Raw genomic sequence first — 57,671 nt, 5'->3', positions numbered from 1 at the left:
TATCTAATTTTCAGTCTGAATTAACGGAATATGTAGAGGAAGCACAATTTTGGAGAGAAAACGCTGTTAAACTGACCAAACGTTATTTACAAGAAGAGCTGCAGGACCGCGCGGTAACAAGAGACTTGTCTTGGGGTGTAGATGTCCCTGTGGCTGGATTTGAAGATAAAAAAATTTATGTTTGGATTGAGGCGGTAAGTGGTTATCTATCAGCCAGTAAGCAGTGGGCTGCGCAGTCCGGAGGAAGCTGGGAGGATTTTTGGTTAGAGAATAAAGGGAAGATTACCGCTTATTATGTCCATGGTAAAGACAATATTCCTTTTCACACCTTAATATGGCCGGCTGTGTTATTAGGAGTAGGAGGTTTGCATTTACCGGACAGGATTATATCTAGCGAATATTTAACCCTTGAAGGGCAGAAGTTCTCCACTAGCCGAAATTGGGCGGTCTGGGTACCTGATATTTTAGAGCGGTATCAGCCAGATTCTATTCGTTATTTCTTAATTGCCAATGGACCCGAGAAGCGGGACACGGATTTTTCCTGGAGAGAGTTTATTTATAGCCATAATGGAGAGCTGCTTGGAGCATTTGGTAACTTTGTGAATCGTTCATTGGCTTTTGTAGATAAGTTTTATGAAGGGAAAGTGCCGAACGGGCAATTGGATAAGGGGTGGAGGGACAACATCGACCTCTTGTATCTGGAATCAGGGCGGCTTATTGAGGCTGGGAATATAAAAGATGCGCTGGAGTATATTTTTTCTTACGTGCGCAAGGCAAACCAGTATTTCGATCTGCAAAAACCATGGATACAGATAAAAGAGGATCAGGTTTCTTGTGATTCTGCAATATACACATGTGTTCAGATTATTGCGAACCTAGCGAATTTGCTGCATCCGTTTCTCCCGTTCTCTTGTGACAAGATCAGGGGGTTCCTGTCGTTAGAACTACCGAATTGGCAGCCTTGCTCGGTGCCCCCTTACCAACAGATTACTGATTTACAATTGTTGTTTGAACGAATTGATATTAGTCGTATTAAAGAAGAAGAGGATAGACTAGTTCAACAACAAGTGAATAAATAGCGAAGATTCTTAACCATTCTTAAAGCTTTCAATAAACTTAGAAGCTAGTGATGATAAGTATTTATCCTTGATCCAGACGGCGGCGACCCGCGTGCGTAGTGATTCACTACTGATTTCTTTATAGATCAAATTCCGATTACTCGTTAATTCGAAAGCGGATTTGGGAATGATTCCGATGCCAAGACCAGCGTTTGCCCAGAGCAGTGTTGTTCGCGCATCATCATTCATACAGAAAATCAGCGGATCAAAACCATTCTCAAGACAGGTTTCCCGGATAAGCTGCTCAAAACGGCGGTAGATAATGAGCGGCTTATCTTTTAATTCACCGATCTCAACGAAGTTTTCATCTGTTTTCCAGTCATACTCTGGCGTCATTACGGCAATCATAGGCTCAGCCTGTGTGTAAAGACATTCTAAATTTGTAGCATTAAAGGGTGTCCTAACAATCCCGACTTCGACAATACCTTTACTCAAGAGGTCAATGATTCTAAAGGTATTTCCTTCATGAATCTCAAACTTCACACCTTGATACGTTTTGTGGAACTCACATAGCCGATCTTGAAGCAACGTAGCTCCAGAGGAAGAAACTGTACCAATGGCTAGGGTTCCTTTTAAACCTTTGACAAAATCAGTGAGCTCACGGGCAGTGGAATCTGCCAGCTCCAGAATTTGTTGGGCACGGTCCCGCAAAATGGCTCCAGCTTCAGTGAGCTGCACGCTGCGTGGACCTCGTTCCACTAGCTTTACACCGAGTTCTTCCTCCAGGAGTTTTAGCTGCTGGCTCAGCGGAGGCTGGGCCATTTGCAGCTTTCTGGCCGCGGATGTAATCTGTCCTTCCTCAGCTATCGCCATAAAATATTTAAGTTGTCTAATATCCATAAAAGAATCCTCCGAACTTGAGATATGTTAATCGTATGGGAGCGATACGAATCCAATATTATTAATATATGAGTAGATATGCCATAATCATAACTGTTCTTATACATATTTCAAGTGGTTAAATACTTCTTAGGTTGGGTGTGGATGAATTTGTTCAAAATTGCAGTATATTTAAAGCCGTACAAAAAAGAAGCGATCATCGGTCCAATCTTCAAACTGATGGAAGCGATTCTAGAGCTGATTTTGCCTACCATTGTCGCATTGATCATCAACAACGGGGTTGGTAATCATGACAGCGCCTATGTTTACCGCATGGGTGGCCTAATGGTTCTGATGTCACTGCTTGGTTTCGGTTGCTCTATGGTGTGCCAATACTATGCAGCACGAGCATCTCAGGGATTCGGCACGACACTTCGTAATAAACTGTTCAAACATATTACATCTTTATCGTACGCTGAGCTGGATACGTTCGGCACGCCTACGCTAATTAACCGGATTACCAATGACGTAAACCAGCTGCAGATTGCAGTCGCTATGCTGATTCGCCTGGTTATTCGTGCGCCGTTTATCTGTATCGGGGCAATCATAATGTCCATGATTTTGGATTTCAGATTATCGCTGATTTTAATAGCGGCAACGCCGATTTTTGGTATTATTTTGTATTTTATCATCACTCGAAGTGCGCCTTTGTATCGAAAATACCAGCAGAAGCTGGATGCCCTTGCGCTCGTTCTTAGTGAGAATTTGTCGGGGATTCGAGTCATTCGTGCTTTTGCAAAGAGACGTACGGAAAAAGAACGTTTTGATGCCTCATCTGAGGATTTAACCACTACAGCGATCCGGGTCTCGCGGATTTCCGCTTTACTTGGACCTATGACGACACTTGTAGTAAACGCGGCGATCATAGCTATTTTATGGGTAGGTGGAATTCACATTGATGGAGGGCGATTGTCTCAAGGTGAGATCATTGCCTTTATCAATTACGTCACTCAAATCTTACTGGCGCTTATTGTGGTCTCCAACTTGGTCATTATTTTTACAAAAGCCTCATCCTCTGCCAATCGTGTGAATGAAGTGCTGAGTGTCAAAGCATCCGTGTCCGAGGAAGGGAATGTCGTGATGACTGAACCTGAACCTGATTATACCGCTCCTGCCATATCATTCGAACATGTATCGTTTGGTTATAATACAACAGGAGAATTGGCATTAGAGGATATTTCGGTAGTCATTAACCGCGGAGAAACTGTGGGGCTGATTGGCAGTACGGGTTCTGGTAAATCTACTTTTGTGAACTTGATTCCACGTTTTTATGATGCAGTGCAAGGTGAAGTTAAAGTGGATGGAGTGAATGTCAGAGAGTATAAGCTGCATCAGCTTCGTGAGAAAATAGGGATTGTGCCGCAAAAAGCAGTGTTATTTACTGGAACAATCGCTGAGAATATTCGTTGGGGGAAGGAAAACGCAAACGAGGAAGAAATCATGCAAGCAGCCTCTGTTGCTCAGGCGGAAGAGTTTATTCGCAAATTGCCTGAAGGATTGAATACGCAGGTATCACGTGGTGGACTTAATTTATCCGGGGGGCAAAAGCAGCGCTTAACCATAGCTCGTGCAGTGGTGGGTAAGCCGTCGATTCTTATCCTGGATGACTCCTCCAGTGCGCTGGATTTCGCTACTGATGCGGCTCTACGTAAAGCGCTCAAAGAGAGCAGCCAGCAAATGACCCTACTAGTTGTCTCGCAGAGGGTGAGCACAGTAAGGCAAGCGGATAAAATCATGGTATTTGAGGAAGGGCGGATTGCCGGCGTCGGAACCCATGAGGAACTGATGCGTGGTTGCGAAGTGTACAAAGAAATCTGCCTGTCCCAGCTATCGAGTGAGGAGTCGGGCCAATGAACAAAAACAACATTTGGAAGAGACTAATTGTATATACAGGACATTATAGAAAAATAGCTATTGGGGCGGTTATATGCGCATTACTTAGTGTGATTGCTAGTCTAATCGGACCACTTCTTATCGGTAAAGCCATTGATTTTATGATCGGACCGGGAGAGGTGGATTTTGACGCCGTACTTAGACTGCTTTTGATTCTGGCAGCGGTATATATTGTCGGCAGTTTTTTTGGATGGCTCCTTACCTATCTGACAAATCGAATCGCCTACCGGACTGTATATGACTTACGTCGGGAGCTTTTTGATAAATTAAATGTGTTGCCTTTAAAATTTCACGACAACCACCCGCAAGGAGACAGTATCAGCCGTTTTGTTAATGATATGGATGCTGTCTCTGATGGACTGCTGCAAGGCTTCTCCACGCTGCTTACAGGGATCATCACCATTGTTGGGGCAATTGTGCTTATGATGTACATCAGTCCTCTGATGACCTTAGTAGTTCTTTTGTCAGCACCCGCTACCTTTTTTGTGGCCAGATTTATTACGATACGATCTCAAAAGATGTTTAAAGAGCAGGCCAAGATTCTCGGTGGTCTCAATGGCTATGTGGAGGAAATGATCGGCGGGCAAAAAGTAGTCACGGCTTATCATTATGAAGAACGTGCAATGTCTCAGTTTGAAGATCAAAACGAGACGTTATACCAGACCGGTGTGAAGTCACAATTTTATGGCTCCTTATCTAATCCGACGACGCGGCTAGTAAATAACGTTACGTTCTCAGTCATAGCTATGATCGGTAGTGTTATGGTAATTCAGGGTCATTTCACGGTAGGGGATCTATCCAGTTTCTTGATCTTCTCCAACTTGTTCGCTAAGCCTTTTAATGAAATAACTGGTGTGATTACACAGCTTCAATCGGCAACTGCCTCTGCACAGCGGATCTTCGCCATTCTCGATCTAACGCCAGAACCAGCTGATTCTAAGGACGCCAAAATCATGAGCACAAGTCAAGGAACCATTACCTTCGAAAAAGTATCCTTTTCTTATCATCCAGAACGTCCCTTGATTAACGATTTCAGTCTAGAAGTAAAGCCCGGTACCCGAGTTGCGATTGTAGGTCAGACTGGAGCGGGGAAGACAACGCTGGTAAACCTGCTCATGCGTTTCTACGATGTGGACCGTGGGTCCATCAAGATAGATGGTGTGGATATTAAGACAATTACCCGTGACAGCCTGCGAAGTAATTTTGGGATGGTGCTGCAGGATACTTGGCTCTTTGGGGGCACGATCAGAGATAATATTGCTTATGGAAAACCTGGGGCTACAGAGGAAGAAGTCATCGCTGCTGCTAAAGCGGCTAATGCGCATAGCTTTATTAAACGTCTGCCTGAAGGGTATGATACGAAGGTCAGTGGCTCAGGGGATAATCTCTCCCAAGGACAGAAGCAGCTGCTTACCATTGCACGAGTAATGCTTGTAGATCCGCCTATGCTTATTTTAGATGAGGCTACAAGCAGTATTGATACATTGACTGAGGTACGAATTCAGAAAGCTTTTCTGACTATGATCGCTGGTCGGACCAGCTTTGTGATTGCCCACCGATTGTCAACGATTCGGGAGTCGGATCTCATTCTTTTCATGAAGGATGGAGATATTGTGGAGAGTGGTACGCATGAGGGGCTCCTAGCCAGCGGCGGATATTACGCACGATTATATAATAGTCAGTTCGCGACAGCGTAGACTTTATGATTAAAAAGTAGCATTCGGGCCCCAATTTTGGGTGCGGATGCTTTTTTGTTGTTAGTAACACGGTATATACTGTTCTAAAATGAAACCGGAGATGGTTCCCTTCGTATCCTTAAATATGCAAATATTAGGGAGGGAATTTATTACAATGTCAATGTTTAAACGAATGCTCGCGAGCGCCGGAATTGGAGCGGCTAAGGTAGATCTCATACTCCATCAAGATTTTGTGAACGCAGGTGATACGATCAGTGGTACCGTCCAAATTCAAGGCGGGCGAGTGGATCAGGAGGTCGATGACGTCTACGCATTCGTTAAGACGCGTTATTTGAAAGAGCTGAATGATAAGAAGATGGAAGTGGAAGCGACGATATCCAAATTCCTGTTAGCAAGTAAATTCAAAGTAGATGCTGAGCAGGTCTATGAATTTCCCGTCTCATTCCAGCTTCCGGCGATAACGCCAGTGACATTAGGTAGATCGCCAGTTTGGATTCAAACCGGACTTGATATTAAAGAGGCAATTGATCCAAAGGATCAGGATTATCTTCAAGTAGGCCCTCATCCATATTATGCCATTATTTTGGATGCGATGAATCAGCTCGGGTTCCATATTCGTGAAGTGACTTGTGAATATGCACCACGTTACGGCAGGATCAATGGGTTAGATTTTGTTCAAGAATTTGAATTCGTTCCCCCTTCACAGTTCCGGAATCAACTAGACGAATTAGAAATCGTTTTCTTTCCAAATGAGGATGGCATTGAATTACTTCTGCAGATTGATCGCAAGGCACGTGGTTTAGCTGGGTTGTTCGCCGATGCGCTTGATACAGATGAGAGTTTTATGAAAATACGCTTCGATCACAATCAACTTGCTTACGGAGTTGACTATGTAGCTGATCAACTGCTCGCAACGATCCATAAGTACGTATAAACGAATGGAATAGGATTATATAAGAGAGGGGAGAACCCCTCTTTTTTCGTTTTTTATAAAGAAAAATATATTTATATGAAGGTATGAACTAAATGGACAAGATAAACGTACTATAGTAAAACTATCCTAACAACGTATGAAACGGTAGGCATTGATTACATGATGAAAGTTACTAATACGTACATGAACGGAAAGGGAGTGCTCAAATGCTGACAATAAAACATTTTACCAAGAGCTACAAGGGTGGTAAGAAGGCAGTAAATGACTTGAATTTAGTGGTTGAGAAAGGCGATATTTATGGCTTTATTGGTCATAACGGTGCGGGGAAAACAACGACAATTCGGGCAGTGGTAGGTGTTCTTGATTTTGAGGAGGGGGACATCGAAATTGGTGGATATTCTATCAAAAAAGATCCTTTAGCCTGCAAAGCGATTACTGCGTATATTCCAGATAATCCAGATCTATACGATCATCTGACCGGCATTCAATACTTGAATTTTATTGGTGATCTTTTTAGTGTATCGAAAGCAGATCGGGAGTTGTTGATTAAGAAATATGGTGATGAATTTGAAATTACATCTCATTTGGGGGATTTAATCTCCTCGTATTCTCATGGAATGAAACAGAAGCTCGCGATCATCTCAGCACTAATACATAAACCGAAGTTATTAGTGCTGGATGAGCCCTTTGTGGGACTTGATCCAAAAGCGGCACACACGCTAAAAAAAACCATGACGGAGATTTGCAGTCAGGGCAGTGCGATCTTTTTTTCGACGCATGTACTGGATGTGGCCGAGAAGCTTTGCAATAAGATTGCCATTATTAAAGCGGGTGAGTTGATCACCCACGGCAAGACAGAAGAGGTGAAGGGTGACAGTAGCCTTGAAGATGTATTTTTGGAGTTGATTAAGCATGATTAATATCTGGAGATTGACGAAGATTCAGCTGATTTCTTCCTTTGGGTTAAATAAGGCCTTGCATACACATGATGTGAAAAAAAGACGCAAAATGCTTTGGCTGAGCATCGGGATCCTAATTGGAGTTGTCATGATGGCTCTGGTTTCATTTGGTTATAGCTATATGATAGCAGAGACCCTTGAACAGATTGGCCGGCCAGAGCTGCTGCTTGCGATAATGATGGCAGTTACTTGCTTAATCGGATTTTTTACAACGATTTATAAGGCAAGTGGTGTATTATTTGGCTCCAAAGACTACGATCTCGTAATGTCGCTGCCAATCAAAACGAGTCATATTGTAGCAAGTCGGGTGGCTCAGCTTTATGTGTTAAACCTATTCTTCTCTTTGATGGTGATGGTACCTGCAGGCATTGTTTATGCAATAAAGCTGAATCCCGGCGTACTATATTATTTGTATTTTTTGATTACGCTGTTATTTATTCCATTAGTGCCGATCATTGCTGCAACGATTATAGGTGCTCTGATCAGCTGGGTTTCCTCAAGATTTAAAGGAAGTCGTATAATAACTCTCATCCTAACTTTTGTTGTAATTATTGCTTTAATTGTTGGTTCAGGTCAAATAAATGGTAATAATCCACAATTACTTGCGGATATGAGCGCTCAAATCGCTGATCAAATATACAATTTGTATCCTTTGACGCTTATGTATGTAAATGCGGTTTGCTCGTTTCAAATGGATTCCTTAGTACTGTTTATTGCGATTTCGCTGATTTCTTTTATGCTGTTTACCATGGTACTTGGCAGTAAATATAAAGCGATACACACAGGTCTTACGACTTCTTTTTCAAACAATAAATATCAAATGAAATCACTTACAGTATCCTCACCGCTTTACACATTGTATAAAAAAGAGCTGCGTCGCTATTTTAGTTCTTCTATATATGTACTCAACACGAGTATAGGAATGGTTATGTTACTTGTATTGGCGATCGCTTTACTGTTCGTTAGTGCAGAGCAACTAGGACAACTCGTTGAGATACCAGAGCTTTCAAATTATCTGAATCGGCTGGCTCCACTGTTTGTTTCCGTTTTTGTAACTTTAAGCTGTACGACATCCAGTTCCATATCGCTCGAAGGTAATAATATTTGGATTTTAAAAAGCGCACCTGTGCCGACATTAACGATATTGCTAAGTAAAATCGCAGTGAATCTTACGATTACCGTGCCGATTATAGTTGTCAGTAGTGTGCTCCTCATGATATCTCTAGGTACCGGATGGATGGAAAGCTTGTTATTACTGGTTATTCCCGTCTTATATGCTTGCCTTACTGCAATGATAGGTGTGCTCGTTAACTTGAAGTTACCTAAACTGGAGTGGACAAATGAAGTATCGGTAGTCAAACAAAGCGCATCCGTCTTAGTGGCGTTATTGATAGGGTTTATAAGCTTACTGATTCCTTTCGGTTTGAGTCTTCTTCTAGCCGATCTGAATAGTAATCTCGTTTTGTTAGGTCTTGGAATGTTGATATTAGTGGTGTGTGGTGCGATGTATCGATATATTAAGTCAAAAGGGGAGCTTTTATTTCGGGCTCTTTAAAGAGTAAGGGCATTCCAAAAGCCGGAATTGGCTACTGGGATGCCCTTACTGCATTTCTTGCTACGCATTGGCCAACTGTTCTATACCCCGCACTAATATTTTCAGACCTGTGTGAAACATCTTGTCAGAGCCTATTTCATTGAAGATATTGTTCTCGTACATCCGCTTTATAACATTAGGACCCTCTCCGTTTAAGCGCTCAAGGGATTGTTTAAATACCTCTCTAGCATCCCCGAGGACTCCATTTTTCATGGCTACGTCAATTCGATCCTGTTCATACTTGTCCAATTCGAAAGAGATCACATAGTTTAACACGCTTGAGATTATAGAGAACTTATCACTGTCGGTTAAAGGCAGCGGCTCCACAATCTGTAGCAACGTATTCAGCAAAGCTAGATAGTCTGGTTCCGAAGGTAATGTTCTCATCAAGAGCTGAGCGGAACAAGGATATTTATGTAAAACACCTCGAATTTGGTCCGCAAAATGAAACAATTGATCATTCCATTCCCCTTCGAGAGAGGCAGATTGTAGGGTTTCTTTTGCTACTTCATTGGCAAGTGTCTGAAAAATACTCTGCTTGCTCTTAAAATGCCAATAAAGTGATGCAGCTTGTATATTTAGTAGTTCTGCTAATTTCCTCATACTGAAAGCCTCTATACCGACATTATCTAACAGCTCCCAAGAAGCTTTGATTATATCTTGTTCGGTGATTTGTAGATTTTTGATTCTCATCGAATGACCTCCTGTTCCTATCTTCTTCCTTTATCTTAATCCATCCACGAGGGTTGGTCTACCAGCGTTAGATTAATATGCGTCACATTTGAAGAGCTGAAGCGATCAGATGATAATCTTACACCGTTAGATATTTCTGTTTACAGTCTATTATTCCGGTGCTATATTAATCTTACAGTGTTAGTTAAAAGGCGAGGCGGATTAGTGAGGAAGTTCCTGATAGAAATTTTGTTGAAAAAATCTAAGAGGATGTGTAAAGAACATGATGAATCCAGAAGTGAAAATATCCCAGCCAGTCACAAAAGAATTCTCCATAAAGGCAATATTCCCAGTAATTCTGGCACTAATAACAGGGATGTTATTAGTTATGCTCGACAGTACTATTATGAACGTAGCTATTCCACAACTTGAAAAAACCTTTGCAACCAGCTTAAAGACCATTCAGTGGCCGATTACTGGTTATACCCTAGCGTTATCTGTAGTTATCCCATTAGCCGGTTGGTTTTCGGATAAATTTACGGCTAAAAGAGTCTTTTTAGCTTCAATTGTATTGTTTACAATGGGTTCCGTATTATGCTCACTGGCAAAGTCACCGACAGAGCTGATTATTTTTCGCGTAATACAGGGGTTAGGAGGAGGGATGATTGCTCCAATCGGCATGGCAATGTCTTTCAAAATTGCACCTCCTGATAAAAGAGGGTCTATTATGGGCTTGCTCGGACTACCGATGTTGATTGCGCCTGTGCTGGGCCCTGTACTGTCAGGATGGCTGTTGGAATACGCAAGCTGGCACTGGATTTTCCTTATTAATGTTCCGATTGGTGTTATTGCGATGATCGTTGGCATTAAGTTTCTTCCGGTTACAGAGAAAGGGAAAAAGGTCAATCTGGATATTTGGGGTGTGATTTTATCTCCGCTAGCGTTCTCTAGCTTGGTGTTCGGGGTTCACAGAGGGGGAGTAGACGGATGGGGTGACAAATATACGCTTATTACTCTTATGTTCGCCATCATTACGCTTACTCTGTTTATTTTTGTGGAGCTGCGCCAAAAAGAACCGTTATTGGAGCTTCGTTCTTTCCGTTCGTTTGAATTTAGTAAAGGTATGATTCTGACCTGGATTAATCAATTCGCCTTATTTGGCTCGATTCTGTTAATCCCTCTATTTTTGCAACTGGTCAGAGGTTTTTCTTCTTTCGAATCTGGATTGATGGTCATTCCCCAAGCGATAATATCCTTTGTCGGCATGATCATCGGTGGAAAATTATTCGATAAATACGGCGCTCGCCTTCCTGTATTCTCTGGTCTTGTGCTGTTATCAACCGGACTCTTTCTTTTAACACGCTTGCAAAATGATACAAATGTATATGTTATGATCAGCTATCTCGCCATTATGGGATTAGGTCAAGGATTATCTACTATGCAGCTCGGTACACATGTACTTAAGGCAGCCCCAAAAGATTTGATTAGCCGTGTAACACCACTCACAGCATCCGCTCAACAAATTATTGGTTCCTTTGCCGTTGCAATAATGTCTGGATTATTGACATCCAATATTGCTTCTCATAAGAGTCAACCGAATATAGGTGGTGTCGCAGGATTTCATGATACGTTTCTAATTTCAATGGCTTTGGCACTTTGTGGTATGGTAATCAGTCTTTTCCTTCGTAAACAGAAAAACTGATCTTTTCACACGCTACCAATATTTTAGCAATGTTTATAGCATCTATCCTTGGTATAATTCGAAGATTGATAACCAAGGGGGAATCTCTAGCCCGTGAAAAGTATATTAGCTAGACTTGCTATAACTACACTTGCTTTTGTGCTCGTAGCTGGAGTATTTATTCAACATATATCGGCTGATGATGAGGCACCTTTTAAGGATATAGATACTAGTTATGCTAAAGATGAAATCATAGATTTGTATCACCGCAACATATTAACCGGCACAACGGCGACAAGCTTTTCACCTACTCAATCAATTACTAGAGCGGAATTCATCACGGTTCTAGACCGTCTGCTACAGCTAAGTCCCACAGTTAGTCCAGTCTCTCCATATACCGACGTAGTGAAGAGCGCTTGGTATTACGGCTGGATACAGGCAGCTGTTCAGCTTGAGCTGGCTAACGGAACTTCGGCAACTACTTTCGCGCCAGCAAAAGCAGTTACCAGGCAGGAAGCGGCTGTATGGATGGCCAAAGCTTTAAAGCAAACAAACCATACTTCTGCTCTAACTTCGTTCAATGATCGAAATGAAATTGCTAGCTGGGCAAGATCAGCTGTTGCTACTGTAAATGATCTGGGTTTAATGAAGGGGGATAATCGCAAGAATTTCCGGCCCTCTGATCCTATTACTAGACAGGAAACGGCCGTCCTCATGGACCGAGTGCTGCAAAATGAGAGTTGGGCAGCAGAACTTGAAGATGAGCCCGAGGATCGCATCGTTATAGGCTGGCAATATGGGCAGACGACGGCACAATACGAAAATACGGTTCTGAAATCCAACGTTAACACCTTATCACCACGGTGGTATTATGTAGGAAGTACAGGCGCAGTAACGGATTCAACGGATGCTTCGCTGATCACATGGGCAAAGAAGAATAATAAGAAAATATGGGCGATGGTAGGCAATCGATCGGATCAAGAAGCGACCCATCAAATGTTGTCGAGTGCAGCCACAAGGAATACGGCAGTAAATCAATTAGTAGCTTTAGTGAGCAAATATAGATTAGATGGACTAAACATTGATTTTGAAAATGTAGCCCCTGACGATCGTGAGTATTTGACCTCGTTCATTACATTATTAGCTGAGAAAATGCATGCTCTTAACGCGACGCTGTCGATAGACGTCTCTCCCGATCTTGGAACAGATTGGACAGATGCTTTTGACTACGCTGCACTAGGTAAGCAAGTGAACTATATGGTGATGATGGGTTATGACGAACATTATGACGGGAGTAAACTTCCAGGGCCCAATGCTTCTATTCCTTTTGATCAACATGCAGTGGATACTGTACTAAAGGACGTACCCAGCCATAAGGTTATATTGGCACTGCCTTTATATAATCGTGACTGGACATTGAATCCGAATGGTACGGTTTCATCTTCAAAGTATATCTCGCTTCCGGAGCAAAATCAGATTATTAGTAGCTATGGAATGAAACCCGTATGGAATGAGACTTTAGGACAATATGTGGCCAACTATTCGAAGCAGTCCATAAAGCACACGATCTGGATTGAGGATGGCCGTTCATTCATAGCAAAATACGACTTAAGCGTTAAGAACAATCTAGCCGGAATTGCTTATTGGTATATAGGAGGAGAAAGCGCAGATATATGGTCTAGCGTAAGTAATGCAGAGAAATTTTACGATTATACGTTTTAAAAAGAAAGACTGGATGCATATAGCTATCTTGCTATGGCATTCAGTCTTTGTATTTGGTTATCACAGCACCACGACCGCGTGTTAGAGTGAAAGCTCGGCACCCAACACATACACTTTAAATCTGTGTTTTAGTCATTATAAAATCTATTTGTTCTTCATTACCCATATAGAAAGAGTGAGTCCCTGTTTGAACGAAGTTCATTTTTTCATAGAATTTAATTGCATTCTTATTTTTTTCCCAAACGCCTAACCAAACCTTTTCTTTATTCTGATCTTTTGCTATGTCTAAAGCCTTATTTATCAGGTATTTACCTAGTCCACGTTTATGAAATTTCCCCCTGATATAAATCCTCTCGATTTCAAGCGAATCATTACCCATTTGTTCTGATTGGGCATCATTAAAGTTTAGCTTTAAATACCCTGCAACTTCCTTATTCAAAAAAATAAAATAGAATTCTGAACAATTATTTAATAATTCTTTTTCTAATTGTTTTAAATTAAAAGCATGATCTAAGTAAGCTTTCATAATTGCAGGTGAGTTTTGATTCTGAAATGTATCGTTAAATGTTTCAACACTAATTTCTTGGAGTAACTCTAAATCTTCAAACGTACACCTTTTTATATTTATGGTCATTTTTATTTGTCCTCCGTTTACTAAGTCAATAATCAATACTCTCTTTTGTTTCCTTTTTTGACTAACTCCCAGTCTTTTTCTACATTTTTTCTGACTCTCTGAAGCAAGATAAATATATTTTCTACTTCACTCTCAGAGAATCCAGATAATGCGACCTTATTGGAATGATCGTTTTCCCTTTTTATGTAAGGGTACAAAGTATCCCCTTTGTCTGTAGGAAATAGTTTTTTTATTTTTTTATTTTGATTGTCTTCTTTCTTTTCAATAAATCCATTCATTTCTAATTTCTTAATTGCACGTGAAGCTGTTGTTCGATCTACTTTTATCATCTCAGCTAACTTTTCTTGAATTATTCCTGGGTTTTCACATATTCGAACAAGGTACAAATATTGCCCTTTTGTAAGGTCATGTTCTGCAAATTCTATATTGCTTATTGAATCTAATGCCCTAGCTATCATTCCAATTTCACGTAGGATTTCCTTCATAAATAACTCCTTAACGCGTATTTTGTTGTAAATGCAATAAATAATATGTATTAACTTATCTCATTTTTGTTGCATTTGCAATAAAAAAATAAATAAAATCATTGTGAGTAAAGTGAAGTATGACTTCTATAGTATTAGAAATATATAAAACTAGCCCATGGTATTTCACTATTTGGTATTACCGCATAAATGGTAGTCCCCTCGTTATTGAATGGTTTTCCAGCTACATCAGCAAACAACTCGTTCTGGCCAAAGTCTGCATTTCGTATTTCATTAATTAAGGTGAGTTTTGTGAAACAATGTTCCCATAGGTTATAGCATAGGGAGGAGTGCCTCCGGTAGTACTCCAGCGCGGAGCAGGATGTCAAAGTCCAGCTGTGCCTTGATGATCCTCATTCTTAAATCTCTCCTGAAAAAGAAAATGCCCCCTCGAATAGGGGGCTTGTTGTTACGTCACGAAAATGATAAATGTCCTACATTTTGATTGACCATCTACTTATTAAATACAAGGGGATTAGAAGTGGACCGAAGGGTGATTATCGCGAATTTGATTGCGCACATTTCAGGGGCTGCACGTTATTAGTTTGATGCCGCATATTTCGCTGCTTCATTAAACGAGTATAGGAACATCGAATTCGAACGCGGTTTTCTGATGACGAAAGAACAGGCATTGGAAATTTCGAAAAAATCCTATGACAGCATCATTGAGGTTCTTGAAATGATGAAAGCAAACCCTGCACGATTACTGGAACAGCTGTATTTGGATTATCCGGCGTTCGACTTTGTCTCTTTGAACAATCGATTCACCGTCCTAGAAATGCTATATACATCGCAAAAATGAGGAAGGGATATTTGGTGTGGGATTGAACTTAATTCACCATAATAAGGCCACCCGGAAGGATGGCCTTACAACTTGCCCTTAGAGAAAGTGCGGAGAAGCGAACCATAAGTGACGGCGAAATTTGCGAGTCACGATACCGGTTCAAGAAGGCCGTCTACAGAAGACCAATTTAAGTTGCCAATGGTATGTCTTTAAGCTCTTATCCTTTTAGTGAGCCGGACGTGATGCCGTTAATGATATATTTTTGCATGAAAATATAGAACAGGATGAGTGGAGCGACCGCTAAGAGCATCATCGGGAAAAAATTCGTCCAGTCGGTCGAGAATTGCCCAATATTGCGGAATACTTCTAGGAGTAATACGCCCTTTGAACGGGATTGCAAGAACAACAACGGCGTCATGAAATCATTCCACACACCAAGCGTATTCAAAATCGCTACAGTGGCAATTACCGGCATAAGCAGCGGGAACACAATCTGCAAGAATGTTCTCCACACCCCACAGCCGTCTACCCTTGCCGCTTCTTCCAGTTCAAATGGAACGGCAGAGCCGATAAAGCTTTTAATTAATAAGATAGAGAACGGGAGGTTGTAACAAATTTCAATAAGAATAACACCCGTGTGAGAATTCATAAGCCCGAGCTGGGCTACTTGTTTATAAAGTGCCAGGATCCCCATTTGATACGGAACCATCATCCCAACCATGAATAAAAGGAACACGATCCGATTGAAATGGCTCGTGCGTCGTACCAAGCTGTATGCAGCCATCGCGGAAAACATAACAATACCCGAAACCGAGGAAATCGTAATGATAAGATTGTTTCCCAACACATGAATGTAGTTCATTGCCTTAAAAGCGCGAACGTAGTTGACGAACGTGATGTTAACTGGAAGACCCATTGGATGAGAGACCGCATCAGCCGGGGTCTTAAAAGTCGTAATGATCAAATAGTAAATAGGGATCAAAAAAATTGCACCTAAGACGAGCAAGAGAATTTCCGTGACGGCAGTTCCTTTTGTATATCGGTTCATGATTACCGCCGCTCCCACATTTTGATTAGAGTAAAGTGAATAAAGGTGATGAAGCCAACGAGGATAACGAAGACGATACCGAATGCGGCTCCGTAACTATAGAAACCTTCACTGAGCCCTTTCTTGATCATGAGTGATACGATTGTTTCCGTTGAATACCCTGGGCCACCGCCAGTCAAGGCATAAACAATATCAAATACCTTCATGCCGTTTATCATCCCCATAACCGTATTGAAAGTGATCGCTGGAAGCAGTAGAGGTAGCGTGATATAGCGGAACATTTGCAGCCCGCTCGCTCTGTCGATCTTCGCCGCTTCATAATAATCTGTGGAGATGCTCTGCAAGTTGGCCAAATAAATAACCATCGTGTAACCAACCCACTGCCATACGGAGGCGATGATGACCGAATAGAGTGCAAGATGCGGGTCTCCGAGAAAATTGATGCGTTCAAAGCCAAGAGCAACTACAAGTTGATTAATCAAGCCGAAGTCGGAGGGTGAGTACATAAAATTCCAAAGAAAACCGATAACTAATACGCTGAACACCGCAGGAAGGAAGAAAGCAGCCCGCATCAGATTTTTTGTTTTTAATCTTTTATTGAGAAAGACCGCTAATGGAATGGCTAGCAAATTCTGTCCGAGCATAGCGAGTACTGCATAGATTAAAGTATTTTTAATACCTGTCAAATAGATTGAATCTTTAAATAGAGCGATATAATTTTCTATACCAACAAATTTTACAACAACTGGATGCACATCCGACCAATTTGTAAAGCTGTATAAAGCAGTTTTTATCGTCGGAAATATGAAAAAGGTACAATAAATAAGTAAGGCAGGAAGCAGAAGCAGAACATAATTGATTTCTCGTTTGAAAAAGTTTGGTTTGTTCATGCGCAACAACCTTTAGCTTATAGGATGTACAAGGGGCAAAGCGCTTTGCCCCTTGTAATTTATACGACCTATTTAGATTTCTCCAATAGTTCAACTGCTTTCTTGTCTACCGCTTCTAACACTTGGCGGGGCGTTTTAGTACCTGCTATGATTTCTTGAATACCTTTTCCTAAATCTGAGAAAGCAGGACCAGCAACGCCCCAATTATTAACAGGGTACATGACATTACCCGCCTTGAAAGCCTCTTGAGCACCGTTGTACTCTGCCGGCATTTCAAAAGTAACCCCTTTCAAAAAAGAGGAACCTCCTTTATTATCAACCCAGTAAGCATTCTGACCCTCTGGTGTGGATAACAGGTCAAGCACCTTGTACGCTGCATCCTTGACTTTGGACTTCGCATTCAAACCAAACGATACCCCAGGACCACCGACCATCCAACCCGGGCCGCCTTTTGTACCCAGGTTCGGGAACATATCAATCTTCATGTCAGGTGCCTTTTGCTTAAAAGTTTCCATATACCAAGGTCCTGCTTGGAACATCGCTGCCTTGCCGCTTGTAAATTCGTCAATCGCTTGTTCTTCTTCAAGTCCAAGCATATCCTTGGTGAAGACACCGTGTTTCAAGTATTCGGTCCATGTCGTCAAAGCAGGCTCCAGCGCATCGACCATTTTTGAGTTTCCTTTACCAAAATCATCGTTCCATTGTTTTCCTTCTGCTGTGCCGATAAAATCATTGAGGGCCAAACCAAGGAAGGACTGGCCTGCTACGTTAGGATTCTTTAGACCAATCGCTTGGGGTTTAATTCCATTTTTCTTCAGCACGTCTGCTACTTGGAAGTACTCATCAAGTGTTGTTGGTATTTTCAGGTCATATTTGGCAAATAGATCAACATTATAGTAAACCCCGTTAAACCAACTAGCTTGCGGCAACCCGTACAGTTTATTATCAAATGTTGCGGTGGACGTACCGGTTTCATAATACTTGCTGGCATAACGTTCTGTTAAATCTTCGAAATACCCTGTCTTGACGGTATTTGCGTCGATTACTCCACCAATAATGTCAGGACCTTCGCCTGCTGCTAGCTGTGTCTTGATGACATCTACGTAAGTCTTGTTATCGATGAACTGATACTCCACATCTATATCGGGAAGTTTATCTTTGAATAATTGCAGAAGTGCCTTTACACTGTCTTCTTTGTTCCAATACGATAATCTGACCTTTACTTTCTTTACCGCTTCTGGAGCCTTTGATTCTTCCAGTGTCTTTGTATTATTTGGTGTTGCGCTTTCCTTAGCGCTACTGTTGTTCGTACTGTTCGAACTGCAGCCTGTAAATAGAATTGACAAGGTGAGTAAAGCGGTAGTGGGAACTAACCACGTTCTCTTCATCCAAAGACCTCCCAAATTTAGAAAATAAGTTTTTCGGTATAGATTTCATTGTAATGTAAATGCCATTTCCATCGAAATAACAGATTTTTTCGAAATCTAACAGAATCCATCTGACAATAGAAACCAAATCATGTGGTTAATGTAACATGGTATGAATTGGAATGCCTAGTGTGCTATGCTTTGGTTTGTAGTAAGGATCCTCTGGAAGCGAGTAAATACCGCCCGATGAACGGATAGGAGGAAAATATGTATCATATTCTAGTAGTCGATGATCAACAAGCTGAAATCGATGCGATTGAATGGCTTATTCAGAAGCATGCTCTACCTTTTTCTGTTGCTCAGGCCAACGATGGGGAAGTAGCGCTGGAATATATAAGGGGCCATCATGTAGATCTATTATTCACGGATATTCGCATGCCTTTCATGGACGGTCTAGAGTTAATCAAGCAGGCAAAGATTGTCATTCCGGACCTTAAGGTGCTTATTTACAGTGCTTACGGGGAATTTGAATATGCACAAAAAGCGATTCAACTTGGAACGGTTAGTTATATGTTGAAGCCGATCGATGTGAAGGAATTCCTCAAAGTATTCCAATCCATAATCTCTATACTAGATGACGAACGACTTCAGAGAGAGAAGGACGAGTTGCTGATCAAGGGCTTTCATAAAGGAGTGGCGTATGAGAAAGAAAAGCTCCTGTTTGATCTCATTCAAGGTCGTGAGAGTGACGTCCATTACGAGGAACGGGCAGCTTTTGCTGGCTTAAATCATCTGGAAAATAAGCGGATGTATTTAATTATGATTGGATTGCAAAGTCACTTTTTTGATCAACATCATACAGAAGCGTTTGAATTTCTTCAATCGACTAGTAAACATGAGATTCTTTTATTACATATCAATGAATACCAAAGCATCCTGCTCGTCGTTATTGATCCCGCTTCAAAGAACAGTGCTAACGGGCAAGAGCTTATAAATTATGGAGAAAAGGTTAAAGAATGGCTGGAGACTCGCTTTGATCGGCGATGTTTAATTATTGTCGGTAGTCCGGTAGATAAGCTAGAGGGGCTTCATGACGAGTTCACCCAAATGGAAGAGTTAATGAATTTTCGGTTTTTTATGGATAGAAGTGTCGTTTGTTCCAAAGATGCCGAAAGCATTCATGACCAGATAGACGACGAATCGTTAGAGCTTATGCTTAAGGAGATTTATACTTCCATTGCACGAAATGAATATCGTACACTCGAGCATCAAATAGAGTATCTCATTGCGGGTATGAGAAATAGTAAGCGCTTTAGTTCTATGTATGCCAAACTTTTATTTACAGAAATATTGAAAAAAGTAGTAGAGCTTCAAGGCAAAAAAAGCAGCAGTTTACTAAAGGAAGGTTTGGAGCGAATCGCACTTTGCAATTCAATTGCTGAGTTGAGGCAAGTCATTTTATCTGTTTTTCAGGAGCATTTGCTGCAAATTAAAACAAATACAGATGATCAAAGCCGCAAAGTAATTGAAGATGTACAGATGCTCATCCAGATGGAGTACGGAAATGATATTGGGGTTGACTATTTAGCGAATCGCGTCTTTTTATCGCCAAGTTATTTAAGTTTCCTCTTTAAAAAAAGTACAGGTCAAAGCCTAATCAAATATATTACAGCTGTACGTATGGAGCGAGCGAAGGAGCTACTGCGAGATTCAACGATTAAAGTTGTTGATATTGCCAGTACAGTTGGATTTGCGAATACTTCCTATTTTAATTTAATGTTTAAGCAGCATAACGGCCTGACTCCTATTCAATATCGGGAGGGTGGCGGAAGAAGATGAGTCTGCTCAAATTTATTCGTAATATCCGCCTGCGTCAGAAATTATTGCTTTCATATGTGATTGTTATCTTCCTGCCAACGATTGTACTGGGCTTGTATGCCTATCAAAGTTCCAAAGCTTCATTGAAAAGCCAGGTTCAGCAAAGCGCGGATAACGAGGCGAGGAAGCTGGCGTTAGAAATTAGTTACCGTCTTCAGAGACAGGATGTATCCATGAAATCGATTGTATTTCATCCTGCGCTTCTTGATTTGATGAGTAATCCAGATCAGGATTTGTACGCTCAATTTAAGACGTTGAATGATAAAATTGAACCTATTTTTTTTAATTTAATGTATATGGTTGGGGATATGACTGAGATTATGTTGTATTCTGAGAATCGGCAATCCGAATTAGGAAACTTCATTACGCCTTCTTCAGCAGTTAAGGATAAGGATTGGTATGAAGCGACAAAGAGCAGCGAGTCAACGAAGTGGTGGTTCGAGGATGGAGAATTGTTTGCCACTCGAGTGATTCGCGATATCGATCTTCAAATCGTGAGCGCTGAACTTTACGTCCGGTTTGATTACAATAAAATCTTCGGTGATTTCATTGGCAAGATGAATGAAGGTAGGGGCATCATTATTACCGATCAAAAGAATCAGTCGGTGTTAACAGAGCATGCCCCGCAGATGGATGATGTTCAGCTTCAATCCCTTTCAAGGAGTGGTACTTCAAAAGCAAGCTTAGGTGGCGAATCCTACCTTGTTATAAACAAAGATATTCCGCAAACCGATTGGGTCCTGCATTATTTGGTTTCCGATGATCAATACAATACAGGCATTCGCAATATTTTAAGCGCCACGGGTATCATTGTACTCATCTGTATGGTTTTCCTCAGTATCATAATCTTCTTGTTCTCAGAGACGCTGTTAAGAGGAATCGAGAAATTAAATACCAAAATGAAGATGGTGGAAGATGGTGATCTTACGGTTGTTGTATCCACGAATTCCAAAGATGAAATCGGGCAGCTTACTGATCGTTTCGGTTCTATGCTTAAACAAATTAATCAACTCATTTCGGAAGTATATCAAACAAAAGTCACGCAAAAGTCAGCTGAACTCAAAGCGCTGCAAGCTCAGATCAATCCCCACTTTCTATATAATTCTTTATCTTTAATTAATTCCAAAGCGCTGCGAATCGATGCTCAAGAAATTAGTGACTTGGTAAATAACCTTTCTAGTTATTACAGAACGACTTTAAATAAAGGGAAGCAGATTATTGCGATTCAAGATGAATGGACCAACGTTCAAGCATACATACATATTCAATTAGCTATGCACAATTCAAGATTTGACGTAGAATTTGATGCCGACGACAAGGTATTTCAATTTGAAATGATTCATTTGATTTTACAGCCGATTGTTGAAAATGCGATTATGCATGGCATCGATCTGAAGAGGGAGGGGCGAGGTAAACTCATCCTGCGGGCAAGTCTCGACGGTGAGGATATTGTTTTTGTCGTGGAGGATAATGGTGTCGGTATGGAGCCGTATATGATCGCGCGTATTCTTGAACATGAAAGTTCCGGCTATGGGATTAAAAATGTGCAAGAAAGATTACAGCTCTTATTTGGATCTGAGTACGGGATCAATATTCATAGTCAACCTGGAATTGGCACTTCCGTTATCGTACGCATACCGCAGTATCGTCACATAAGAGAAGAAGATTCATGATCGCATAAACGCCTTTGGCGTCCTTATTAGGACGCCAAAGGCGTTTCTTCTTATTTACAATCGAAATCTGTTAGATTTCAAAAAATACTCTTATATAGCAAGAATTCAATTGAGATTATAATGCATAATGTGAGCGCTTTAATTGTGTTCTAACATTAATTAAAGTATGAAAGGATGGTTGATCTATGTTCAAACGGGCAATGTATACAATGATCTGTTTCATGATTCTAGTAAGTACATTTTTCCAGGGCAATGCGCCTAGTGTCTATGCTGACAGCAGCAACCTGGATGTGTGGGTGGTAAATGCATTGAAGTCCTTATATAGGACCAGCACGATCCCTGCAAATCCTGACAACAGCATTGATCTTGTTTCAGCCAAAAACGAATACGAAAGTGAGCAAATTGCTGTCAGAGGTGCAAGCGATTTTAAGATTACAGGAATTGAATTTTCCGATCTTGTATCTCCTGGAAATACGATCTCAAACAGCAACTTAAGCTATCATTTTGAAGAATACGTGCTTGAGGATACCGTGCAGCCCAATCAATATCGACCGGATTTAGTAGGCACGCAAATCTACCCCTTATCGGAGATTCCCGACCCTCTTTCGAACGATACCTCTATAAATGTGGCGGCAAATTCAACTCAGCCCATCTTAATAACGAATTATGTCCCTGCCGATGCTGTTCCGGGCCTCTATTCCGGTATAGTTACGATGAAAACGACGTTGGGCGATTATCAAGTACCTATTAACGTTGAAGTTGCTAACGCTGCAATCCCTCCAACCTCTGAGGCTAATTTCGTTAATTATCAATGGTCGATGACGAATGGTTTTATGATTGGAGGTAATCCACCTGAGATTGTAGATGATCCTTTAACGCAATCTAGTTATGACGTTGGCGAGAACTATTATGGAGTAGATACGTATAGCGATGAGTGGTTTGACCTTATGGATAATTTCGCCAAAACTATGACCGACTATCGCCAGAACATGATTTGGGTTCGTACAGACTTATTATTAAACGAAAAGGGTACCAAGATGGTGTCTTTTAAAGACGGGATACCGGAGAATATCGATTGGTCATTGTTCGATAGATATGTTCAAACCTTTATGGATAGAGGAATTACTCATTTTGCGAACATTCACTTGATCCATGCGTTAGAACAAATGCCACAAAATGAGAGACCAAACAATAATAATCCCGAAGATCCGTGGAAAACGTCCATACCCGAATTCGATTCACTACCTGTTACAGATGCTTATCTTACGAACTACTTGACGGCATTGCACGATCATTTAGAGGAAAAGGGTTGGCTTAATGGTTTCACTTGGTATCAGCATACTAAGGACGAACCCAATGGTGCTAGCATTACAAACTATATGACGTATATCGCTAGAAAAATAAAAGAGATCGTTCCGGATTTCAAGACATTGGACGCTGATGCGGCCGGTACGCTAATGAACGAAACCATCAAACCTTATGTGGATGTTTGGGTCCCATTAACACCGGTTTTCGAGGACAAGAAAAGTCTCTATAAAGCGGAGCAGGCGGCAGGTAAAGACTTATGGGTGTATACTTGCGATGCGAATCCGGCTCCGTGGTTGAACAGATTCTGGACGCAGCCCATATTGACTGGCAGACTGTTATTCTGGAATCTTAGTCAAGAAGGTGTACAAGGACACTTACATTGGGGATGGAACGTATGGTATGTCCCTCATTATGGAGATTCTACGATCGTATATCCAGACAAGGAACATATGACGGTTAAGAGCTCACTGCGTTACGAGGCCCAAAGAGACGGACTTGAGGAATACGAACTGATGCACCAACTCAAGCAAACCAATCCTGGGCTTGCAAAACGTATAGTAGATAGCGCTGTTAACCCATCTGATCCGAGAAAATATACCCTGGATAATGAATATATCAGCAAGCTTCATGATTATCTGGTTAAAGCGGCGGCCGGAGAAACATTGGGTGAAATTCCTGTGCCAACTAGTCCCTACGATGGGCAGGATGTACCTATGACTTACATGACCGATAACGCGACCGGTGAGATCACTTTTGATGGTGAATGGTTTGCAAAAAGCCGGAAATACGCTTATATGGGCGGCGTTCAAGGCACGTTAAAAGCGGATGATGAATTGACCTATACTTTTACAGGGGCTGGTATCGATCTTATCGCGGAGAAAAATGAAGGCTCTGGTAAAATTTCCGTATCCATCGACGATTCCGCGCCAGTGATTATAGACCTATATGAAAAAGTTCAACTCGATTCGATATCGGTATACAGCAATCATAACTTGTCAGCAGGCAAGCATACGATCAAGGTAGTGAATCTGGAGAACAAAAACCTATTCGTTGACGGCTTCAGAGTAAGCATGTATGAAGGACAGGAGCTCTATGACGGAACGCTGCAAAGTTTGGACCTGACTAACGCGCCTTCGGTTCTTTTTAATAAAAACAATATTAATTACCAGGCCATTATTCCGAACGATGTAGACGTGATCACGATTACGCCAACGCTTGCGGATGCAAATGGCACCCTAGATATCAACGGGAAACGTTACGGCAGCGGTGAGAGGCTTACATTCAACATCCCTACAGGCAAAAGTAAGATCCTTATTCGCTCTACCGCAAGTGATGGGGAAACCACGAGACTTTATACGTTGAACTTTCTCAAAGGCAATGTAAATCAACCGACCACCAATATTGCGAGAAGTTATTCAGCTATTACAGCAACAGCTGCCAGGGAAGACAGTACCGGCTATGGTGTTTCAAATATGGTTGACGGCAGTTACGGTTCCATGTTTGCGAGTATTAGCGGGTATACGAGCATCGTACCGTTCCCGCATGAGATCAATCTTACTTGGAATCAACAGAAGACCTTTAATACGATTGTCATGGCTACGCCATCAGGGTTATTACAGGGGATAACGGATATTGATGTTGAGGCTACTTCAGATGGAACGAATTGGACCACCATTGCAAAGAGGGTACCGATTCAATGGTTTAGCAGCACAGACGACAACAAGATGGAATACACGTATGCTAATATCCCTACAGTTAATGACGCGCTGAAGCTGAGGATACGGGTCAATGACGCCAACAATACGTATTGGGGAATATATGCTTTATATGAACTTGAGCTTTATAATCTTCCAGATAACGGAGAGATTAACCCTATAGCAGACGGAACGCTGAGTAATTTAATAATCCCTAATGTTCCTTCTTTTAAGTTTGACAATAGCACGACGACCTACCCTGTAATGATTCCTAATGATGTAAGCACCATCACGATTACGCCAACGCTTTCGGACGGAGCGGGTACCTTGCAGGTCAACGGAAAGACTGTCGCCAATAACACAGCGCAGACTTTTGACATTCCATTCGGAAAAAGTGTGATTCATATCAGGTCTACCGCAAGCGACGGGACGACTACAAAGCTCTACACGTTGAATTTTCTCAAAGGAAATGAGGATGGGCTAGGTACCAATATTGCCAGAAGTTATTCTGAGATTACAGCAACGGCAGAACGTGAAGGCGAGGACTATAGTGCCAAGAAAATGGTTGACGGTATTATTTATACCATGTTCGCAAGTTCGCAAGGCTATAATAACGAACATCCGTTTCCGCATGAAATTAATCTTACTTGGGATCAAAAGCAAACCTTTAACACCATCGTCATGGCTACGACATCTGGATTAATCCAGGGTATTTCCAATATCGATGTTCAGGCTTCTACAGACGGAATAAACTTTGAAACCATAGCGCAGGGGGTACCGATCCAATGGAAAAGCAGCAAAGATGACGGCGTTATGGAGCACACCTTTGCTAGTATTCCTGAAGTACGAGATGCTCTAAAACTGAGAATACAGATAAATGATGCGAACTATATGACATGGGGCATGTACGCTATGTATGAGCTTGAGCTCTATAATCTCGCGGAGAACGGAGAAATTGGCGAGAACAGTAACACGATCACAGCGAGCGCGGGGGAAAACGGAACAATCAGTCCGAACGGCGCCGTTGTAGTCAATGAAGGCGATGATCAAACCTTTACCTTCAATCCGAACAATGGATATGAAGTCGATAAGGTGTTGTTAGACGGTACCGCCGTGTCGGTGACCGGAAACGTGTATATGGTTGCTAACATAATCGCCGACCATACGATCAATGTTACGTTTAAGCAAAAGGTGACAGATGGCGAGAACAGTAACACGATCACAGCGAGCGCGGGGGAAAACGGAACAATCAGTCCGAACGGCGCCGTTGTAGTCAATGAAGGCGATGATCAAACCTTTACCTTCAATCCGAACAATGGATATGAAGTCGATAAGGTGTTGTTAGACGGTACCGCTGTGTCGGTGACCGGAAACGTGTATACGGTTGCTAACATAATCGCCGACCATACGATCAATGTTACGTTTAAGCGAAAAGACACGGGTGGCGGGAACATTAACCCTCCGACGAGTGGTGGGAACAGTAGTATCCCATCTACCGGTGGTACAGTCAATGGAAATACCGATGCTCATATCCTTGTAGTAAAAACGGAAGATCTTACTTCTACAGCCTCCAACGGAGTCGTGACGATAGCAGCCAAGGATAAAGAGAAAATTGTACTTCCTGCCAATGCAGCCGAACTGCTCGGACATCATCAATTGGTCATTCAAACGGGTCTATTTACGTTGGAAGTACCCGCTGAATTACTTAAACAGTTGACGGATGAATTGTCCGCAGAAGATAAACGAAACAGTACGATAGAGTTAATCATGACTCTCTTATCCGAATCCGATGCTAACAACCTTCTAGCGATAAGGCAGTCTTCCATGCATGCAAAAATTGAAATTTCCGGCAATGTGATCAATTTTAGCTTATCGATTGTCGGAAAAGATGGTAAAGTGACAAGCTTGAACAGCTTCGATAAACCGATGACGATACGATTCAAAGCGGATCCTTCCTTAAATCCGAAACTGACTGGCATTTACTATTTGGCAGACAACGATACGCTGGAATATGTGCGAGGCACGTTTATTAACGGAGAATGGGTGGCTAATATTCACCATTTCAGTAAATATGCGATGCTCGAATTAAAAAAAATATTTACCGATGTTAAATCCACTCACTGGGCGGCCGATGCGATCGAACAGCTAGCGGCGAAGCAATTTATTGAAGGCACTAGTGCGGCAATGTTCGAGCCAGAGCGTTCTATCACACGGGCCGAATTTACGGCGATGCTTGTCAAAGCGTTGAGCCTGACATCAGTTGGTGAATCGAAATTTACGGATGTATCGAAGGGTGCTTGGTACGAGGGAGCTGTTTCCATGGCGGTCAAAGCAGGCATTGTTAAAGGAATTAGCACAACTTCTTTCAATCCCGATGCTAGAATCAAACGCGAAGAAATGGTCACTATGATGATGCGGGCGTACGTTATCTTGAAAGACGTCAAGTTGAACGGAACAACGGTTTCTTCCTTTACTGACGAATCCGCTGTGGCAGCCTGGGCGCTTGAGTCAGTAAGAGCGGCGGCGGCACTTCAATTAATTAACGGTCGAGAAGAAAATAAATTCGTTCCGAGCGGGATCACTTCCCGTGCAGAAGCAGCAGCTTTGCTCAATAGAGTTATACAGTAGCCGTGTAAACCCCCAATTTCTATATTGGGGGTTTACAAGTAATAATTTTACTTTGATGTGATGCGGAGAACTGAAGGAGGCAACCCGATGAACGATATGGAAATCAAGGAACTTCAGCAAGCAGACGCGCCGGAATTGAAAGAAGGCGTCCACGGTTACAGCAGCGAGACGAATTGGGTGAAGCCGGAAAATCCAATTACGCTGGAAAGATTGGAATGGTTCAAGGATCAGAAATTGGCTTTAATGATGCATTGGGGACCTTATTCGCAGATCGAGGCCGAGTCCTGGATTCTCAGCGATGAAGACGGTGATTGGGCGCGTAAAGATGTCGACTGGACGAGCGACTACGAAGCGATGAAGCGCGAATATTTCGGACTCAACCGCACGTTCAATCCGTTCCGCTTCCAGCCGGAGCTATGGGCGGAAATCGCCGCCGAAGGCGGGTTCAAATATTTGATTTTTACGACAAAGCATCACGACGGATATTGCATGTGGGACACACATACGACGAATTACCGAATTACTGGCTCCGAAACGCCGTTTCATGCACATCACTATGCCGACGTTTGCAAGCATGTATTTGACGCTTTCCGCAGCAAGGGGCTTGCGATCGCCGCATATTTCTCGAAGGCGGATTGGCAGTCGCCATATTACTGGGCGCCAGGAATGGAGCGGGGCAGCCATACGTGGAGAGGGCCTTCGTACTCCCCCGAGGAATATCCGTGGCTATGGGAGCAATTCGTCGATTTCACCCATGAGCAAATCATGGAGCTGATGAGACGTTACGGCCGGATCGATATTTTGTGGCTGGATGCGGGCTGGGTAAAAGATAGTGACCAGGTAAAGCAGGACATTCGGTTGGGCGAGGTCGTCGATCGCGCCCGTCAAACGCAGCCGTGGCTGCTATCCGCTGATCGTACAGTAGGAGGGCCTTACGAAAATTACGTGACGCCGGAGCAAACGATTCCGGAGCGTCCGCTGAACGTGCCGTGGGAAAGCTGCATTACGATCGGCACACAGTGGGCTTACAAATACGATGACCAGTATAAATCGGGAAGAGAGATCGTTCGCATTCTGATGGAAGTCGTATCCAAAGGCGGCAATTTGGCGCTTAACGTAGGTCCTCAGCCCGACGGACGATTGCCGCCTGGGGCGGTTAAGAGTATCAAGGAGTTGGGCGCATGGATGAAGGTTTACGGTGAAGCGGTATACGGCACACGTGTGTGCGGGCCGTATTTTGCCGGTTCCTGCGCGTTCACCTCGAAAGGAACTTCCGTATACTGTACGTACTTGTATGAAAGCGCAGATGAAGCCGTAGCCAAGATCGTTCATATTCCTTATCAGGAGCCCGTTTCATGCATCGAGCTTGTTGGAAGCGATGCTTTGCTGCAGGTTGAGCGTACACCGGAAGGAATCTCGATCACGCTCCCGGATTGCGAATTAAACAGGCAGACTCCAATCGCCCATGTTTTCCGCATGCAGAAGGGTGAGGAGACAAAGTGAACGATAAGATTCTTAGCTATAAGCTATTTTACGATGGGGTCTGTGGGCAATAATGCGAGCGAAGAGGTGAGAAGAAGAAATAGCCGGATGACAAATATATGTTTGAACACCAACCCACGTAAATCGCGGGTTTTTTCCTTTGTCAGCGTATATTCTTGCCAGAAATCATTGTCAAGAATAAGTACCGTTAGCTGATTCTCGAATTAGGCTTACGCTAAGGAAGGGGATTCAGACCATAGGCTGGGGCCAGACTTAATTGGGAAATTATTCTCAAATTTTTATTGCATCTCCTTCTCCTTTTTGCTATATTTGATATTAACAACGTGTTAATATCAAAATGTTACTAACAACTAACTGAATGGTGAAGGTTAGAGTATTTAATGAAAGCGAGGGGATGAAAGTGGATAAAACATGGGGTGGCTGGAATCTGTTTGAAATCGTCTGGCTAGTTTTGTTTACCTCTATTGCTATTGCGTTTACGGTTATATCTAAAGATTCCTTATTCGGTTTTACAGTCTTTATCACCGGGGTGCTATGTGTGGTGCTCGCGGCGAAAGGAAACCTGATGAGTTATGTTTTCGGAATGTACAATACCGTCGGTTACGCATACTTGGCTTATATAAACGGTTTGTTTGGAGAGGTCATGCTGAATTTGTTATTCTTTGTTCCTATGAATGTCGTTGGCTTCTATATGTGGAAAAACAACCGCCAAGACGGCAAACTATCCATGCGACAGATGGATCTTAAGGGGCTCTTCCTTGTTGGAGCGGTCTGCGTAATAGGCTGCCTGTTACTGGGAATCGGGCTATCGTTCATCCCAGGGCAGAACTCGCCTTATATAGATGCTATTACAACGGTATTATCCATTGTGGCTACTTTTTTAATGGTCAGAAGATTTAAGGAACAATGGCTGGTCTATATTGTTTTGAATATGTTTACGGTGCTGTTGTGGGTAATTCGGATGCTGGAAGGCAGTGGCGAGGGGTTGCTGATGATCGTCATGTGGAGTGCGTATCTGGTTAACGCTGCATACGGCTATTACAATTGGAATAAAGGGGCTAAGGAGGTGTCGGCATGAAGAGGCTTGGATTAACGCTGGGGAAGTTTGCCCCGTTGCATAAAGGACATCAATTCATGATCGAGACGGCGTTGCAAGAGGTAGAAGAATTGATTGTGGTAATCTACGAAACGACGGTGACTCCGATTCCGCTTCATATCCGGGCGAACTGGATCCGCAAGCTCTATCCAATGGTCCGGGTAATCGAAGCTTGGGACGGTCCAGACGGATATTCGAACGATCGGAAGCATGAGATTCGAGAGGAGAAGTATATTCTGGGGCTGCTGAAGGGCGAGCAAGTGACGCATTTTTATTCTAGTGAGTTTTACGGTGAGCATATGAGTGTCGCATTAGGCGCGGTGGATCGGCGGGTGGATGAAGCCCGTGAGCAGGTGCCGATTTCGGCCACGATGGTACGTGCCGACCCTTATAAATACCGCAGATTTATAAGTGATGTAGTGTATAGGGGGTTAATCACGAAAGTGGTTTTTGTGGGAGCGATGTCCACTGGCAAATCTACAATCACTGAAGCGCTGGCGCGGCGGTATCGCACAACCTTTGCGAGTGAATATGGGCGTGATTACTGGACCGAGCATCAAGAAGATCGTAGAATCAGCCTAGAAGCGTTCGATGAGATCGCTTTAGGCCATATCGAACGTGAGGAGCAGGCGCTGCTGGAAGCTAACCGATATCTCTTTGTCGATACCAATGCAATTACCACATATATGTTTGCCTTGGATTACCACGGCCGGGCTCCTGAGTGCTTATCCCGGATCGCATTAGAAAACGCGCAGCGCTACGATCTATTTTTCTTGTGTGACGATGATATTCCTTATGAGGATACATGGGACCGTAGCGGGGACCAGAAGCGGCATATTTTTCATAAGCAAATCATTGCGGATTTGAAAGAGCGGCGGATTCCCTATATCGTGTTGCGAGGAAACCTAGAGGAACGAATGCACAAAGTAAGTGAGGTCTTGACAAAGTTTGAGCCCTACCAGAACTATTTCGGAGAGTTACACGGCTAGGATAAAGAACAAAGGAGGCAAGGACACATGAATTTGTTGGATCGCGATGGACTTACGGAACAGCAATTTCTCGAGCAGTACCGTGCCGGGGATTTCGAGCGGCCTTCGGTGGCAGCGGACATGGTCATTTTCACCGTTACGAACACGGAGGCTGACAGCTACCGTAAGCTTCCGGAAAAAGAGCTGCGAATTCTGCTCATTCGTCGGGGAGGTCACCCGTTCTTGGGCAATTGGGCACTTCCAGGCGGCTTCGTCCGGCCGGACGAGACCACGGAGCAAGCGGCGGTGAGGGAGCTGCATGAAGAAACCGGCGTGGATGACGTATATTTAGAGCAGTTATACACCTTCAGCGATGTTGGAAGGGACCCTCGTACCTGGGTAATGAGCTGCAGCTACATGGCCTTAATCAACAGTGATCAGGTACAGCTGAAAGCAGGAGATGACGCTGACCTAGCTGCCTGGTTCAAGGTAACCTATCGGCTTCTGCGCGAGCGCAAAGAGATTATTGAGGATGGGTATGTGAAAACGAAGGAATACGAGCTCAAGCTAAGCAGCGATGAAGAAGAGTTTACGGCAGTTGTGGGTCGGACGATGACATCAAAGTCGGCCTCTACGTCAACCGCATACTCCATTGTATCAAATGACGGATTGGCTTTTGATCATGCAAAGATTATAGCTTGCGCTATTGAGAGACTGCGGGGAAAAGTGAATTATACCGATCTTGCGCTAAACTTGATGCCGGATCTCTTCACTTTGACGGATCTGCAGCAGGTTTATGAGGTGATCTTAGACAAAGAGCTGCTGAAAGCCGCATTCCGGCGTAAAGTAGCGGATCTCGTAGCGGAGACCGATCATTATACTGAAAATGCGGGACACCGTCCTTCCCGCTTGTATCGAAGAAATATGGAGGAATATCAATGATTTATAATATCGAGCAGTTAAGAAAAGCTTATATCGCGGGCAAAACGTTCAAGTTTGTGTTCTTCTGGGGCCATACACCGCCAAAGCACGACGGTGTCGACAAAAGCTGCTTCAGCCAATGGTGGATGAGTCCTTTCTTGGTAGAGGGGATGGAGTATTCCTGTGTCGAGCAGTTTATGATGGCCGAGAAAGCAAGACTGTTTGGAGATGACGAAATGTTGGACGCGATCCTTAAAGCAAAGCATCCCAAGGAGATGAAAGCTTACGGACGTGCAGTAAGAAACTTCGAAAATGACACTTGGGATAAAGAATGCTATAACATTGTCAAAAGAGGAAATATAGCCAAATTTTCGCAGAATCCGAAGCTTGGGGAATATCTCAAGTCAACGAAAAACCGTATTCTCGTCGAAGCTAGCCCACAGGATCGCATCTGGGGAATAGGTATGAGCCAGTCCAATCCGGATGCGGAGAATCCCGTGAAATGGAGGGGGAGGAACTTACTTGGATTCGTGCTGACCGAAGTGAGGGACGAATTGCTGCGAGATTAACTTCTACCGGAATTATTTTTGATAAAAGAATGAAAAGATAACGAGATCCCTTTGGATTTCGTTATCTTTTTTGTTCACTCTCTAAAAGTCTCTCCTTCATCACCCCAGGCGTACAGCCATAAGTATTTCGGAAGATTCGGATAAAATAATTCGTCTCCATTCCCAGTTGAACCGCAATATCCTGAACGAGAATATCAGCATTCTCTGTCATTAACTGTATCGCACGTTCTAGTCGCAGATTCTGTAGATATTTATGTGGAGTTACGGCATATTCCTGTACGAATAGACGCTGGAAATGCTGGACGGAATACCCTACAGCAGCAGCTAGATTGGAGATAAGGAGTGGCTCAGTATAATGTTCGTTAATAAGCTCAACCGCCTTAGCCAACGCACCATTACGCACAGACTCAAGTTCAAAACGACCGCCTGAGGTGTGTTTGGATTCAGAACGTCGTAACATCAGAAGTAATCGATATAGGGTTATAGATAGATCCTCCATCCCATGCTCGTCTTGGCGACTAGCCGTCTGAGTGTTCGCCGTATGCCAGATCTTTCCGATCTCCTCCCAACATTGTTCAAAACGAGCAGGGTGATAGGGGGAAAAAGGGAGAAGGCCAATCCCCTCCAGCAAGCCTTGTGATTGAATGCCTTCGATCCCGATGAAGCCGACATGCCACGGTTCATGTGAGGTTGGATAATATTCATGTCCTCGATCTGGAGGGAAGGCGAAGACCATTCCAGGTTCTAGTGTGATCTCAGTGCCGCTCTCCAGATCTCGAAAGAGTCCAGTTCCGGTACGAATCAGAAAGATTTGGTGCACAGGAAATCCAGCAGGACGTACATGATGAAATTGGATATGACGACCTACAGAATAGGGATATAAAGGAAGTGTCTCCGCGTCGCGCGGTAATTCTATCAGAGAAAAAGGAAGCAGGATGGTTCACCTCATATTCATTTTGTGCTATCACTTCGAGAGTATATTCCTACTGCTGAAGACGACTTTTCTTTTATTATAAATAGTATAAATGATGATTCGTGATTTAGATAGCTAAGGCGTCTAACCAATCATCAGAGAATAGTCCCATTCATAACATGGGCAGAATTGAGAGGATGATCTTACACAATGAGTAAAAAACATTCCCCGATTAGCAGCAAAGCTCCAGTGATGCTGCACGGTGCTGATTATAATCCTGAGCAATGGCTGAAGTACCCGGAAATTTTGCGTGAGGATATTCGTTTGATGAAGCTTGCGAACTGTAATGTGATGTCTGTTGGGATTTTCTCTTGGGTATCCCTAGAGCCTGAAGAAGGTGTATTCACTTTCGATTGGCTGGATAGTGTATTGGATTCTTTTGCAGAGAATGGGATTTACGCATTTCTCGCAACACCTAGTGGAGCGCGGCCCGCTTGGATGTCTGAGAAGTACCCTGAAGTTCTAAGAGTGGAACGTAATCGTGTTCACAATTTACATGGCTTCCGTCATAATCACTGCTTCACCTCCCCTGTGTACCGGGAAAAGACTGCAATTTTAAATGCGAAGCTAGCAGAACGTTATAGCCAGCATCCTGCGGTTATCGGTTGGCATATTTCGAATGAGTTTGGTGGCGAATGCCACTGTGATCTTTGTCAAAATGCTTTTAGAGATTGGTTGAAGGACAAATACAATAACAGTCTGGATGAGGTGAATCATGCTTGGTGGGCTACGTTTTGGAGTCATACCTATACTTCATGGACACAAATTGAATCCCCGGCTCCACACGGAGAGACGCAAGTGCACGGCTTGAATCTCGACTGGCGTCGGTTTGTCAGCGAACGGACGATTGATTTCTGTCAGCATGAGATCAATACTGTTCGCCCGTACAATCCAGCGTTGCCAATTACAACGAATATGCATATGATCGATGGCATTGATTACCGCGAACTGGCTAAAATTCTGGATGTTGTCTCATGGGATGCTTATCCAGAATGGCATTATACTGAAGACGGTGACGATGCTAGACTGGCCGCATGGACGGCGATGCACTACGATTTAATGCGTTCTTTTAAAAAGAAACCGTTCCTCCTCATGGAAAGCACGCCATCACTTACGAACTGGCAATCGGTCAGTAAGCTGAAGCGTCCTGCCATGCACAAGCTGTCTTCGCTTCAAGCGGTAGCGCATGGTTCGGATTCTGTACAATATTTTCAATGGCGTAAAAGCCGGGGCTCTAGTGAGAAGTTTCACGGTGCAGTGGTTGACCATAGCGGCCACTCCGAGACTCGTGTGTTTAAAGACGTTACAGAGGTAGGAAAGATGCTGGCTGGAATGACAGAAGTAGTAGGTACATCAACTCCAGTAAAAACAGCAATTATTTTCGATTGGGACAACCGCTGGGCGATCAAGGATGCGCAAGGCATTCGTAATTCTGGATTGCGTTATGAGGAGACTGTACTACAGCATTATCGTGCACTTTGGGAGTTAGGCATTCCGGTTGATATGATCGGATCAGGGGATGATCTGTCCGATTATAAGCTGGTAATTGCACCTATGTTATATCTGATCAGTGAAGAGAATGGAAAGCGTATCGAGAAGTTTGTTGAACAGGGCGGAACATTCCTGGCAACCTATTGGTCTGGTGTCGTTAATGAAACGGATTTATGTCATTTGGGTGGATTCCCAGGACCGCTACGTAGAACGCTCGGCATTTGGGCGGAAGAGACCGAAGGGCTGCATAGCCGTGATTTGAATGGTGTTGTAATGCAGGCGAGCAATGCACTTAATCTAAGTGGAGATTATGATGCGCATGAAATTGCTGAGCTGATCCACTTGGAAGGTGCAGAAGCATTAGGCACTTATCGCAGCGATTTCTATGCTGGCCGTCCTGCGCTTACGGTAAACCGTTTCGGTGAAGGAAATGCCTATCATCTCGCTACTCGTGTGAAAGACGCCTCTTTCTACGTTGAATTGTATGCTGCAATCACTTCTAAAGCAGGAATTACTCGTGCGCTTGATAGTGAGCTACCAACTGGTGTGACAGCGCAGCTTCGGACGGATGGAGAGAGCGATTATATCTTCGTGCAAAACTTCAGCGGAAGTCCGCAAACGGTACAATTAAATGGAGAAGAATACACAGATATAACTTCAGACACTGCTGTTCCGGCTGTGTTGAATCTAGCGGTAAATGATCTCGCAATGTTGAAGCGTAAATCGTTAGTATAAAAAGAAGGCAGGACCTGAGGAATTCAGGTTCTGCCTTTTTAAAATTAATCTATAAATCGTCCCATCATAATCGTGTTATAGAATTTTCCGTCTGCAAGAATCTTATCATTCTTTAATATTCCCTCGATCTCAAAGCCAAGCTTCTGATAAAGGGTAATAGCTTTGTCGTTTGTTTCGAGGACATTTAAAGTGATTTTTTGGATACCGTTAGCGTCGGCCCAAGCAATCGATTCTGCTAAAAGATTTTTTCCAATTCCATAACCCCAATAATCCTGCAGCACACATACTCCGAACTCGACTTTATGAGCCGATCTTGCTAATGAATGACCTTCGCATCTAGAGAACCCAACGATTTGATCATTAACTACCGCGATTAGAAATAAGTTACGTAGTTTCTCTGAATCAGATTGAATTAGCTGCTGAAACCCTATTTCGTCTATAAAAGCCTCCCCTGGTTCTCTGTCTAGATTCTCAGTCTCCCCATCGATTTGTACTCTTAATTTGGACAATGTCATTGCATCCGTAGTGTTTGCAGATCTAATGGTGTATTGGGTTCCTTTCACGGCAAATGTTCGTTGATTAATAATCATTTGTCCTCCGTTACTACTGCTGATTTTAGAAATATTGCCTCGATACCCTCGATAATACGAGTATAATAACTCACTTCATGGGGTACAAAATGGGTTTTGTCTACATCCTGCTCAATGGTAATTCTATGTCCATGCGCATCGATTTGAAAACCGTTGACTTGTAGACTATGTATTTCTCCCTGCCAAAATCTGCGGAAATCAGAGAACTTAGCTTTGACAATGCCAGCGACCTCTTCTTTTTGTAGCTGAAAATCTTTTAGACGATAGGGATTGTTATAAACAAAGACATGCGCTCGTTCATTATCGATAAGGTTTTCTTTTCTCATACTGTAAGGAATTGTCCCTAGCCGGATCAGGTCTTCAAAAGATAGCTCTAGTCCCAGCTCTTCATGAACCTCGCGTGTTCCATCTTCTACAGTTTCGTTTGCTAGCAAATGTCCTGCGGCCGTGATGTCCAGTAGTCCCGCATAATCTTGTTTCTGTTCACTGCGAAGTTGTAAGTAGATATAGGGTATTTCCTGATCTTTGCTTATAAACCAGCAGTGGAAAGTCTCATGCCAATGTCCTAACCGATGTACCTCTTCACGTGGAGCCGTACCTGTTCGGTTGCCTCCTTCATCAAAAATGGTAAGTATCTCATTATGCATAGAAAAGCTCCTTTATGATGATTTCCTCTTCCTAAAGCCTATCATAAAAACGTTCGAATTATCCTGAATGTTAGGAGGTTCTTATTGACAACAGCTAGAATGAAATGTATATTTTTGGATGTTAATCAAAGGAGGAGTTAAATGAATTTAGTAACCATGAAGCAGAAGGATTTGGACACATTAATTGATGAAAGACTAGGATGGGCCTGTATGGAGCCTACCTTTCAGCAGATTCGCGCAAAATCACCATCGATCAAATCCGAAGTGATCTCAAAGCTCACAGATGGACAGAAAGCACTTTGTATGTTCAGAGTAATGCATGATCACAGCCGTAATTCCGAAGGGGAGTATTATGCTTGGATTTCTTACATGCAAGACCAGCCGGGGTATTGGACAGGAGTGATGGGAGGTTTACTTTTTTTTGGCGATGAACCAATGCAACTTTTGCTTCAGGAAACAAAGGCATTTCTCGAAGAAAGAAACAATCGACTTGGAATACAGTGGGTTGATGCTACCCTCACGGATCTCGATCGTGACCCTGAGTTGTTGAGAGGGATGAGTGGTTTATTTGAACGGTTTAAGAACATAGCCGAAAATAGCCACCGATTGATTGGCGAGTATATTCGGGCACATCCGGGAGAATTTGTGGAGATAGAAGGCTAATAATTATGAAAAAAAGTAAATTATTTTTATTGTTTCTTATAGTAATAAATCTGCTTCTTTACGGAGTTCCCTTATATCACAGTTATAATTCATTTCAAAATCTTGTACTGGATCGAATCGATGCTACTCAAATCACCTCCATTAGAGTTCTTAAGAGTTCTAATGAACAAGATATTAAAGTGGATGACCCGAAAGAAATTGAAAAGATCATACATGAGTTTTCTGACGTGAAATTAAAAAGAAGTGATGCATCCGAACGACCTGCGGAGACCTATTGGATAAGAATATATGTAAATAAAGATCAGCGCTTTGGAATGACACTCTATGGCACAGATTACTTGTATTTCAGCGATCGATCTAGTAATAGTAAGTATCACTCTGGAAATTTTAAGATTACTAGTAAATTTGATGGGGAATCCATTATAAGCTTGTTTAAGTAAAAATAACCCGCTGTCACAGGCAGCGGGTTAAATATTTTAGGTTATTTATCTAGCCATCCATCCGCCATCTACGTTAAGAATATGACCATTCAAGTAGTCTGAAGCTGCGGAAGCCAAGAATACAGCAGGACCTCTTAGATCATCTGGTGTTCCCCAACGTGCGGCTGGAATACGATCTAAGATCGCGTCCGAACGACTTTGGTCGGCACGGATCGGAGCTGTATTTTCAGTCGCCATGTAGCCTGGGGCAATCGCATTGATGTTCAGACCGGAGCCTGCCCATTCATTGGCAAAAGCTTTAGTAAGACCTGCAACCCCATGCTTACTCGCGGTGTAGCCAGGGACATTGATTCCGCCTTGATAGGAGAGCATAGAGGCGATGTTAATGATTTTGCCGGATCCTCTTTCCAGGAAGTGGCGGCCAGCGATCTGAGACAGAAGGAACACTGTGTTCAAGTTCAGGTTAATAACATCGAACCAGTCTTTTTCACTATGGTCTTTTGCCGGAGTACGGCGGATCATTCCTGCACAGTTCACGAGAATGTCAACATGACCAGTCAGTTCAAGTGCTTGGTCAAATGTGTTTTGCAGGTTGCTATGATCACTTAAGTCAGATTCGATGCTAACCGCTTTTACGCCAAAAGCTTTTGCAGCGTTTACGGTTTCTTGACTTGTATTAAGTGATACGGCTGCTATATCCGCACCTGCTTCCGCGAAGGCAAGGGCAATGCCTTGTCCAAGACCTTGAGCTGCACCGGTTACGAGTGCTGTTTTACCTGCCAAGCTGAATAATGATGATGACATTATAAATTACGCCCCTTTGATTAAATGGATTTAATTCCGGTTATTACTCACATTCAATGGCAACGCCTGCACCGCGGAACTGTTCTGCCGTTTCGGGAGAGAGTCCTTTATCTGTTAAGATAACGTCAACTTCCTGCAGAGAAGCGAATGTACGCAGCGCAGTTTGGCCGAATTTATGATGATCCACAACCGCGAACACTTTACGGGCAGTAGACACAAGGGCTTGCTTAAACTCAATTAAATCTCCTGTATAAATAGAAAGTCCATGTTCGATATGAATAGCTGTCGAGGACAGAAATGCTTTTTGAATATTAAGTTGTTGCACATAGGAGACGGCTTCAGGGCCGGCCAACATATTGCGGACACGGTACCCCCCGGGAACGACGAGACGAATATGATCTTTGAGAACCAGTTCGCTGATGATGTATACATCATTGGTGACTACCGTTAGAGGCATATTGTCCAGGCGTCGGGCAATTTCAAGCGTTGTGCTCCCGCCGTCAAGAGCTATAATATCGTCCTTTTCAATATGGGCAAGCGCGCGCAAGGCGATCTCCGTTTTTTCGTCGGAATACTTATCCAGTGGATCCTTAGAGGGCAAAATACCAAACTGGTCGCTTTGTGCCAGCACAGCTCCGCCATGTACACGTACAATCAGTCCTTGCTCCTCCAGCTTGCTCAAATCCTCACGAATTGTTTTTCCCGTAACCTGTAGCTTATCGCTCAGTTCATTCACCGTTACATCTTTTTGGTTCAGCATAACTTCCATTATCATCTCATGTCGTCGTATCGGGTTCATCCGCTTGCCTCAGCTTTCCGTAATTGATTTAAATTATAAGAAAGTTTAAGTTTCACGCTAGACTCTTCCTTATAATTCTCGCACAAACGCTTATCGTCCTTAAAAGGACGCCGAAGGCGTTTTAGCTTGTCTCTATTGTAGTTCTTTCATGGATACGGGGTCCATATCATCATATCTTTTATTATCGCCAGCCATACTCCAGATAAAAGTATAGTTATGAGTACCAACACCACTGTGGATGGACCAGCTTGGGGAAATAACCGCTTGTTCGTTTTGCATTACGATATGGCGAGTTTCATTAGGCTCTCCCATCAAGTGGAACACAACGGAATCGTCCGGTAGATCAAAATAGAAATAAGCTTCCATCCGGCGTGGATGTGTATGTGCCGGCATCGTATTCCACATGCTACCTGGCTTCAGTTGAGTCATACCCATAACTAGCTGAGCGCTTTGTACGCCGTTTGTATGAATGAACCGGTGAATGGTACGCTCGTTGGAGTTCTCCAAACCGCCCATCGCACCGGATTCGGATTCAGCCAGAGTGGTTTTAGTAGTTGGATAGGACTGGTGAGCAGGTGCAGAATTCAAATAAAATTTAGCGGGCTTGGAAGCGTCTGCACTTTTGAAGATAACATCTTTAGAACCCTGACCAACATACAGACATTCTTTGAAATCTACTTCATATTCTGTACCATCGACAATAACCGCCCCTTTACCGCCAACATTGATGATCCCTAGCTCACGGCGCTCCAAGAAGTAAGTAACCCCAAGTTCTTTAAGGTCAGTTGTAAGTGCAACTTCTTCCTTAACAGGATTAGCACCGCCAACGATCATACGATCCTCATGGGTAAGTACTAGCTTCAGTTCATCGGGTGCAAAAATGACAGGAATATGGAATTCCTTGCGGAGGCGCTCAGTGTCAAACTGCTTAACTTCATTAGGATGGGATGCAAAACGTCTTTCCATGGATTATTCAATCTCCTTCAAAAGCATATTTTTGTTCGTATAGGTACAATTTACTCCATTTATGTTCATTTTACAAGTGTTTATTTTTATATATTGGTTCATTATAGTTTATTTATAAGTTTTAATAATTGCAAAATGAACGAAAAGTGTGCACAATAGATCTAAAATGCTTAGTTCTCATTTATAGGATTGTTATCATACTATTGAAAATTGAGATGTGGGAGGTTGAACTTGAATGCTGGAGTCGAATGGTATTCAGAGTACTTATCAGGACCGTCAACAAGAAATCATTATAAGTATAGCGCTGGAAGCGCAGAGACGGCCTCTGCTTGAGAGTGGACTCTGGTTCCACGATGATGTGCGAAATAACTTTTATTATGCCTCATATCTTTTTGCAGCTGCAGTAGATGATTCTTTGTCGTTGCCTTTTGACCGGGAAGAAGCAAAGCAGAAGGCACAGGATGTGCTGCTAGAGACATTAATGCTACAGAATCGTCAACCTGGCACGGAGCTATACGGGCACTGGCCGCTTGGATTGAATCCGGTTCCACGTGAGGCTTCACCGCATGAGTTACCTGTGGAAATTATGGGCAGCTTGCTGGTTTACTTTTGCAAAAGATATGGTGGAGCACTAAACGCTCAACTTCGCATTGTCCTGAATACAGCATTTGGACACATTTATCGGAGTGGTTTCTACCGTAAGCCGGTAATCACTTTTGGACATCATGAAGCGAAATATACAGCAGCAAAGCTGATTTTTGGCACTCTGTTTGCAGATGATGTGCTCGTTGAAGATGGTCGGCAAAGTTTGAAGGACACATTGACGTACATCCGCTCTAAGGGGATGCCAGAATACGGCAGTCTCCCGTGGTTCTGGCATTGGATACAAGCGTTTACCTGCGCTTTGGAGCTTGTCCCAACAGAGGATACGGATTTAATAACTACTCTTAAAGAGATGCTTGATCATCTTTGGATGGTAAGAGCTGAGTTTTATTTACGCGGAGCTTGGGTGGGTGCACATTCTAGAGGTTGGCCACATGATGTACCAGGAGATGCTAATGTGCTTCATGACTATATTCAATTCGGGGACTTCAAGCTTTCAGTGGCAATGCCACGTACGGAATACGCTGGACTCCTGTTCTATAAAGCACCAAATGAGGCTTTAACAGCTGCAATGAATCGCCAGACGCCTGTGGAAACCACTAAGATTACACAGAAGGTAGTCCCAGCAGATCCGAACGCTCAACCGTTGCTTCATTCTTATGCCTATATTACAGAGGATTATGCAGCAGGCGGGATGTGGGAGCGAGTAGAAGAATTCGACAATGAACAGCTCCGGTGGGCTTTTTCCTTGCCTGTAAGTGGAGAGGGTGGGGGGAACCAGCTGTATTTCTTCCACCCAGGTCAATACTACAATTCGGGAGATCCTCGCCATCAGAGTCGTTATATGGAGGTCCTTTATCACAAAAATGTAGTTATTTCTTTATTTCCCATTCCTCAGGGGGAAAAAAATACGATTATCGGTGTTCTTCCTCACGGGGAGTGGATGCAAGACCTGAACGCCTTGTTCGGTCACGTTGGCGATGTCTATTTCGCAATATATCTATCTCATCCATATCATCTGCAAAAACATAAGGGATACATTGAGGTAACAGCTACGGGGATGCCGGGTGGGGTGATCGTTGAGGCGATCGGTGTTAAGGAGTCTGCAGAGCGTGGAATCATCGGACTGGATGCATTTGTAATAGCTATGGCCCATAATGAACCCCGATTTGAGACGGAAGACGGATTGGCGGCTCATTATACGACCAGTAATGGCGATAGATTGCATTTGAGTATGAAGAGCGAGTCAGAGCCACCGCGAGCTTTGCTGAATGGTGAGAAGATCTCTTTGGAGAACTATACGGTTTAATAAGAACTCAACATATTTGTGAGTAAAGTTTGGATAGAGTCGACCTTAAGGTCGGCTTTTTTTATGTAATAATCCGATATGAACAGTTATGATTCGATTTCACTTTAGAGTCCGTGTGCAAATAGCCCGATGAACTTCTAATGCATTTACTGCAATAGAATCTAATTAGTGTGCATACTATGCTATAGCTTTATTTGGAAATTTACTCCTAATAAAAACCAGCTTTCCTTTAAGGGCAAGGCTTTCGTGATCTTATTTGAAATTAATTACATTAATCTCTAATTTTATGAGAGACATTTATCACAATAAAGGTTAATATCTAAGTGAGACATATGTATGAATGCGCTTTCTTAAATCCGATCAAACCTAACTCAAAGAATGCGAGGGATTTACTGTGACAGGAACTGAATTTCGTGTAGAAAATGATTTTCTAGGCAGCAAACAAGTAGATAAGAACGCATACTATGGGATTCAGACATTACGCGCAGTAGAGAATTTTCCAATTACGGGTTATAGAGTGCACAATGAATTAATCAAAGCGATGGGGATCGTAAAGAAAGCCGCTGCGCTTGCAAATATGGAAATTGGCAGGCTCTATCGTGGGCTTGGAGAAGTTGTTGTGAAAGCAGCAGATGAGATCATCGAAGGTCAATGGCACGAACAATTTATTGTAGACCCTATACAGGGTGGTGCAGGTACCTCGTTAAATATGAATGCCAATGAAGTCATTGCTAACCGAGCATTAGAGCTGCTTGGTCATGAAAAAGGAGACTATCGTCATTTAAGTCCCAACTCTCATGTGAATATGGCACAGTCTACAAATGATGCATTCCCTACGGCTATTCATATTGCGACGCTTTCTCTTCTGGAACAACTGCTTATTACTATGCGCAGAATGCATGAGGTATTTGCAGACAAAGCCAAGGAATTCGATCCGGTTATAAAAATGGGACGCACGCATCTACAAGATGCAGTGCCGATTCGTCTGGGCCAAGAGTTCGAGGCTTATCGCAGAGTACTTGAGAGAGATATCAAACGTATTGAACATACACGTCATCATTTGTATGAAGTGAATATGGGGGCAACGGCTGTAGGAACTGGATTAAATGCTGACCCTCGATATATCGAAGTGGTTGTAGAGCATTTGGCTGAAATAAGTGGATTGCCGCTAGTTACTGCAGATCATCTTGTGGATGCTACGCAAAATACAGATGCATACACAGAAGTATCTGCTGCCCTAAAAGTCTGTATGATGAACATGTCCAAGATTGCTAATGATCTTCGGCTCATGGCTTCTGGTCCGCGGACAGGATTTAATGAAATTTCACTCCCTGCACGTCAGCCAGGTTCCTCCATTATGCCAGGTAAAGTCAATCCAGTAATGGCGGAGGTCATCAATCAGGTGGCTTTTCAAGTGATAGGAAATGACCATACAATCTGTCTGGCTTCCCAAGCGGGTCAACTGGAACTGAATGTTATGGAGCCAGTTCTAGTGTTTAATCTCATTCAGTCCATCAGCATCATGAACAACTCCTTCCAAGTCTTCACAGATTTCTGTCTGGCTGGTATTGAAGCCAATAAAGAGAAGCTAGAGCGGGATGTGGAGCGGAGTGTCGGAATCATTACCGCAGTTAACCCACATTTGGGCTACGAAGTGGTTTCTCGTATTGCTCGTGAGGCAATTTTGACAGGAGAATCTGTTCGTGATTTGTGCCTTAAGTATAATGTGCTATCCGAGGAAGAGCTCAATCTGATTCTGGACCCATACGAAATGACGCATCCAGGAATCGCAGGCTCAGCTTTATTGCAGAAGCAGTAGGGGATTACCTAACCGTTAATCGCTGACTTTGTCATCCATGTGCTACGATATTTAATAAGAACCTACTTCAACGTTAGTTAGAAGTAGGTTCTTTTGTGTTTCAGGCTTACAGGAAAAAGAATGAACGTAATAGCCCGCGCTTCCTCGGTGGAGAGGGTATTCTTGTACTAGTAACGGGATGGGAAGCTTCATTTGACGTGAAGACGTTGACTTTTGTAGCTTGCATGGGTTCTAGGGTTGCCGCTAATTGTTTGATCATTATCCGCAGATCCTCAAGCTCCTCACGCTGCTGAAGTAACTGTATCATGACTACTTCGTCGGCTTTTTGATCAAGGGTGCGTTCAATATAATGAATCCGGGACAATATATCTTGCATAGGCTCAGTGTCTGTGGAATGTAGTGGATCTTGCGGTGACTTGGATATTTGATTTTCATTCGAGACAGGTAATTGAATACCTTCCAGTGGTTCTCCGTGATTAATACATTCTTTAATATGTGTGAGCAAGCTGATTTGCTGCTCTGAGAAAGTATAGTGGCCAAATCGGTCCTTTGGAAAAAAATCAGGGAACATAGCAGCCCAACGTTTGATCGTTGTTTGGCTAACAGACAACAGCTCTGCGGCATCCTTTGTTTTCAAAATTTCCATTTTGATTCCTCCAGTTCAGGTAGTCATGTTATGAGTAATTCGTTGTTCAATTGCTGCTCCCTGCACGGTTGACAAAGGAAGTGCGGATTCGATAAACAAAGTGTAATTACGAGCAATCTCACCATTCTTGGATTTCACTATCTTGCTTTTACATTCTAGAATGAGTACAGATGACCCTGAAGCGGGGTATACTTGGTTTAGAGGTGAAGCGTATGGATAAGAGTGGAGAAGTGGAAAAGATGACTGAGGAGCAATGGCAGGCTATTTTGCAAAATGATGCAGCTTATAACGAAAAATTCTTTTATGCTGTGAAGACTACGGGAATCTTTTGCCGACCTTCCTGCAAGTCCAAAGCACCTAACCGGGAGAATGCACGTATCTTTCAAAATGCAGAACAAGCATTAGAATCTGGATTTCGTCCCTGTAAAAGATGCAAACCGACGGGTGAGCGGCTGCCGGATAAGGAGTGGGTGGCTGTAATGACTGAATATATCGACAAACATTATCATGAACCTCTTACTCTTGAAACGCTGGCAGAAGTCTGTCATGGAAGCCCTTATCATCTGCATCGAACCTTCAAGAAAGTAACGGGAATCACGCCAGTGGATTATATACAGCAAAAGAGAATCGTTCAGGCATCTGAATATTTGGTTACCACAGATCGGGATATAGCTGATATTGGATTACATGTGGGTCTGCCAAATACGTCGTATTTTATTACCTTATTTAAGAAAAAGACGGGGCTTACCCCAACGAAGTATCGACAGCTTAACAAATTAGAATTAACGAATCATTCTGAATTATTCTTGGGGGTACAGAAAAATGGAGAGTAGACCAAGTGCAATCATATACTGGACATTGCTAACTTATAAGGAATGGAGTTTCTATATCGCAGCGTCGGAGAAAGGATTAAGTTATGTGGGGTCGCAGCAGAAGCCATTCGAAGAGATGAGTGACTGGATCAGCCGTAGATTTCCTGAAAGTGAACTGGTGCAGGACGATGAGAAAATGGTTCCATTTGTACAGGAACTGATCGAATATTTGCAAGGGGTACGGCAAGCATTCAGCATTCCTTTTGACTATCGTGGGACTCCATTTCAACTCGCGGTGTGGAAAGCGTTATGTGAAATTCCATATGGACAAACGTGGTCTTATTCGGACATCGCCACATATATTCAAAAGCCTGCTGCAGTACGCGCGGTAGGGACGGCCATAGGTGCAAATCCGATACTAATTACGGTGCCCTGCCACCGAGTGATTGGTAAGAATGGAACATTAACTGGTTACCGCGGGGGATTAGAGATGAAGACGAGGCTGCTTCATTTGGAAAGTGGAAAGACTGCTCAAACATTATGAACAATGAGATCCAGTACAAGACCCCAAAGACCTTACTTAATAAAGGGACGGGTTATCTGAACGGATACAGTCATTCTTTAAATCCATATACCGGCTGTACTTATGGCTGTTCTTATTGTTATGTGCGTCAAATGCCCGTTTCACTGTTTCGTCAAGAGGAATGGGGAACGTGGGTAGATGTCAAACAAGAAGCCGCAGCTATTTTGCGCAAAGAACTCCAGAAAGCAAAATCTAAAGGACCGGTCTCCATTTTTATGTCCTCTAGCACAGATCCTTACCAACCGATAGAGCATAAGGAGCAGGTAACCAGAGCTTTGCTGGAGGTTATGGTGGAGACCCCGCCCGATTTTCTGTTCGTGCAGACGCGCAGTCCGCTCGTACGCAGAGATATAGATTTATTATTACGCTTAGAAGATAAGGTTCGCGTGAGTATGACTGTAGAGACGGATCGTGAAGATATTCGCAAAAAATTCACACCAAGTGCTCCGCCCATATCTGCAAGATTAAAGACACTGCAATTACTGCGTGAAGCGGGCGTTCCTGTTCAAGCTACCATCGCTCCGGTATTGCCGAGCAGTACGTCTTTTCCAGAGATCCTAAGGAGCTTGGTGAATAGAGTCTGTATCGACGATTATTTTATGGGAGATGGCAGTGGGGGCAAACGGACACGGAGATTAGGTCTTTATTCCCTTTATGAAGAGCTGCAATTGGAAGAATGGTACGATCCGGCGGCTTATCGCAGAGTGTACGATGGACTCCGGAGTGTTTTTAATGAAGATGAGCTTTTCTTGAGCCAGAAGGGGTTCGAGCCTTAAACTGAAACATGATATAATAAACGAGAGCATTCATACTTAGTATTTTAAAATACTTAATACCTGTAATCGCTTATTGGAGGAGTAGAGTGGCAAAAGTAAAAGTGGCCAAGCGGCCCACAAGAGATGAATTTGTACTTGAAGAGCTAGGTAATCAGTTAGTTGAAGCCAAGCAAGAAGGTTCTGAGATCTTATTAACCGTATGGGGAAAAGAAGATCAGGTGCGTGGAACAATTGTTGAAATGGATTCACGGACTGGAAAAGTACACATCAGTAAAAACGAAGGTATCGAAAAAGTTCCGTTTATGGATATTATGCAAGTTAATTATCCCAGAGATTAATGGGAACGCAGCAATAAGAGGTCCTGTGAGCCATGTTGGCTTTGGGGCCTCTTTGACCATATAGTATCGAATAGATTAAAGAGAGGTAGATCAGATATGACAGTAACTAAAACCAATGCGATGCGAATGCTAGATGCGAAGAAAATTGGATATGAAGTGTTTGTTTATGACAACGAGGATGGACTAATCCATGGTACGGCAGTTGCGGAGAAGATTGGAAAGGCGGCTGAGACGGTTTTTAAAACTTTGGTCGCTCATAGCGGAGCAAATCTTTATGTATTTGTTATACCGGTTGCTGAGGAGCTGGATCTCAAAAAGGCGGCCAAGGCCGCCGGAGAGAAAAAGATTGAGATGCTGCCAGTGAAAGACTTACAGAAGTGGACGGGTTATATCCGTGGTGGATGTTCACCAGTCGGTATGAAAAAGCTATATCCAACGTTCATTGATAGCGGTGCAGAAAGTCAGGAAACGATAGCCGTTAGCGCCGGGAAAATTGGTCAACAAATAGATGTATCACCGCAGCTTCTTGCAGGGGTAACCAATGCAAAATTCACAGATCTAATTAAATAGATGAGCAACAAGAAGACCTAAATACTCCTTCAAGGCTGTGCCTGTAGTGGAGATGGCTCCTGGCGAAGGAGTGAACTTTGAGGGTTGCAACGAAAATTCAGCGCTGGCGATATAATCTGTAGGAAAAGCTTGCGCTGTTAGCCCTGCATTCTTGAAGTGCTGCATCGAGCGGGGCATATGAAACCCTGATGTGACTAGTACAGGACGCTTAAGTCCCTTCTCTTGTAGGATTGCGGCGGTATTTACAGCATTCTGCTCCGTATTAAGAGATTGATTGTCGGTCAGGATATCCTCTTCGGGGACACCGAGTCCAAGGAGTTGTCTTTTGGCGATATCCGCTTCATTGCCGCTGTCGGAGAAAACTTGTCCACCAGAGAATAGGATGGGTAAACCACTCGCATGATGTAGTCGTACAGCTGTAATTAGCCGATTTGCTGCTGATCCATATAAGTTGCCCTCGCCATCCATATCCGGTGTCCCGGAGCTTGCACCTCCACCAAGCACAACGATAACATCTCCTTGCAATGTATCCGGTTGAGGATATTTTCGTTCTAAACCTCCGATTAACGCATCGCTGACTAAGGAAGTCATGGAGAAATACATAAGCAGTGTAATGCCAAGCAAGACAAGCGCAGGACGACGGTTCTTTTTCCATAACCAAATGACAAGACCGAGCAGAAGTAGGATGAAAAGTCCTGGAGGAAGCACAAAGCTGTATACAAATTTGATGATGTAAATCAACAGTATCAACCGCCTTCGTAAAGTATGAGTTCAGGTTGTATTGTAACATGAGTTGGGGTGTTCGAAGTTGCACAAAAGACCGAAATGGTCTTTTTTTATTTGATGAGAAGCCTAATCAACGCCTTCGAAAGAAGGCTTTTTTGTTAGTCGATACCTTTCAATAAAATAGTTAAATATCGTGAATAAAAGATGGTCTCAAATCAGTATGAATATCTTACAATCTACTATGGTGGGGGCTCGGTCGATGTACAAGTCGGTACACTCGGCATGTCATCCCTACTCGATCTTACTCCATCCAGCGCCTAGAAAATTATTTGCTCATATAAACATTTTCATATTTATTTCCTCATTGAGTTCCTGGAGACATTTGAATATTCCTTCATGATCGTCATGCTCTGAGATTCCTTGACACTCACTCCCCGACCCGAAGATCGGTTTCATCCGTATGAATCAGCGGTTTTCGTAACAAAGTGGAGCGAATCTCCCATTTTGGCCGCTAGCACCTTTATGATATATTGTTATACTCTATGCGCTGGAACGCAAAAGAAGACAACTTCTACTGAAGGTGCTCCTAGAGTGTCGATAAAGTCCAATGAAATAGTTAGGGGAAGATGAGCTGCACGGGAATGACGGCGTTCTTAGGTGAATAAATATTCTCTATCTGTTCTAGTAACAGCTTTACGGCTGTTCGTGCCATTTCCTGTTCATCCTGCTGTACATAAGCTACGAATGAAAGATGTGGATTATCGAAAGATAGCAAATCGATATTTGAGTGATTGTTCAGACGGCTGATAGCAGCCGATGTAAGGCGTGCGGTTTCTTCGGTTAAGGAGAAAGCTGCCGAAATTCCACTATGCCCCTGCAAGAAGTCGCTTACATACTCCAATGCTTGCTTACCGCGTAGAATGTCGAGAGGGATGTGACACCACAAGCTCTTGTCGATTGATATACCTCGATCTGTGTACGCCTTCTCGAAGCCGAGCGTGCGATCCTCGATGGCTGTATTGGCATTCTCAGGTGAGATGAGCGCAATTTGATGATGACCCTTGGATAGCAAATGAGAGACAGCCTTATACGCACCGCCGTAATTGTCTGATGTAATCGTGTATGTCTCAATGTTGCGCAGGTAGCGGTCGATGAACACACATGGGAATTTATCGAGCGACAGACGCAGTAGTGATTCGTTGTACTTCTCATCTTCTGTTGGAAAAACGATCAGTCCCTTCACACCGAGCCCCGTTAGTGTACGAATGGCGTTCGATTCGATAGAGGAGGACTCTCGCGTGATGCTTAGTACCATGCTGAGGCCAGCTTCAGACAGGAATTGTTCCGTGTAGTCGACGAGCTTCTGAATGACACGGGTTACCATCGTCGGAATAATGAAGCCGATGAGCGGCAAGGACGACGCGCTGTGTGGAGATAATGGAGAATCAATGCTAGAAACATCAAGACTAGAAGAGACGAATGTGCCTTTGCCTTGTACGCGTATAATTAATCCTTCGTCAGCTAGCTGGGTTAAGGCGTTTTTGACGGTTATTTTACTTACTTTGAATTCGTCCATTAATTCTTGTTCAGAAGGGACGCGGTCCGTTGGCCGAAGCTGCCCAGATTTAATTTTCTGTACAATATCTTCTTGAATTTGCTTGTAGAGCACCAACTTTTTCAAATAAGTACATCTCCCTTAAAATTTAATGATTTTTATAATCAATTGGTTATATAAAATATATTACGTATATATTATAATGCAATTTATAAAGCGCTTACAATACAGAATTAGGAAATTTTTTACGAAGGGGTCTTTTCATTGAAAGGTTAGAATCATGTTAAGAAGGTTGGTAACGAGTCGTATTGAAACCGCTTAAATTAACAGAAGTGACCAGTCACCCAGCATCTCAAATGAGTAACAAAAAAAGAGAGGATGACGAACAAATGAAAAAACGCATTACATTACTCTCCATCGTTACAATCCTTATGATGTCACTAGTTTTGTCGGCATGTAGTAAGTCTTCCAGTTCATCAACGGAAACACAGCAGTTAGGCGCTGATGCCGGTGAGAATGCAACAGAAATGTCATTTTGGACATTCGTAGATTTGCATGGCAAGCATTTGGATAAAATGCTGGGGTTATGGAACCAACAGAATCCAGACAAACAGATTAAGTTGAATGTAACGGTTATGCCTTACGATGATATGCACAACAAGCTCTTATTGGCAGTTACAAGCGGAAAAGGTGCTCCTGATATTGCGGATATCGAGCTTGGTCAATTCCCTAAATTCTTGGAAGGGGACAACGTTCCACTGGAATCTTTGAATGATGTATTTGCACCATACAAAGACGTTGTCGTTCCCTCACGTGTCGATATTTACACCAAAGCAGACCAGGTTTATGGCTTTGATTATCACGTAGGTGCTACGCTTGCTTTCTACAACACGGAAATTCTCGAACAAGCAGGTGTTGACTACAAGACAATCAAAACTTGGGAAGATTACAAACAAGCAGGTATCAAGGTTTATGAAAAGACTGGTAAGTACTTAGGTACTGCTGATACATCCGCTACGTGGCAAGCCTCGCTGTTACTTGCTCAGCAAAACGCTGATTTTACAGATGAAAATGGCAATCCAAAAGTTAACTCACCTGAGATGATTAAAGCGTTTGAAATGTTAGTCGACCTGCAGAAGAATAATGTTATTCATACGATCCCAGGCGGACAACCCGACACAGAAGAAGCAAAAGGCGAATACAACAAAGGCAACTACGCAAGCGCATTGATGCCTGAGTGGTACATGTCCCGCTTTGTAAACGAAATGAAGGACCTTAAAGGTAAGTATGCAATTGCTCCATTGCCTGTATTCGAAGAAGGTAATCCTCGTTCCGTTGGCTTAGGCGGTACTGGCACAGTTGTTACTAAGACTGGTAAAGACGTTCAGTTGGCAAAAGAGTTTGTAGCTTTTGCTAAGCTTTCGAAAGAAGCTACTACTGAAATCTGGAATACACTTGGATTTGACCCGATCAATATGGAAGTATGGAAAGATGAGGCTGTAACGAAAAACCCAGATAACGAATACGTCCAGTATTTTAAAACAAATGCATTTGATACTTTGAATGAAATCAAAGACGAAATTAGAGCTATCAAATCCGTAAAAGCTTCACCGACGATCGGCAATGTGCTCAATACGGTTACTCTGAATGCGATCTTTGAAGATGGCCAAGACGTGAAGGAAGCTCTCGATGAAGCACAGGCAGCAATTGAACAAGAATTGAAATAAAAATAATAAGTAAATGGTTATGATTAAGCCTGTCGGCAAGAATGGTGCTCGGCAGGTTTAGTCATAGTCAAGGGAGAGTGGGATTATGATAAAGAAATTTGTATACTCTCAAAAGGTTGCACCTTATGTATTTGTGTTGCCATTCATAATCATATTCTTGATATTCTGGTCTTATCCACTTGTAAATTCATTTGTAATGAGTTTTCAAGATAGGATGTTGGGACAGGATCCAAAATGGGTTGGTGAAGCGAATTATTCGAAGTTATTCACAGATAAAGTGTTTTTGACGGCTATTAAAAATAGCGTTGTATACATGCTAGGAACCTTAGTGCTGTTAATCCCTTTCCCAATGTTATTTGCAGTTATGATAAACAGTAAGTTAATGCTGGGGAGGGAGTTTTTTAAATCTTCGTTCTTTCTTCCTGCATTGACATCTGTCGCAGTGGCGGGTACTATTTTTCGCCTAACATTCGGCGAAATGGATGGTTCATTAATGAACAGTTTTCTAGGTCTATTTGGTGTAGAGCCTACTAAATTCTTGAAAGATGCAGAATGGAGTATGGCTGCACTATTAATTCTTGCATGTTGGCGATGGACAGGTGTTAATATGCTGTACTATCTATCTGGTTTGAAAAACATTGACAATGATTATTATGAGGCTGCTTCAATTGACGGGGCATCTGCTTGGCAGAAGTTCAGATCGATTACAATGCCATTATTGAAGCCGACCACGATATATGTTACGACAATTAGTGTTTATGCAGGTTTGGCAATGTTTACCGAGAGCTTAATGATGTTTAACGGTAACAATTCACCGAAAAATATTGGCCTAACTATAGTGGGATATTTGTATAGACAAGGAATTGAGAAGAATAAGCTCGGTTACGCTGCAGCAGTTGGTATCGTTCTATTAGTCATTGCTATGATTATCAATTTAACGCAATTGAAATTTAGTGGAATGTTCAAAAAGGAGGAGGATTAAAATGGACACTAGTCAGATGAAGAACAACTTAATTGCTAGAATAGTCATAATTAGTATCTTTATTATACTATTCGTTATAATTATGGTTCCATTCTATGCAGTGGCCCTCTCTTCCTTTAAACCAGGTGAAGCTTTAATAAGATATGGTCTTAACTTAAGTTTGAATTTTGAAATAATGAGTTTTGATAATTTTATCTATTTATTTACTGGACAACATGATTATTTTGTATGGTTTTGGAACAGTATGACGTTAACAATCATTCAGGTTGCTTTAACACTGTTTGTAAGCGCTTTTGTTGCATATGGTTTTGCAGCGTATGATTTCAAAGGTAAGAACTTCCTCTTTATATGTGTGTTGCTCATTATGATGGTGCCATTTGAAATATTGCTGGTTCCTTTGTACAGCTTAATAAATGATTTGCAAATGGTGAATAGCTATTCGGCAATCATTCTGCCGGGTATAGCTAATGCCGGGACGATATTCTTCTTTAGGCAATATCTCAGAAGCATACCCAAAGAAATTATTCAATCTGGGCGAGTTGATGGAGCAAACGAATATGCGATATATTTCAGAGTGATTATGCCGATTATGAAGCCTTCCTTTGCGGCAATGGCCATTCTGAATGGTATGAATAGCTGGAATAATCTATTGTGGCCATTCATGGTGTTGGGAGATCAAAATAAATATACACTGCCAATCGGTTTAAAAACATTGTTAACTCCTTATGGGAATAACTATGACCTTCTGATCGTGGGCTCCTTCTTCTCTATCATTCCAATCTTCATATTGTTTATCGCTTTCCAGAAATATTTCATTGATGGTATGACTGCGGGTGCTGTTAAAGGTTAGTATCTATTACTTATGAAATAGGTGATAAGATGGGAGTCCAACAAGAGGAGTTACGCGTCATTAAACCATTGATCGAGCAACGAGCTGATCCTTTTATATGCCGACATTCAGATGGTTATTATTATTTCGTGGCCTCGGTTCCAGAGTATAATCGGATTGAAATCCGTAGGGCACAGGACCTTGAAGGGCTTATTACATCAGCTCCTATAGTGATCTGGAGAAAGAGAGAGACTGGCATTCTTAGCGCCAATATTTGGGCGCCAGAGCTGCATTTTATTGATGGAAAATGGTACGTATATTTCGCTGCCGCGCATACGTCGGAAACGACAGAAGGCTTGTTCGACCATCGGATGTATGTACTGGAGAATGAAAATACAAATCCGCTCGAAGGCAGCTGGACGGAAAGAGGACAGGTTCGTACCGCGTGGGAAAGCTTCTCCCTCGATGCCACTACCTTTGAGCACAATGGTAGCCTCTATTACGTATGGGCACAAAAGGATCCGGAAATCGAAGGCAACTCTAATCTCTACATATCTAAAATGTGCAATCCGTGGACGTTGATTGGGGCGCAAACGATGATTACGATGCCCGAATATGACTGGGAGATCATCGGGTATAAAGTGAACGAAGGCGCGGCATTTGTTCGCAAAGATAATCGGGTATTCCTCACTTACTCTGCTAGCGCTACTGATTTCAATTATTGCATGGGCTTGCTTGAAGCCGATGCGGACTCGGATTTGCTCGATGCTGCCTCATGGCGCAAGTCGAAAGTACCGGTTCTCACGACTGATGAGAGCATCTCGATGTATGGTCCTGGTCATAATAGTTTCACGATGTCAGAGACTGGCGAGAAGACGCTGTTTGTGTTCCACGCAAGAACGTATAAGGATATTGTAGGAGATCCGCTATACGATCCGAATCGCCATACATTTGTAGCGGAGCTGTTGTGGACGGATGACGGCAGACCTGATTTTCGCGGCTCTGTTGCGGCACTTGTACGTTCTGTACAATACGAATAGATCTGCAAGCGCCTTACAAAATTCTAAATGGATTTAGTTGAACTTATGTCGTACATGGGGAAGCCTTTATAATTAGAAATAAAAACAAGTACCCATCCAATCGATGGGTACTTGTTTGCAATGCAATAGAAGTGATGAATTACGTAATGTTGTACTAACTATTTGGTGATCGGTATAGACGAAATAGTAATCATAGCATTACTGATTGGCTAAATGTGTTGCTACTGTCATGAGTGTCATGCTAAGTTAAAAACAATCTATTTCATGAAGCAATAATCAATACGATGTGGGTAGTACAGACATAATAGTGATGTGGACGGAATCCTGTAAATGGTTCAAGGCACAAATCAACATCTTATATTAATCGTGTTAACGTAAATATATGTATTGTATGAAAGTGGGTATACCTATTGGATTCGAAGCTAGCAGCATATATAACATTAGTTTGTACTTCGGCTGTTCTGAATTTGTCTATACTTGTCTTTACTTATTGAAGGAGACATTATTATACAAATATCGCTAATTTGTTCATGTGGAATACATTAACTTCAATGATTTATTGCTTTGGTTATGCCTTTAGCTTAACATCGACTTCGTTAGAACAGCTTAGATTTTGGAATATTGTACAGTATGCAGGGATGCCATTTTTCCCTCCGTTAGGATTAATGTTTGTCATGCAATATTTGGGTTATAAAATAACGAGAAAAAGAATAATCGCTCTACTTACAATGCCTTGTATTACTTTTCTCATCAATGTAACTAATGAATCCCATCATTTTTACTATAGAATATATGATATCCATTCGGTGCTTGGGGCTCCATATAGTGAGATTGAGTATGGGGCATGGTTTGCCGTACATAATATTTACATTTTCTGTTGTATGTTAGCTGCGCTCTTATTGCTGCTTTCACGCTGGAAGGAAACCGTTAGTGTATATCGATCTCAATTATTTGCCCTCATCTGCGGTCAATTGCTTCCAATAATGACTGCATTTTTATTATTCATAGGAGTGACACCCGATGGTATCGATCCTGTACCCATGGTTATTTGGTTTTCTTCTGTTTTGTACCTTTGGTCTATTACCTCCTCTCGAATGTTATCAATAATGCCAATTGCGAAGGAAACGATCTTTAATAGTATGAACGATGGTGTCATTGTGCTTAATGATACCTATCAATTAATCGAATATAATCAAGCTTGTAAAAGTATGTTTAGTGAATTGGATCGATCAACGTTAGGGCAGCCATTTGATCAAGTTTGGTATATGCTAACGGATCAATCATTCCCTGTTCAATTAGATACGATCTCAGATAAATTGAATGTTACGATTCATCAAGGTAATTATATATATCAGCTACGTATTTCTATGCTTCAACAATCTAATAATAACTCTGGATTACTAATTATATTTACGGATATAACAGAGCTACATACATTACAACAAAAGTTAGAGCATCAAGCCTATTATGATGATCTTACACAAATATACAATCGTCGTGCCTTTTTCCAGAAAAGTGAGCAAAGCTTAATGAAAGCAAAGGGTGAACTATCATCCTTTGTGATTATTCTATTTGATATTGATTTTTTCAAAAAAGTGAACGACACTTATGGGCATCAAACCGGAGATCAAATGCTAGTACATGTGGCTCAAATATGTAAGGCTGAGATGGGAGAACATATACTATTTGCTAGATATGGTGGTGAAGAATTTGTACTCGCTTTACCTGGTTATACACTAGCGGAAGGGGAAAACTTCGCTAATTACCTTAGATTTTGCATTGAACAGAAGCCTCTAGTTGAAAATGAAAAATTGCTAACGATTACCTCTAGTTTTGGGGTATCCGTAACGACAGGAGCTGTGGAGGAAACAATCCATCAACTTCTTCATAAAGCTGATGAAGCACTTTATGCTGCCAAAAGAGCTGGTCGAAATCAAGTAAGGGTTTTTATTGAAAAGTACGAATATGTGGAATAGTACAGCAAATTAAAATAGAGGCGTACATCGGAGCCGTGCTTAGTTTAGTAACTTGGTGGATTGAGAGCAAGATGCCTATCAATCAAGAAGAAATATACTTATGAGTGACTGTTTCAACAGGATATAACAGTCAGTTATTCTGATATTGAAGGATCATATGCTAGTGATGCTATTAGGCAATTTACAGAAAGAGGAATTGTAAACGGTATAGGTATGAGAAGGGTAACCCAACAAAACTGTGCATGAGATGTCGGATGGGTACTTCCGAATCTTGTTATTCTGTACCTGAAGGGAGGTCATTTGAATGGATTGGCTTGCAAATCTGAATAGAGCTTTACACTATATTGAAGAGAATCTTGATGAAGACATAGATCTGAAGGAAGCAGCGAGGCTGGCTTGTTGTTCGGACTATCATTTTTCAAGAATATTCTCCTTCCTTGCAGGCATTACGCTATCGGAGTACATCCGCCGGAGACGCCTGACCCTTGCGGCATTCGAGCTTCAAGCCGGTGATTTAAGAATTGTGGACGTGGCAGTGAAATACGGTTATAGCTCGGCAGATGCCTTTTCTAGGGCCTTCCAAGTCTTGCATGGGGTTCCGCCCTCTTCAGTTAGGTCTCATGCCCCATCTTTAAAAG

General features: G+C 42.6%; 50 protein-coding genes (2 of these 50 only partly in view). 33 read left to right on the top strand and 17 right to left on the bottom strand.

Annotation, left to right across the window (positions count from 1 at the left end; genetic code table 11):
- Positions 1-1,079, top strand: partial view of a methionine--tRNA ligase gene (gene metG, locus MHB64_RS18750; RefSeq protein WP_341135144.1) — the 3' portion only. Its footprint begins 568 nt before the window's first position; the window shows 1,079 of its 1,647 coding nt (coding positions 569-1,647); its start codon lies off the left edge, out of view; the stop codon is at positions 1,077-1,079.
- A 9-nt stretch (positions 1,080-1,088) separates the two neighbouring features.
- Here the strand turns inward: metG and MHB64_RS18745 are convergent, their stop codons facing one another.
- The gene (locus tag MHB64_RS18745; RefSeq protein ID WP_094870262.1) at positions 1,089-1,958 is read right to left on the bottom strand and encodes a LysR family transcriptional regulator; all 870 of its coding nucleotides are present in this window, start codon (positions 1,956-1,958) and stop codon (positions 1,089-1,091) included.
- Positions 1,959-2,108: 150 nt separating this feature from the next.
- Here MHB64_RS18745 and MHB64_RS18740 point away from each other — a divergent pair, with 150 nt between their 5' ends.
- The 5 genes from MHB64_RS18740 (at position 2,109) to MHB64_RS18720 (ending at position 9,035) form a co-directional block, all read left to right on the top strand.
- Positions 2,109-3,851 (top strand): ABC transporter ATP-binding protein, encoded by a 1,743-nt coding sequence (locus tag MHB64_RS18740; RefSeq protein WP_341136100.1) that lies wholly within the window; start codon positions 2,109-2,111, stop codon positions 3,849-3,851.
- Positions 3,848-5,587 carry an ABC transporter ATP-binding protein gene (locus MHB64_RS18735; protein ID WP_341135143.1) on the top strand — a complete coding sequence of 580 codons (1,740 nt, stop codon included), beginning with the start codon at positions 3,848-3,850 and terminating at the stop codon, positions 5,585-5,587. Before MHB64_RS18740 ends, MHB64_RS18735 begins: the two co-directional genes overlap by 4 nt.
- Before the next feature lie 154 nt (positions 5,588-5,741).
- Positions 5,742-6,521, top strand: a complete 780-nt coding sequence (locus MHB64_RS18730) for a sporulation protein (protein ID WP_341135142.1) — start codon at positions 5,742-5,744, stop codon at positions 6,519-6,521.
- Positions 6,522-6,727: 206 nt separating this feature from the next.
- Complete coding sequence (locus tag MHB64_RS18725; RefSeq protein ID WP_094870259.1) at positions 6,728-7,441, top strand: ABC transporter ATP-binding protein; 714 nt, start codon at positions 6,728-6,730, stop codon at positions 7,439-7,441.
- Entirely contained in the window at positions 7,434-9,035 is a 1,602-nt protein-coding gene (locus MHB64_RS18720) for a hypothetical protein (RefSeq protein WP_341135141.1), read from the top strand. Before MHB64_RS18725 ends, MHB64_RS18720 begins: the two co-directional genes overlap by 8 nt.
- A 60-nt stretch (positions 9,036-9,095) precedes the next feature.
- Here MHB64_RS18720 and MHB64_RS18715 read toward each other — a convergent pair whose 3' ends face one another.
- A complete protein-coding gene (locus MHB64_RS18715) occupies positions 9,096-9,767 on the bottom strand; it encodes a TetR/AcrR family transcriptional regulator (protein WP_094870257.1) in 672 nt (223 codons plus the stop codon).
- A gap of 262 nt (positions 9,768-10,029) precedes the next feature.
- On the opposite strand from MHB64_RS18715, the gene MHB64_RS18710 reads away from it, so the two are divergent.
- Positions 10,030-11,448, top strand: coding sequence for an MDR family MFS transporter (locus MHB64_RS18710; protein WP_341135140.1), 1,419 nt, complete (start codon positions 10,030-10,032; stop codon positions 11,446-11,448).
- Between the two features lie 93 nt (positions 11,449-11,541).
- Positions 11,542-13,149, top strand: a complete 1,608-nt coding sequence (locus tag MHB64_RS18705) for an S-layer homology domain-containing protein (RefSeq protein ID WP_341135139.1) — start codon at positions 11,542-11,544, stop codon at positions 13,147-13,149.
- Positions 13,150-13,264: 115 nt separating this feature from the next.
- On the opposite strand, the gene MHB64_RS18700 is transcribed toward MHB64_RS18705, so the two are convergent.
- Positions 13,265-13,783 carry a GNAT family N-acetyltransferase gene (locus MHB64_RS18700; protein ID WP_341135138.1) on the bottom strand — a complete coding sequence of 173 codons (519 nt, stop codon included), beginning with the start codon at positions 13,781-13,783 and terminating at the stop codon, positions 13,265-13,267.
- A 32-nt stretch (positions 13,784-13,815) separates the two neighbouring features.
- Complete coding sequence (locus MHB64_RS18695) at positions 13,816-14,268, bottom strand: MarR family winged helix-turn-helix transcriptional regulator (RefSeq protein ID WP_341135137.1); 453 nt, start codon at positions 14,266-14,268, stop codon at positions 13,816-13,818.
- A gap of 652 nt (positions 14,269-14,920) precedes the next feature.
- On the opposite strand from MHB64_RS18695, the gene MHB64_RS18690 reads away from it, so the two are divergent.
- Entirely contained in the window at positions 14,921-15,109 is a 189-nt protein-coding gene (locus tag MHB64_RS18690) for a hypothetical protein (protein ID WP_094870252.1), read from the top strand.
- 199 nt (positions 15,110-15,308) lie between these two features.
- Here the strand turns inward: MHB64_RS18690 and MHB64_RS18685 are convergent, their stop codons facing one another.
- The 3 genes from MHB64_RS18685 to MHB64_RS18675 all read right to left on the bottom strand — a co-directional run bounded on the left by MHB64_RS18685 (position 15,309) and on the right by MHB64_RS18675 (position 18,417).
- Complete coding sequence (locus MHB64_RS18685; protein ID WP_341135136.1) at positions 15,309-16,139, bottom strand: carbohydrate ABC transporter permease; 831 nt, start codon at positions 16,137-16,139, stop codon at positions 15,309-15,311.
- A 2-nt stretch (positions 16,140-16,141) separates the two neighbouring features.
- Complete coding sequence (locus tag MHB64_RS18680) at positions 16,142-17,029, bottom strand: carbohydrate ABC transporter permease (protein ID WP_341135135.1); 888 nt, start codon at positions 17,027-17,029, stop codon at positions 16,142-16,144.
- Between the two features lie 68 nt (positions 17,030-17,097).
- Positions 17,098-18,417, bottom strand: a complete 1,320-nt coding sequence (locus tag MHB64_RS18675; RefSeq protein ID WP_341109081.1) for an ABC transporter substrate-binding protein — start codon at positions 18,415-18,417, stop codon at positions 17,098-17,100.
- 246 nt (positions 18,418-18,663) lie between these two features.
- Here MHB64_RS18675 and MHB64_RS18670 point away from each other — a divergent pair, with 246 nt between their 5' ends.
- The 8 genes from MHB64_RS18670 to MHB64_RS18635 all read left to right on the top strand — a co-directional run bounded on the left by MHB64_RS18670 (position 18,664) and on the right by MHB64_RS18635 (position 32,634).
- Positions 18,664-20,235, top strand: a complete 1,572-nt coding sequence (locus tag MHB64_RS18670; protein ID WP_341135134.1) for a response regulator transcription factor — start codon at positions 18,664-18,666, stop codon at positions 20,233-20,235.
- A complete protein-coding gene (locus MHB64_RS18665; protein ID WP_341135133.1) occupies positions 20,232-21,947 on the top strand; it encodes a cache domain-containing sensor histidine kinase in 1,716 nt (571 codons plus the stop codon). The genes MHB64_RS18670 and MHB64_RS18665 overlap by 4 nt, the downstream gene beginning before the upstream one ends.
- A gap of 185 nt (positions 21,948-22,132) precedes the next feature.
- Complete coding sequence (locus tag MHB64_RS18660) at positions 22,133-27,577, top strand: glycoside hydrolase domain-containing protein (protein WP_341135132.1); 5,445 nt, start codon at positions 22,133-22,135, stop codon at positions 27,575-27,577.
- A gap of 87 nt (positions 27,578-27,664) precedes the next feature.
- Positions 27,665-29,080: an alpha-L-fucosidase gene (locus tag MHB64_RS18655; RefSeq protein WP_341135131.1), complete on the top strand. Its 1,416-nt coding sequence runs from the start codon at positions 27,665-27,667 to the stop codon at positions 29,078-29,080.
- Positions 29,081-29,480: 400 nt separating this feature from the next.
- Positions 29,481-30,158, top strand: a complete 678-nt coding sequence (gene pnuC / locus MHB64_RS18650) for a nicotinamide riboside transporter PnuC (RefSeq protein ID WP_341135130.1) — start codon at positions 29,481-29,483, stop codon at positions 30,156-30,158.
- A complete protein-coding gene (locus MHB64_RS18645; RefSeq protein WP_341135129.1) occupies positions 30,155-31,165 on the top strand; it encodes an AAA family ATPase in 1,011 nt (336 codons plus the stop codon). Before pnuC ends, MHB64_RS18645 begins: the two co-directional genes overlap by 4 nt.
- A gap of 27 nt (positions 31,166-31,192) precedes the next feature.
- Positions 31,193-32,086, top strand: coding sequence for an NUDIX hydrolase (locus MHB64_RS18640; RefSeq protein ID WP_341135128.1), 894 nt, complete (start codon positions 31,193-31,195; stop codon positions 32,084-32,086).
- Positions 32,083-32,634, top strand: a complete 552-nt coding sequence (locus tag MHB64_RS18635; RefSeq protein WP_094872995.1) for an NADAR family protein — start codon at positions 32,083-32,085, stop codon at positions 32,632-32,634. Before MHB64_RS18640 ends, MHB64_RS18635 begins: the two co-directional genes overlap by 4 nt.
- A gap of 61 nt (positions 32,635-32,695) precedes the next feature.
- Here MHB64_RS18635 and MHB64_RS18630 read toward each other — a convergent pair whose 3' ends face one another.
- A complete protein-coding gene (locus tag MHB64_RS18630) occupies positions 32,696-33,550 on the bottom strand; it encodes an AraC family transcriptional regulator (RefSeq protein WP_341136099.1) in 855 nt (284 codons plus the stop codon).
- A 207-nt stretch (positions 33,551-33,757) separates the two neighbouring features.
- Between MHB64_RS18630 and MHB64_RS18625 the strand changes: the two genes are divergently transcribed.
- Positions 33,758-35,833: a beta-galactosidase gene (locus tag MHB64_RS18625; RefSeq protein ID WP_341135127.1), complete on the top strand. Its 2,076-nt coding sequence runs from the start codon at positions 33,758-33,760 to the stop codon at positions 35,831-35,833.
- Positions 35,834-35,877: 44 nt separating this feature from the next.
- Here the strand turns inward: MHB64_RS18625 and MHB64_RS18620 are convergent, their stop codons facing one another.
- Entirely contained in the window at positions 35,878-36,423 is a 546-nt protein-coding gene (locus MHB64_RS18620; protein ID WP_094872999.1) for a GNAT family N-acetyltransferase, read from the bottom strand.
- Positions 36,420-37,070, bottom strand: a complete 651-nt coding sequence (locus MHB64_RS18615) for an NUDIX hydrolase (RefSeq protein ID WP_341135126.1) — start codon at positions 37,068-37,070, stop codon at positions 36,420-36,422. The genes MHB64_RS18620 and MHB64_RS18615 overlap by 4 nt, the downstream gene beginning before the upstream one ends.
- Before the next feature lie 141 nt (positions 37,071-37,211).
- On the opposite strand from MHB64_RS18615, the gene MHB64_RS18610 reads away from it, so the two are divergent.
- Positions 37,212-37,733, top strand: a complete 522-nt coding sequence (locus MHB64_RS18610) for a hypothetical protein (RefSeq protein WP_341135125.1) — start codon at positions 37,212-37,214, stop codon at positions 37,731-37,733.
- A gap of 5 nt (positions 37,734-37,738) precedes the next feature.
- The gene (locus MHB64_RS18605; RefSeq protein WP_094878446.1) at positions 37,739-38,173 is read left to right on the top strand and encodes a DUF5301 domain-containing protein; all 435 of its coding nucleotides are present in this window, start codon (positions 37,739-37,741) and stop codon (positions 38,171-38,173) included.
- A gap of 45 nt (positions 38,174-38,218) precedes the next feature.
- On the opposite strand, the gene kduD is transcribed toward MHB64_RS18605, so the two are convergent.
- The 3 genes from kduD to kduI all read right to left on the bottom strand — a co-directional run bounded on the left by kduD (position 38,219) and on the right by kduI (position 40,742).
- The gene (gene kduD / locus MHB64_RS18600; protein WP_094878445.1) at positions 38,219-38,977 is read right to left on the bottom strand and encodes a 2-dehydro-3-deoxy-D-gluconate 5-dehydrogenase KduD; all 759 of its coding nucleotides are present in this window, start codon (positions 38,975-38,977) and stop codon (positions 38,219-38,221) included.
- A 43-nt stretch (positions 38,978-39,020) separates the two neighbouring features.
- Entirely contained in the window at positions 39,021-39,776 is a 756-nt protein-coding gene (locus MHB64_RS18595; protein ID WP_280786372.1) for a DeoR/GlpR family DNA-binding transcription regulator, read from the bottom strand.
- Positions 39,777-39,908: 132 nt separating this feature from the next.
- Positions 39,909-40,742, bottom strand: coding sequence for a 5-dehydro-4-deoxy-D-glucuronate isomerase (gene kduI / locus MHB64_RS18590; protein ID WP_094878444.1), 834 nt, complete (start codon positions 40,740-40,742; stop codon positions 39,909-39,911).
- Positions 40,743-40,977: 235 nt separating this feature from the next.
- Here kduI and MHB64_RS18585 point away from each other — a divergent pair, with 235 nt between their 5' ends.
- Together MHB64_RS18585 and aspA are read left to right on the top strand one after the other, a co-directional pair.
- The gene (locus MHB64_RS18585; protein WP_341135124.1) at positions 40,978-42,654 is read left to right on the top strand and encodes a hypothetical protein; all 1,677 of its coding nucleotides are present in this window, start codon (positions 40,978-40,980) and stop codon (positions 42,652-42,654) included.
- 394 nt (positions 42,655-43,048) lie between these two features.
- Complete coding sequence (aspA, locus tag MHB64_RS18580; RefSeq protein WP_094873012.1) at positions 43,049-44,473, top strand: aspartate ammonia-lyase; 1,425 nt, start codon at positions 43,049-43,051, stop codon at positions 44,471-44,473.
- Positions 44,474-44,579: 106 nt separating this feature from the next.
- On the opposite strand, the gene MHB64_RS18575 is transcribed toward aspA, so the two are convergent.
- Together MHB64_RS18575 and MHB64_RS18570 are read right to left on the bottom strand one after the other, a co-directional pair.
- A complete protein-coding gene (locus tag MHB64_RS18575) occupies positions 44,580-45,119 on the bottom strand; it encodes a MerR family transcriptional regulator (protein WP_341135123.1) in 540 nt (179 codons plus the stop codon).
- A 15-nt stretch (positions 45,120-45,134) separates the two neighbouring features.
- Complete coding sequence (locus MHB64_RS18570) at positions 45,135-45,257, bottom strand: hypothetical protein (protein WP_341109079.1); 123 nt, start codon at positions 45,255-45,257, stop codon at positions 45,135-45,137.
- Positions 45,258-45,331: 74 nt separating this feature from the next.
- Between MHB64_RS18570 and MHB64_RS18565 the strand changes: the two genes are divergently transcribed.
- The 5 genes from MHB64_RS18565 to ybaK all read left to right on the top strand — a co-directional run bounded on the left by MHB64_RS18565 (position 45,332) and on the right by ybaK (position 48,198).
- Complete coding sequence (locus MHB64_RS18565) at positions 45,332-45,952, top strand: bifunctional transcriptional activator/DNA repair enzyme AdaA (protein WP_143812454.1); 621 nt, start codon at positions 45,332-45,334, stop codon at positions 45,950-45,952.
- Positions 45,942-46,475 (top strand): methylated-DNA--[protein]-cysteine S-methyltransferase, encoded by a 534-nt coding sequence (locus tag MHB64_RS18560; RefSeq protein WP_094873016.1) that lies wholly within the window; start codon positions 45,942-45,944, stop codon positions 46,473-46,475. Before MHB64_RS18565 ends, MHB64_RS18560 begins: the two co-directional genes overlap by 11 nt.
- The gene (locus MHB64_RS18555) at positions 46,472-47,290 is read left to right on the top strand and encodes an SPL family radical SAM protein (RefSeq protein WP_341135122.1); all 819 of its coding nucleotides are present in this window, start codon (positions 46,472-46,474) and stop codon (positions 47,288-47,290) included. The genes MHB64_RS18560 and MHB64_RS18555 overlap by 4 nt, the downstream gene beginning before the upstream one ends.
- Before the next feature lie 86 nt (positions 47,291-47,376).
- Positions 47,377-47,628, top strand: a complete 252-nt coding sequence (locus MHB64_RS18550) for a YolD-like family protein (RefSeq protein WP_094873018.1) — start codon at positions 47,377-47,379, stop codon at positions 47,626-47,628.
- A gap of 96 nt (positions 47,629-47,724) precedes the next feature.
- On the top strand, positions 47,725-48,198 hold the full coding sequence (ybaK, locus tag MHB64_RS18545; protein WP_341135121.1) for a Cys-tRNA(Pro) deacylase: 474 nt from the start codon (positions 47,725-47,727) through the stop codon (positions 48,196-48,198).
- Here ybaK and MHB64_RS18540 read toward each other — a convergent pair.
- Both MHB64_RS18540 and MHB64_RS18535 read right to left on the bottom strand, forming a co-directional pair.
- Positions 48,187-48,939 carry a YdcF family protein gene (locus tag MHB64_RS18540; protein ID WP_341135120.1) on the bottom strand — a complete coding sequence of 251 codons (753 nt, stop codon included), beginning with the start codon at positions 48,937-48,939 and terminating at the stop codon, positions 48,187-48,189. The two genes, ybaK and MHB64_RS18540, sit on opposite strands and share 12 nt — an antisense overlap.
- A 601-nt stretch (positions 48,940-49,540) precedes the next feature.
- Positions 49,541-50,605, bottom strand: a complete 1,065-nt coding sequence (locus MHB64_RS18535; RefSeq protein WP_341135119.1) for a GntR family transcriptional regulator — start codon at positions 50,603-50,605, stop codon at positions 49,541-49,543.
- Between the two features lie 263 nt (positions 50,606-50,868).
- Between MHB64_RS18535 and MHB64_RS18530 the strand changes: the two genes are divergently transcribed.
- The 6 genes from MHB64_RS18530 to MHB64_RS18505 form a co-directional block, all read left to right on the top strand.
- Positions 50,869-52,206, top strand: coding sequence for an ABC transporter substrate-binding protein (locus MHB64_RS18530; RefSeq protein ID WP_094873022.1), 1,338 nt, complete (start codon positions 50,869-50,871; stop codon positions 52,204-52,206).
- Between the two features lie 85 nt (positions 52,207-52,291).
- Positions 52,292-53,188 carry a carbohydrate ABC transporter permease gene (locus MHB64_RS18525; RefSeq protein WP_042185833.1) on the top strand — a complete coding sequence of 299 codons (897 nt, stop codon included), beginning with the start codon at positions 52,292-52,294 and terminating at the stop codon, positions 53,186-53,188.
- 16 nt (positions 53,189-53,204) lie between these two features.
- Positions 53,205-54,038 carry a carbohydrate ABC transporter permease gene (locus tag MHB64_RS18520; RefSeq protein WP_076120625.1) on the top strand — a complete coding sequence of 278 codons (834 nt, stop codon included), beginning with the start codon at positions 53,205-53,207 and terminating at the stop codon, positions 54,036-54,038.
- 29 nt (positions 54,039-54,067) lie between these two features.
- Positions 54,068-55,057, top strand: a complete 990-nt coding sequence (locus tag MHB64_RS18515) for a glycoside hydrolase family 43 protein (RefSeq protein ID WP_341135118.1) — start codon at positions 54,068-54,070, stop codon at positions 55,055-55,057.
- Between the two features lie 530 nt (positions 55,058-55,587).
- Positions 55,588-57,033, top strand: a complete 1,446-nt coding sequence (locus MHB64_RS18510; RefSeq protein WP_341135117.1) for a histidine kinase N-terminal 7TM domain-containing diguanylate cyclase — start codon at positions 55,588-55,590, stop codon at positions 57,031-57,033.
- Between the two features lie 304 nt (positions 57,034-57,337).
- A protein-coding gene (locus MHB64_RS18505) for an AraC family transcriptional regulator (protein ID WP_341135116.1) crosses the window boundary here: on the top strand, positions 57,338-57,671 show its beginning. Its footprint extends 539 nt past the window's final position; 334 of the gene's 873 nt are visible here — the first part of the coding sequence; the start codon lies at positions 57,338-57,340; its stop codon lies beyond the right edge, outside the window.

The organism is Paenibacillus sp. FSL K6-2859, from assembly GCF_038008265.1.
Classification (GTDB): domain Bacteria; phylum Bacillota; class Bacilli; order Paenibacillales; family Paenibacillaceae; genus Paenibacillus_AQ; species Paenibacillus_AQ nitricinens.
This window is presented reverse-complemented; position numbering and strand designations above follow the sequence as displayed.

What these genes read in the sequence shown, in the direction of transcription:
- MHB64_RS18745 (WP_094870262.1), bottom strand. Translation starts at nt 1,958, where the DNA reads ATGGATATTAGACAACTTAAATATTTTATGGCGATAGCTGAGGAAGGA.
- MHB64_RS18735 (WP_341135143.1), top strand. Translation starts at nt 3,848, where the DNA reads ATGAACAAAAACAACATTTGGAAGAGACTAATTGTATATACAGGACAT.
- MHB64_RS18730 (WP_341135142.1), top strand. Translation starts at nt 5,742, where the DNA reads ATGTCAATGTTTAAACGAATGCTCGCGAGCGCCGGAATTGGAGCGGCT.
- MHB64_RS18725 (WP_094870259.1), top strand. Translation starts at nt 6,728, where the DNA reads ATGCTGACAATAAAACATTTTACCAAGAGCTACAAGGGTGGTAAGAAG.
- MHB64_RS18720 (WP_341135141.1), top strand. Translation starts at nt 7,434, where the DNA reads ATGATTAATATCTGGAGATTGACGAAGATTCAGCTGATTTCTTCCTTT.
- MHB64_RS18715 (WP_094870257.1), bottom strand. Translation starts at nt 9,767, where the DNA reads ATGAGAATCAAAAATCTACAAATCACCGAACAAGATATAATCAAAGCT.
- MHB64_RS18710 (WP_341135140.1), top strand. Translation starts at nt 10,030, where the DNA reads ATGATGAATCCAGAAGTGAAAATATCCCAGCCAGTCACAAAAGAATTC.
- MHB64_RS18700 (WP_341135138.1), bottom strand. Translation starts at nt 13,783, where the DNA reads ATGACCATAAATATAAAAAGGTGTACGTTTGAAGATTTAGAGTTACTC.
- MHB64_RS18695 (WP_341135137.1), bottom strand. Translation starts at nt 14,268, where the DNA reads ATGAAGGAAATCCTACGTGAAATTGGAATGATAGCTAGGGCATTAGAT.
- MHB64_RS18690 (WP_094870252.1), top strand. Translation starts at nt 14,921, where the DNA reads ATGACGAAAGAACAGGCATTGGAAATTTCGAAAAAATCCTATGACAGC.
- MHB64_RS18685 (WP_341135136.1), bottom strand. Translation starts at nt 16,139, where the DNA reads ATGAACCGATATACAAAAGGAACTGCCGTCACGGAAATTCTCTTGCTC.
- MHB64_RS18680 (WP_341135135.1), bottom strand. Translation starts at nt 17,029, where the DNA reads ATGAACAAACCAAACTTTTTCAAACGAGAAATCAATTATGTTCTGCTT.
- MHB64_RS18675 (WP_341109081.1), bottom strand. Translation starts at nt 18,417, where the DNA reads ATGAAGAGAACGTGGTTAGTTCCCACTACCGCTTTACTCACCTTGTCA.
- MHB64_RS18670 (WP_341135134.1), top strand. Translation starts at nt 18,664, where the DNA reads ATGTATCATATTCTAGTAGTCGATGATCAACAAGCTGAAATCGATGCG.
- MHB64_RS18665 (WP_341135133.1), top strand. Translation starts at nt 20,232, where the DNA reads ATGAGTCTGCTCAAATTTATTCGTAATATCCGCCTGCGTCAGAAATTA.
- MHB64_RS18660 (WP_341135132.1), top strand. Translation starts at nt 22,133, where the DNA reads ATGTTCAAACGGGCAATGTATACAATGATCTGTTTCATGATTCTAGTA.
- MHB64_RS18655 (WP_341135131.1), top strand. Translation starts at nt 27,665, where the DNA reads ATGAACGATATGGAAATCAAGGAACTTCAGCAAGCAGACGCGCCGGAA.
- MHB64_RS18645 (WP_341135129.1), top strand. Translation starts at nt 30,155, where the DNA reads ATGAAGAGGCTTGGATTAACGCTGGGGAAGTTTGCCCCGTTGCATAAA.
- MHB64_RS18640 (WP_341135128.1), top strand. Translation starts at nt 31,193, where the DNA reads ATGAATTTGTTGGATCGCGATGGACTTACGGAACAGCAATTTCTCGAG.
- MHB64_RS18635 (WP_094872995.1), top strand. Translation starts at nt 32,083, where the DNA reads ATGATTTATAATATCGAGCAGTTAAGAAAAGCTTATATCGCGGGCAAA.
- MHB64_RS18625 (WP_341135127.1), top strand. Translation starts at nt 33,758, where the DNA reads ATGAGTAAAAAACATTCCCCGATTAGCAGCAAAGCTCCAGTGATGCTG.
- MHB64_RS18620 (WP_094872999.1), bottom strand. Translation starts at nt 36,423, where the DNA reads ATGATTATTAATCAACGAACATTTGCCGTGAAAGGAACCCAATACACC.
- MHB64_RS18615 (WP_341135126.1), bottom strand. Translation starts at nt 37,070, where the DNA reads ATGCATAATGAGATACTTACCATTTTTGATGAAGGAGGCAACCGAACA.
- MHB64_RS18610 (WP_341135125.1), top strand. Translation starts at nt 37,212, where the DNA reads ATGAATTTAGTAACCATGAAGCAGAAGGATTTGGACACATTAATTGAT.
- MHB64_RS18605 (WP_094878446.1), top strand. Translation starts at nt 37,739, where the DNA reads ATGAAAAAAAGTAAATTATTTTTATTGTTTCTTATAGTAATAAATCTG.
- kduD (WP_094878445.1), bottom strand. Translation starts at nt 38,977, where the DNA reads ATGTCATCATCATTATTCAGCTTGGCAGGTAAAACAGCACTCGTAACC.
- MHB64_RS18595 (WP_280786372.1), bottom strand. Translation starts at nt 39,776, where the DNA reads ATGAACCCGATACGACGACATGAGATGATAATGGAAGTTATGCTGAAC.
- kduI (WP_094878444.1), bottom strand. Translation starts at nt 40,742, where the DNA reads ATGGAAAGACGTTTTGCATCCCATCCTAATGAAGTTAAGCAGTTTGAC.
- MHB64_RS18585 (WP_341135124.1), top strand. Translation starts at nt 40,978, where the DNA reads ATGCTGGAGTCGAATGGTATTCAGAGTACTTATCAGGACCGTCAACAA.
- MHB64_RS18575 (WP_341135123.1), bottom strand. Translation starts at nt 45,119, where the DNA reads ATGGAAATTTTGAAAACAAAGGATGCCGCAGAGCTGTTGTCTGTTAGC.
- MHB64_RS18565 (WP_143812454.1), top strand. Translation starts at nt 45,332, where the DNA reads ATGGATAAGAGTGGAGAAGTGGAAAAGATGACTGAGGAGCAATGGCAG.
- MHB64_RS18560 (WP_094873016.1), top strand. Translation starts at nt 45,942, where the DNA reads ATGGAGAGTAGACCAAGTGCAATCATATACTGGACATTGCTAACTTAT.
- MHB64_RS18555 (WP_341135122.1), top strand. Translation starts at nt 46,472, where the DNA reads ATGAACAATGAGATCCAGTACAAGACCCCAAAGACCTTACTTAATAAA.
- ybaK (WP_341135121.1), top strand. Translation starts at nt 47,725, where the DNA reads ATGACAGTAACTAAAACCAATGCGATGCGAATGCTAGATGCGAAGAAA.
- MHB64_RS18530 (WP_094873022.1), top strand. Translation starts at nt 50,869, where the DNA reads ATGAAAAAACGCATTACATTACTCTCCATCGTTACAATCCTTATGATG.
- MHB64_RS18525 (WP_042185833.1), top strand. Translation starts at nt 52,292, where the DNA reads ATGATAAAGAAATTTGTATACTCTCAAAAGGTTGCACCTTATGTATTT.
- MHB64_RS18520 (WP_076120625.1), top strand. Translation starts at nt 53,205, where the DNA reads ATGAAGAACAACTTAATTGCTAGAATAGTCATAATTAGTATCTTTATT.
- MHB64_RS18515 (WP_341135118.1), top strand. Translation starts at nt 54,068, where the DNA reads ATGGGAGTCCAACAAGAGGAGTTACGCGTCATTAAACCATTGATCGAG.
- MHB64_RS18510 (WP_341135117.1), top strand. Translation starts at nt 55,588, where the DNA reads ATGTGGAATACATTAACTTCAATGATTTATTGCTTTGGTTATGCCTTT.